Source organism: Microbacterium sp. RU33B, from assembly GCF_900155915.1.
In the GTDB taxonomy this organism is placed as follows: domain Bacteria; phylum Actinomycetota; class Actinomycetes; order Actinomycetales; family Microbacteriaceae; genus Microbacterium.
On record NZ_FTPO01000001.1, the window covers coordinates 562,499 to 618,730 of the forward strand.

56 protein-coding genes and 2 tRNA genes (1 of these 58 running past the window's edge) are annotated in these 56,232 nt (G+C 70.8%); 40 read left to right on the plus strand and 18 right to left on the minus strand.

Annotated elements, in window-relative coordinates; translation table 11 throughout:
• The first annotated feature begins 45 nt into the window (after window positions 1–45).
• From B0B14_RS02755 to B0B14_RS02805, 11 genes are all read left to right on the plus strand, one after another.
• Window positions 46–1,065 (plus strand): TadA family conjugal transfer-associated ATPase, encoded by a 1,020-nt coding sequence (locus B0B14_RS02755; RefSeq protein ID WP_076679993.1) that lies wholly within the window; start codon window positions 46–48, stop codon window positions 1,063–1,065.
• The gene (locus tag B0B14_RS16885; protein WP_076679994.1) at window positions 1,050–1,931 is read left to right on the plus strand and encodes a type II secretion system F family protein; all 882 of its coding nucleotides are present in this window, start codon (window positions 1,050–1,052) and stop codon (window positions 1,929–1,931) included. The genes B0B14_RS02755 and B0B14_RS16885 overlap by 16 nt, the downstream gene beginning before the upstream one ends.
• Window positions 1,932–2,032: 101 nt before the next feature.
• Window positions 2,033–2,236, plus strand: a complete 204-nt coding sequence (locus B0B14_RS02765) for a DUF4244 domain-containing protein (RefSeq protein WP_076679995.1) — start codon at window positions 2,033–2,035, stop codon at window positions 2,234–2,236.
• Window positions 2,233–2,556: a TadE family type IV pilus minor pilin gene (locus B0B14_RS02770; RefSeq protein WP_179085258.1), complete on the plus strand. Its 324-nt coding sequence runs from the start codon at window positions 2,233–2,235 to the stop codon at window positions 2,554–2,556. Before B0B14_RS02765 ends, B0B14_RS02770 begins: the two co-directional genes overlap by 4 nt.
• Window positions 2,532–2,882 carry an Rv3654c family TadE-like protein gene (locus B0B14_RS02775; RefSeq protein ID WP_256714226.1) on the plus strand — a complete coding sequence of 117 codons (351 nt, stop codon included), beginning with the start codon at window positions 2,532–2,534 and terminating at the stop codon, window positions 2,880–2,882. The genes B0B14_RS02770 and B0B14_RS02775 overlap by 25 nt, the downstream gene beginning before the upstream one ends.
• A 37-nt stretch (window positions 2,883–2,919) precedes the next feature.
• Window positions 2,920–5,631, plus strand: a complete 2,712-nt coding sequence (gene topA / locus B0B14_RS02780; RefSeq protein WP_076679997.1) for a type I DNA topoisomerase — start codon at window positions 2,920–2,922, stop codon at window positions 5,629–5,631.
• A 68-nt stretch (window positions 5,632–5,699) separates the two neighbouring features.
• Window positions 5,700–6,326: a dTMP kinase gene (tmk, locus tag B0B14_RS02785; RefSeq protein ID WP_076681231.1), complete on the plus strand. Its 627-nt coding sequence runs from the start codon at window positions 5,700–5,702 to the stop codon at window positions 6,324–6,326.
• Between the two features lie 10 nt (window positions 6,327–6,336).
• Entirely contained in the window at window positions 6,337–7,524 is a 1,188-nt protein-coding gene (locus B0B14_RS02790) for a DNA polymerase III subunit delta' (protein ID WP_083710297.1), read from the plus strand.
• Window positions 7,521–9,071, plus strand: coding sequence for an alpha/beta hydrolase (locus B0B14_RS02795; RefSeq protein WP_076679998.1), 1,551 nt, complete (start codon window positions 7,521–7,523; stop codon window positions 9,069–9,071). The genes B0B14_RS02790 and B0B14_RS02795 overlap by 4 nt, the downstream gene beginning before the upstream one ends.
• Window positions 9,072–9,141: 70 nt before the next feature.
• Window positions 9,142–9,217: transfer RNA gene (locus B0B14_RS02800), tRNA-Thr, on the plus strand.
• A complete protein-coding gene (locus B0B14_RS02805) occupies window positions 9,209–9,637 on the plus strand; it encodes a hypothetical protein (RefSeq protein ID WP_256714227.1) in 429 nt (142 codons plus the stop codon). The genes B0B14_RS02800 and B0B14_RS02805 overlap by 9 nt, the downstream gene beginning before the upstream one ends.
• Before the next feature lie 15 nt (window positions 9,638–9,652).
• On the opposite strand, the gene B0B14_RS02810 is transcribed toward B0B14_RS02805, so the two are convergent.
• The gene (locus B0B14_RS02810) at window positions 9,653–10,546 is read right to left on the minus strand and encodes an EamA family transporter (RefSeq protein ID WP_076680000.1); all 894 of its coding nucleotides are present in this window, start codon (window positions 10,544–10,546) and stop codon (window positions 9,653–9,655) included.
• A gap of 60 nt (window positions 10,547–10,606) precedes the next feature.
• Here B0B14_RS02810 and B0B14_RS02815 point away from each other — a divergent pair, with 60 nt between their 5' ends.
• Both B0B14_RS02815 and B0B14_RS02820 read left to right on the plus strand, forming a co-directional pair.
• Complete coding sequence (locus B0B14_RS02815; RefSeq protein ID WP_076680001.1) at window positions 10,607–12,925, plus strand: MMPL family transporter; 2,319 nt, start codon at window positions 10,607–10,609, stop codon at window positions 12,923–12,925.
• Window positions 12,922–13,503 (plus strand): isochorismatase family protein, encoded by a 582-nt coding sequence (locus tag B0B14_RS02820; RefSeq protein ID WP_076680002.1) that lies wholly within the window; start codon window positions 12,922–12,924, stop codon window positions 13,501–13,503. The genes B0B14_RS02815 and B0B14_RS02820 overlap by 4 nt, the downstream gene beginning before the upstream one ends.
• 87 nt (window positions 13,504–13,590) lie before the next feature.
• Here the strand turns inward: B0B14_RS02820 and B0B14_RS02825 are convergent.
• Window positions 13,591–13,663: transfer RNA gene (locus B0B14_RS02825), tRNA-Lys, on the minus strand.
• Window positions 13,664–13,753: 90 nt separating this feature from the next.
• Window positions 13,754–14,410 carry a fasciclin domain-containing protein gene (locus B0B14_RS02830; protein WP_076681233.1) on the minus strand — a complete coding sequence of 219 codons (657 nt, stop codon included), beginning with the start codon at window positions 14,408–14,410 and terminating at the stop codon, window positions 13,754–13,756.
• A gap of 279 nt (window positions 14,411–14,689) precedes the next feature.
• Between B0B14_RS02830 and sigK the strand changes: the two genes are divergently transcribed.
• The 6 genes from sigK to B0B14_RS02860 all read left to right on the plus strand — a co-directional run bounded on the left by sigK (window position 14,690) and on the right by B0B14_RS02860 (window position 18,741).
• Window positions 14,690–15,274, plus strand: a complete 585-nt coding sequence (sigK, locus tag B0B14_RS02835) for an ECF RNA polymerase sigma factor SigK (RefSeq protein ID WP_076680003.1) — start codon at window positions 14,690–14,692, stop codon at window positions 15,272–15,274.
• Complete coding sequence (locus B0B14_RS02840; protein ID WP_076680004.1) at window positions 15,271–16,113, plus strand: anti-sigma factor; 843 nt, start codon at window positions 15,271–15,273, stop codon at window positions 16,111–16,113. Before sigK ends, B0B14_RS02840 begins: the two co-directional genes overlap by 4 nt.
• Before the next feature lie 20 nt (window positions 16,114–16,133).
• On the plus strand, window positions 16,134–16,541 hold the full coding sequence (locus B0B14_RS02845) for a helix-turn-helix transcriptional regulator (RefSeq protein WP_076680005.1): 408 nt from the start codon (window positions 16,134–16,136) through the stop codon (window positions 16,539–16,541).
• A gap of 62 nt (window positions 16,542–16,603) precedes the next feature.
• Entirely contained in the window at window positions 16,604–17,011 is a 408-nt protein-coding gene (locus B0B14_RS02850) for a VOC family protein (protein WP_076680006.1), read from the plus strand.
• A gap of 28 nt (window positions 17,012–17,039) precedes the next feature.
• Window positions 17,040–17,675 (plus strand): DNA-directed RNA polymerase subunit beta, encoded by a 636-nt coding sequence (locus B0B14_RS02855; RefSeq protein WP_076680007.1) that lies wholly within the window; start codon window positions 17,040–17,042, stop codon window positions 17,673–17,675.
• A 178-nt stretch (window positions 17,676–17,853) separates the two neighbouring features.
• The gene (locus B0B14_RS02860) at window positions 17,854–18,741 is read left to right on the plus strand and encodes an aminotransferase class IV (RefSeq protein ID WP_076680008.1); all 888 of its coding nucleotides are present in this window, start codon (window positions 17,854–17,856) and stop codon (window positions 18,739–18,741) included.
• Between the two features lie 16 nt (window positions 18,742–18,757).
• Here B0B14_RS02860 and B0B14_RS02865 read toward each other — a convergent pair whose 3' ends face one another.
• Window positions 18,758–19,210, minus strand: coding sequence for a hypothetical protein (locus B0B14_RS02865; RefSeq protein WP_076680009.1), 453 nt, complete (start codon window positions 19,208–19,210; stop codon window positions 18,758–18,760).
• Window positions 19,211–19,293: 83 nt separating this feature from the next.
• Here B0B14_RS02865 and B0B14_RS02870 point away from each other — a divergent pair, with 83 nt between their 5' ends.
• Window positions 19,294–19,863: a TetR/AcrR family transcriptional regulator gene (locus B0B14_RS02870; protein WP_179085259.1), complete on the plus strand. Its 570-nt coding sequence runs from the start codon at window positions 19,294–19,296 to the stop codon at window positions 19,861–19,863.
• Window positions 19,864–19,954: 91 nt separating this feature from the next.
• Here B0B14_RS02870 and pstB read toward each other — a convergent pair whose 3' ends face one another.
• The 4 genes from pstB to pstS all read right to left on the minus strand — a co-directional run bounded on the left by pstB (window position 19,955) and on the right by pstS (window position 24,003).
• Complete coding sequence (gene pstB, locus B0B14_RS02875) at window positions 19,955–20,734, minus strand: phosphate ABC transporter ATP-binding protein PstB (RefSeq protein WP_076680011.1); 780 nt, start codon at window positions 20,732–20,734, stop codon at window positions 19,955–19,957.
• Between the two features lie 30 nt (window positions 20,735–20,764).
• Window positions 20,765–21,868 carry a phosphate ABC transporter permease PstA gene (gene pstA / locus B0B14_RS02880; RefSeq protein ID WP_076680012.1) on the minus strand — a complete coding sequence of 368 codons (1,104 nt, stop codon included), beginning with the start codon at window positions 21,866–21,868 and terminating at the stop codon, window positions 20,765–20,767.
• A gap of 1 nt (window position 21,869) precedes the next feature.
• The gene (gene pstC / locus B0B14_RS02885; RefSeq protein ID WP_076680013.1) at window positions 21,870–22,811 is read right to left on the minus strand and encodes a phosphate ABC transporter permease subunit PstC; all 942 of its coding nucleotides are present in this window, start codon (window positions 22,809–22,811) and stop codon (window positions 21,870–21,872) included.
• A gap of 79 nt (window positions 22,812–22,890) precedes the next feature.
• Window positions 22,891–24,003, minus strand: a complete 1,113-nt coding sequence (gene pstS, locus B0B14_RS02890; protein WP_076680014.1) for a phosphate ABC transporter substrate-binding protein PstS — start codon at window positions 24,001–24,003, stop codon at window positions 22,891–22,893.
• Window positions 24,004–24,173: 170 nt separating this feature from the next.
• On the opposite strand from pstS, the gene B0B14_RS02895 reads away from it, so the two are divergent.
• The 3 genes from B0B14_RS02895 to B0B14_RS02905 are packed head-to-tail and all read left to right on the plus strand — an operon-like array spanning window position 24,174 to window position 30,053.
• Window positions 24,174–24,830, plus strand: coding sequence for a hypothetical protein (locus tag B0B14_RS02895; RefSeq protein WP_076680015.1), 657 nt, complete (start codon window positions 24,174–24,176; stop codon window positions 24,828–24,830).
• Window position 24,831: 1 nt separating this feature from the next.
• Complete coding sequence (locus tag B0B14_RS02900; RefSeq protein WP_076680016.1) at window positions 24,832–28,764, plus strand: Pls/PosA family non-ribosomal peptide synthetase; 3,933 nt, start codon at window positions 24,832–24,834, stop codon at window positions 28,762–28,764.
• Entirely contained in the window at window positions 28,722–30,053 is a 1,332-nt protein-coding gene (locus B0B14_RS02905; protein ID WP_256714228.1) for a M1 family metallopeptidase, read from the plus strand. Before B0B14_RS02900 ends, B0B14_RS02905 begins: the two co-directional genes overlap by 43 nt.
• Here the strand turns inward: B0B14_RS02905 and B0B14_RS02910 are convergent.
• The 4 genes from B0B14_RS02910 to B0B14_RS02925 all read right to left on the minus strand — a co-directional run bounded on the left by B0B14_RS02910 (window position 29,998) and on the right by B0B14_RS02925 (window position 34,412).
• On the minus strand, window positions 29,998–30,549 hold the full coding sequence (locus tag B0B14_RS02910) for a 4'-phosphopantetheinyl transferase family protein (RefSeq protein WP_256714229.1): 552 nt from the start codon (window positions 30,547–30,549) through the stop codon (window positions 29,998–30,000). The genes B0B14_RS02905 and B0B14_RS02910 overlap by 56 nt on opposite strands.
• A 1-nt stretch (window position 30,550) precedes the next feature.
• Window positions 30,551–31,489, minus strand: coding sequence for an NUDIX hydrolase (locus B0B14_RS02915; RefSeq protein WP_076680018.1), 939 nt, complete (start codon window positions 31,487–31,489; stop codon window positions 30,551–30,553).
• A complete protein-coding gene (locus tag B0B14_RS02920) occupies window positions 31,486–33,651 on the minus strand; it encodes an RNA degradosome polyphosphate kinase (protein ID WP_076680019.1) in 2,166 nt (721 codons plus the stop codon). The genes B0B14_RS02915 and B0B14_RS02920 overlap by 4 nt, the downstream gene beginning before the upstream one ends.
• A gap of 62 nt (window positions 33,652–33,713) precedes the next feature.
• A complete protein-coding gene (locus B0B14_RS02925) occupies window positions 33,714–34,412 on the minus strand; it encodes a response regulator transcription factor (protein ID WP_076680020.1) in 699 nt (232 codons plus the stop codon).
• A gap of 104 nt (window positions 34,413–34,516) precedes the next feature.
• Here B0B14_RS02925 and B0B14_RS02930 point away from each other — a divergent pair, with 104 nt between their 5' ends.
• The 4 genes from B0B14_RS02930 to B0B14_RS02945 all read left to right on the plus strand — a co-directional run bounded on the left by B0B14_RS02930 (window position 34,517) and on the right by B0B14_RS02945 (window position 37,790).
• Window positions 34,517–34,807, plus strand: a complete 291-nt coding sequence (locus B0B14_RS02930; RefSeq protein WP_076680021.1) for a hypothetical protein — start codon at window positions 34,517–34,519, stop codon at window positions 34,805–34,807.
• Between the two features lie 136 nt (window positions 34,808–34,943).
• The gene (locus B0B14_RS02935; protein ID WP_076680022.1) at window positions 34,944–35,561 is read left to right on the plus strand and encodes a heme-binding beta-barrel domain-containing protein; all 618 of its coding nucleotides are present in this window, start codon (window positions 34,944–34,946) and stop codon (window positions 35,559–35,561) included.
• Window positions 35,561–36,676 (plus strand): CAF17-like 4Fe-4S cluster assembly/insertion protein YgfZ, encoded by a 1,116-nt coding sequence (locus tag B0B14_RS02940; RefSeq protein ID WP_076680023.1) that lies wholly within the window; start codon window positions 35,561–35,563, stop codon window positions 36,674–36,676. The genes B0B14_RS02935 and B0B14_RS02940 overlap by 1 nt, the downstream gene beginning before the upstream one ends.
• 4 nt (window positions 36,677–36,680) lie before the next feature.
• Window positions 36,681–37,790, plus strand: a complete 1,110-nt coding sequence (locus B0B14_RS02945; RefSeq protein WP_076680024.1) for an FUSC family protein — start codon at window positions 36,681–36,683, stop codon at window positions 37,788–37,790.
• Window positions 37,791–37,876: 86 nt separating this feature from the next.
• Here the strand turns inward: B0B14_RS02945 and B0B14_RS02950 are convergent, their stop codons facing one another.
• A complete protein-coding gene (locus B0B14_RS02950) occupies window positions 37,877–38,701 on the minus strand; it encodes a class I SAM-dependent methyltransferase (protein WP_076680025.1) in 825 nt (274 codons plus the stop codon).
• Window positions 38,702–38,769: 68 nt separating this feature from the next.
• Here B0B14_RS02950 and B0B14_RS02955 point away from each other — a divergent pair, with 68 nt between their 5' ends.
• On the plus strand, window positions 38,770–39,519 hold the full coding sequence (locus B0B14_RS02955) for a phosphoglyceromutase (protein ID WP_076680026.1): 750 nt from the start codon (window positions 38,770–38,772) through the stop codon (window positions 39,517–39,519).
• Window positions 39,520–39,585: 66 nt separating this feature from the next.
• On the opposite strand, the gene phoU is transcribed toward B0B14_RS02955, so the two are convergent.
• Window positions 39,586–40,272 carry a phosphate signaling complex protein PhoU gene (phoU, locus tag B0B14_RS02960; protein ID WP_076680027.1) on the minus strand — a complete coding sequence of 229 codons (687 nt, stop codon included), beginning with the start codon at window positions 40,270–40,272 and terminating at the stop codon, window positions 39,586–39,588.
• A gap of 167 nt (window positions 40,273–40,439) precedes the next feature.
• Between phoU and B0B14_RS02965 the strand changes: the two genes are divergently transcribed.
• On the plus strand, window positions 40,440–41,708 hold the full coding sequence (locus B0B14_RS02965; RefSeq protein WP_076680028.1) for an ATP-binding protein: 1,269 nt from the start codon (window positions 40,440–40,442) through the stop codon (window positions 41,706–41,708).
• Complete coding sequence (locus tag B0B14_RS02970) at window positions 41,705–42,388, plus strand: response regulator transcription factor (protein WP_076680029.1); 684 nt, start codon at window positions 41,705–41,707, stop codon at window positions 42,386–42,388. The genes B0B14_RS02965 and B0B14_RS02970 overlap by 4 nt, the downstream gene beginning before the upstream one ends.
• Before the next feature lie 45 nt (window positions 42,389–42,433).
• Here the strand turns inward: B0B14_RS02970 and B0B14_RS02975 are convergent, their stop codons facing one another.
• Entirely contained in the window at window positions 42,434–42,907 is a 474-nt protein-coding gene (locus B0B14_RS02975; protein ID WP_076680030.1) for a DNA modification methylase, read from the minus strand.
• Window positions 42,908–43,053: 146 nt separating this feature from the next.
• Between B0B14_RS02975 and B0B14_RS02980 the strand changes: the two genes are divergently transcribed.
• The 7 genes from B0B14_RS02980 (at window position 43,054) to B0B14_RS03010 (ending at window position 51,306) form a co-directional block, all read left to right on the plus strand.
• Window positions 43,054–43,536, plus strand: a complete 483-nt coding sequence (locus tag B0B14_RS02980) for a CarD family transcriptional regulator (RefSeq protein ID WP_076680031.1) — start codon at window positions 43,054–43,056, stop codon at window positions 43,534–43,536.
• A 9-nt stretch (window positions 43,537–43,545) separates the two neighbouring features.
• Window positions 43,546–44,784, plus strand: a complete 1,239-nt coding sequence (locus B0B14_RS02985; RefSeq protein ID WP_076680032.1) for a bifunctional 2-C-methyl-D-erythritol 4-phosphate cytidylyltransferase/2-C-methyl-D-erythritol 2,4-cyclodiphosphate synthase — start codon at window positions 43,546–43,548, stop codon at window positions 44,782–44,784.
• A gap of 120 nt (window positions 44,785–44,904) precedes the next feature.
• A complete protein-coding gene (locus B0B14_RS02990; protein ID WP_076680033.1) occupies window positions 44,905–47,718 on the plus strand; it encodes a beta strand repeat-containing protein in 2,814 nt (937 codons plus the stop codon).
• A complete protein-coding gene (locus tag B0B14_RS02995; RefSeq protein WP_076680034.1) occupies window positions 47,715–48,386 on the plus strand; it encodes a hypothetical protein in 672 nt (223 codons plus the stop codon). Before B0B14_RS02990 ends, B0B14_RS02995 begins: the two co-directional genes overlap by 4 nt.
• The gene (locus B0B14_RS03000; protein WP_076680035.1) at window positions 48,383–49,126 is read left to right on the plus strand and encodes a hypothetical protein; all 744 of its coding nucleotides are present in this window, start codon (window positions 48,383–48,385) and stop codon (window positions 49,124–49,126) included. The genes B0B14_RS02995 and B0B14_RS03000 overlap by 4 nt, the downstream gene beginning before the upstream one ends.
• A gap of 140 nt (window positions 49,127–49,266) precedes the next feature.
• Entirely contained in the window at window positions 49,267–50,010 is a 744-nt protein-coding gene (locus tag B0B14_RS03005; protein ID WP_076680036.1) for a SipW-dependent-type signal peptide-containing protein, read from the plus strand.
• 108 nt (window positions 50,011–50,118) lie between these two features.
• Window positions 50,119–51,306 (plus strand): signal peptidase I, encoded by a 1,188-nt coding sequence (locus tag B0B14_RS03010; RefSeq protein WP_076680037.1) that lies wholly within the window; start codon window positions 50,119–50,121, stop codon window positions 51,304–51,306.
• Here the strand turns inward: B0B14_RS03010 and B0B14_RS03015 are convergent.
• Together B0B14_RS03015 and B0B14_RS03020 are read right to left on the minus strand one after the other, a co-directional pair.
• Complete coding sequence (locus B0B14_RS03015; RefSeq protein ID WP_076680038.1) at window positions 51,303–51,770, minus strand: GNAT family N-acetyltransferase; 468 nt, start codon at window positions 51,768–51,770, stop codon at window positions 51,303–51,305. The two genes, B0B14_RS03010 and B0B14_RS03015, sit on opposite strands and share 4 nt — an antisense overlap.
• Before the next feature lie 6 nt (window positions 51,771–51,776).
• Window positions 51,777–52,706, minus strand: a complete 930-nt coding sequence (locus B0B14_RS03020) for a DMT family transporter (RefSeq protein WP_076680039.1) — start codon at window positions 52,704–52,706, stop codon at window positions 51,777–51,779.
• A 178-nt stretch (window positions 52,707–52,884) separates the two neighbouring features.
• Here B0B14_RS03020 and cysS point away from each other — a divergent pair, with 178 nt between their 5' ends.
• The 3 genes from cysS to B0B14_RS03035 are packed head-to-tail and all read left to right on the plus strand — an operon-like array spanning window position 52,885 to window position 55,978.
• A complete protein-coding gene (cysS, locus tag B0B14_RS03025) occupies window positions 52,885–54,330 on the plus strand; it encodes a cysteine--tRNA ligase (RefSeq protein WP_076680040.1) in 1,446 nt (481 codons plus the stop codon).
• 3 nt (window positions 54,331–54,333) lie between these two features.
• A complete protein-coding gene (gene rlmB / locus B0B14_RS03030; RefSeq protein WP_076680041.1) occupies window positions 54,334–55,332 on the plus strand; it encodes a 23S rRNA (guanosine(2251)-2'-O)-methyltransferase RlmB in 999 nt (332 codons plus the stop codon).
• Between the two features lie 4 nt (window positions 55,333–55,336).
• A complete protein-coding gene (locus B0B14_RS03035; RefSeq protein ID WP_076680042.1) occupies window positions 55,337–55,978 on the plus strand; it encodes an NAD(P)-dependent oxidoreductase in 642 nt (213 codons plus the stop codon).
• Between the two features lie 6 nt (window positions 55,979–55,984).
• Here the strand turns inward: B0B14_RS03035 and B0B14_RS03040 are convergent, their stop codons facing one another.
• Window positions 55,985–56,232, minus strand: partial view of a Dabb family protein gene (locus B0B14_RS03040; protein ID WP_076680043.1) — the 3' portion only. 61 nt of this gene lie beyond the right edge of the window; only the last 248 of its 309 coding nucleotides appear in the window; the start codon falls outside the window, past its right edge — the gene reads right to left on this strand; its stop codon occupies window positions 55,985–55,987.

Here is a 56,232-nt window from a genome sequence, read left to right on the forward strand (position 1 = left end):
GGGATGCCCGAGTAGGGCTGGGCGCACGGATCTACCGTCGTCTGCATGTCCACGCCGTTCGTCGTCCAGTCCCGATCCGGCAGTCCTGCTCGGGTCGAGGCGGCCGCGGCATCCGTGCCGCCGCCCCGGCATCCCGTCCTCGAGCCGCTCGCCGCGTTCCTCGACGATCCCGATGTGACGGATGTCTTCGTCAACGGTGCAGCAGGGCTCTTCGTCGACCGGGGCGCGGGGCCTGTGCGCGTCGCGGCGTGGGGCGCGACGGAGGATGACGTGCGAAGCCTGGCGACAGGGCTCATCGGCCTCGGCGGGCGCCATCTCGATGACGCCGCACCCGCCGTCGACGTGCGACTCGACGACGGTCTGCGCATCCATGCGGTCCTCCCCCCGCTCTCCGCCGAGGGCACGGCGATATCGATCCGAGTGCCCAGGGTGGGTCTGCCGACCCTCGACATGCTCGAACGGCGCGGCATGTTCGGGGCCCGCGCCGCCGAGCGCCTCGTCGATCTCGTCGCGCGGCGGGAGAACCTGCTGATCAGCGGCGCCGCGGGGGCGGGCAAGACCACACTCCTCGCGGCGCTGCTGGCGCGGACACCGCATCAGGAGCGCATCGTCACCGTCGAAGACGTCGCCGAGCTGCGCATCGACCATCCGCACCATGTGCGTCTCGAGGCCCGCCAGCCCAACCTCGAGGGCGTCGGAGAGATCGGGCTGGCACGGCTGGTGCGCGAAGCACTGCGCATGCGTCCCGACCGGCTCGTCGTCGGCGAGTGCCGCGGAGCAGAGGTGCGCGAGCTCCTCTCGGCGCTCAACACCGGGCACGACGGAGGGGCCGGCACGATCCATGCCAACGGATTGACCGACGTCGCGGCGCGGCTCGAGGCACTCGGTGCCCTGTGCGGCCTCGACGATCAGGCACTCGCTCGGCAGGCGGCCAGCGCGATCGGATGCGTCCTGCACGTCGCGCGCGGCTCCGACGGCGTCCGCCGACTCCTCGGCGCCGGGCGACCCGTGATCGATCAGGGCGGACGCCTCGCGATCGAAGAGGTGTCATGGCCCGACGACTGAAGAAGACGGATCCGGCTGCGGCGGCCGACACGGTGCTGCGTCTCGCGGTCCTGCTGCAGGCCGGGGTGACGCCGACGCGCGCGTGGACCCACCTCGCCGACACCGGCGACCGCGTCGCGGCGGGCGTGCGATCGAGGGTCGAGCAGGGGATGCCGCTGCCGGCGGCCATCTCCGCCGCCGGAGGCGACTGGAGCGGCGTCGCCGCGGCGTGGTCGGTCGCCGCGATCGTGGGCGCCCCGCTCGCCGAGACGCTGCGCGGACTCGCGGTCGCTCTCCGCGACACGCGCGAGACCGCCGACCAGGTGCGGATCGCGCTCGCCGAGCCCGCCGGCACGGCCCGGCTCATGGGCTGGCTGCCGCTCGTCGCGATCGGCCTCGGCGCCGCTCTGGGCTTCGACACGCTCTCGGTCCTCGCGACGAACCCGCTGGGCCTCGCGTGCCTCGCAGCGGGCATCGCCCTCCTGCTCGTCGCCCGGCGCTGGAGCGCTGTCCTCGTCCGACGGGCGACGGCGGGGGAGACATCGCCGGGGCTCGACGCCGAGATCCTCGCGATCGCGCTCAGCGGCGGGGTCTCGCTCGATCGTGCGCAGTCGATCGTCGCATCGGCGGGGTTCCCGGCGACGGGCGCCGAGACCGCTCAGGTGCTCGCGCTGTCACGCACCGCCGGCGTGCCGGCGGTCGAGCTGCTGCGCGCCGCCGCGGCCCTCGCCCGTCATCGCGCCCGGATCGACGGCCGGCTGCGTGCGGCCGCGCTCTCCTCGCGACTGCTGCTCCCGCTCGGCGTCTGCACCCTGCCGGCCTTCCTCCTCCTCGGCGTCGCCCCGATGATCCTCAGCGTCATGTCGACGATGTCGATCACGCTCTGACCCTCCGCCACCGAGGAGGCGACCCCGAAACAGCCACCGCCGACCACCGACCACCCCCACCGGACGACCCGTCCATCACCCAGAGAGCGAGTGTTCCTCACATGTCCCTTCCCACCCTCACCCGTCGCCGCGCGGCCCGTCTGTTCGTGCAGGCCGGCGACGACACCGGCGCCGCCACGGCCGAATACGCGATCGCCACGATGGCGGCCGTCGCGTTCGCCGGTCTGCTCGTGGTCATCATGAGATCCGACGAAGTGCGCGGCATCCTCACCGACCTCGTCCGCCGGGCGCTGACCGTCGCGTGAGAGCGATCGGCGATCGGGGCTCCGCGACGGCGGAGTTCGCCGTCGCGATGCCGGCCGTGGTGATCGTCCTCGCCCTGGGGGCGGGGGCGCTCGCCGCGGGCGGCACCGCGGTGCGGCTGCAGGATGCCACGGCCGATGCGGCTCGGCTCGTCGCCCGCGGCGAGTCCCACGCGCGTGCGGCGGATGCCGTGACTGCCGCCGTGTCGGGGGCATCGACCTCGATCGCCCGGCGCGGCGATCTCGTCTGCGTCGAGGCATCCGCCGGCGTGCACCTGACCGTCGTGAGGGCGTCGTCGTGCGCACTCGACGGTGGCCGCTGATGGCCGGCACGATGCTGGCGGCCGGCGTCATCGGGTGCACCGCGTCGCTCGCGCTCGGACTCTCCACCGTCGCAGGCGCGGCCGTGCTCGGCCAGCGGCTCGCGGGTGCCGCCGATGCCGCGGCGCTCGCGGCGGCGGACGCGGCATCCGGAGCCGTCGAGGGAACACCGTGCGAGCGTGCCGCGGAGCTCGCCGCGCACGCGGGTGTCATGGTCTCGCGGTGCGACCTCGACGGGCTCGTCGCCACGATCACGGTGTCGACGCGATACCTCGGGTTCGCCGCCGGCGCAACGGCGCGTGCCGGTCCCGCGCCCGGCTCACAGTGAGTGGTGTGTATGGTGTGCAACGACGAAAGGACCCCCGGTGTCACAAGGCAAGAAGCTCGTCATCGTCGAGTCACCGACGAAGATGAAGTCGATCCAGGGCTACCTCGGCGACGGCTACGAGGTGCTCAGCTCGGTGGGGCACATCCGTGATCTCGCCGACCGCAAGGACATCCCTGCCGACCTGAAGAAGACATCGGTCGGTCGCTACTCCATCGACATCGAGAACGACTTCGCTCCTTACTATGTGGAGTCCGAGCGCGGCAAGAAGACCGTGGCGGAGCTCAAGCGGGCGCTGAAGGGTGCGGACGAGCTCCTGCTCGCCACGGATGAGGACCGCGAAGGCGAAGCCATCGCATGGCACCTGCTCGAGGCCCTCAAGCCCAAGGTGCCCGTCAAGCGCATGGTGTTCCACGAGATCACGAAAGACGCCATCCGCGCCGCCGTCGACAAGACGCGCGACCTCGACCTCGACCTCGTCGACGCTCAGGAGACCCGTCGCATCCTCGACCGCCTCTACGGCTGGGATGTCTCGCCGGTCCTGTGGGTCAAGGTCCAGCAGGGTCTGTCGGCCGGTCGTGTGCAGTCGGCCGCCACGCGGCTCGTCGTCGACCGGGAGCGCGAGCGCATGGCGTTCGTGTCCGCGTCCTACTGGGACGTCTCGGCCCTCGCGTCGTCGACGCAGGATGCGGCGAAGAACACCGACTCCTTCGGCATCCAGCTCGCACGCCTCGGCGGCGCCCCCGTTGCGCGCGGCACCGACTTCGACGACCTCGGCGAGCTCAAGAAGGCCGTGGTCGTTCTCGACGAAGCGGCCGCCCGCGAGCTGGCCGATCAGATCACGACCGCGGCCTCCGGCACGGTGACATCGGTCGAGTCCAAGCCCGGCACGCGCAGCCCCCGGGCGCCGTTCACGACGTCGACGATGCAGCAGGAAGCCGGTCGCAAGCTCTCTATGAGCGCCAAGCACGCCATGAGCGTCGCGCAGCGTCTCTACGAGAAGGGGTACATCACCTATATGCGCACCGACTCGACCGCGCTGTCGAAGCAGGCGGTCGAAGCGGCGCGCGAGCAGGCCGTCGCGCTGTACGGCGATTCCGCCGTGCCGGCCAATCCCCGCGTCTACAAGAGCAACAGCAAGAACGCGCAGGAGGCGCACGAGGCGATCCGCCCGTCGGGCGAGCACTTCCGCACGCCGAAGTCCGTCGCCTCCGATCTCGACCGCGACGAGCTGCGTCTGTACGAGCTCATCTGGATGCGCACCGTCGCCAGCCAGATGTCCGACGCGAAGTACGAGACCACGACCGTCACGATCGCGGTCGACGCCGCAGGCAGGTCGGCCGAGTTCACGGCATCCGGCACCGTCTACACGTTCAAGGGGTTCCTCGAGGCGTACGAAGAGGGCAAGGACGAGAAGCGCGGCGACTCCGACAAGCAGGACGACCAGACGCTTCCGATCGTCGCCGTCGGAGACGTCCTGTCGCTGAGCGACGTCGAGCCCAAGGGGCACGCCACCAACCCCAAGCCCCGCTACACGGAGGCCTCGCTGGTCAAGGCGCTCGAAGAGAAGGGCATCGGCCGTCCGTCGACGTTCGCGAGCATCATCGACGTGATCCTGAACCGCGGCTACGTCAGCAAGCGCGGGCAGGCGCTCGTGCCCAGCTGGATCGCCTTCAGCGTCGTGCGGCTCCTCGAGCAGCACTTCGCCGACCTCGTCGACTACGACTTCACGGCGGCTCTCGAGGACGATCTCGACAAGATCGCCCGCGGCGAGCAGAACCGTGTGGAGTGGCTGCGCGACTTCTACTTCGGCGGCGAAGGTCAGGTCGGACTCCGTCAGGTCGTCGACAACCTCGGCGAGATCGATGCCCGCGACCTCAACTCCACGCGCATCTCCGACGGCGTCACCCTGCGCATCGGCCGCTACGGCCCCTACCTCGAGCTCGAGGCGGCCGAAGGGGAGGACCCGCGGCGCGTCAACATCCCCGAGGACCTCGCGCCCGACGAGCTCACGGCCGCGAAGGCCCAGGAGCTCATCGACGCCCCCGTGGGCGGCGACAGGGTGCTCGGCGAGCACCCCGAGACCGGACTGCTCATCGTCGTGAAGGACGGCCGCTTCGGCCCCTACCTCGAGGAGTCGCTCCCCGAGGAGGTCGTGGCCGTCGACGAGGCCACCGGCGAAGTGATCGAGGCGCCGAAGCCGAAGCGCGGAGCGAAGAAGGTCGAAGCACCCAAGCCGCGGCGAGCGTCGCTGTTCAAGTCCATGTCGCCCGAGGAGATCGACCTCGAGACCGCTCTGCGACTGTTCGACCTTCCGCGCACCGTCGGCCTCGACCCCGAATCGGGCGAGCCCATCACGGCGCAGAACGGGCGCTACGGCCCGTACCTGAAGAAGGGGACCGACTCGCGCACCCTGACGTCCGAGGAGCAGCTGCTCGACATCACGCTCGAGCAGGCGCTGGAGATCTACGCGCAGCCCAAGTACGGGGCGCGGGGGGCATCGAGCGCCCTCAAGGAGTTCGAGGCCGATCCGGTGAGCGGCAAGGTCATCAAGCTCAAGGACGGACGCTTCGGGCCGTACGTGACCGACGGCGAGACCAATGCGACGATCCCGAAGGGCGAGAACGTCGACGAGGTCGACCACGCCCGGGCCGTGCAGCTCATCGCCGACAAGCGCGCCAAGGGGCCGGCCCCCAAGCGCACGGCGGCGCGCAAGCCGGCGGCGCGCAAGGCGCCGGCGAAGAAGAAGTGACGGCGCCGGATCCGTCGTCCCCCGACGCGCGCCCGGATGTCGCCGGCGACGCCGGGCGAGGCGTCTGGATCACGCTGGAGGGTGGCGACGGCGTCGGGAAGACGACCCAGTCGACGCTTCTCGAGGAGTGGCTGACCTCTCAGGGGAGGACGGTCGTGCGCACCCGCGAACCCGGCGGGACCGACGTCGGCAATCTGATCCGCGACATCGTCCTGCACCACCGCGGCGAGGTCGCTCCCCGCGCCGAGGCGCTGCTGTACGCCGCCGACCGCGCGCACCATGTCGCGACGCTCGTGAAGCCCGCGCTCGCACGCGGCGAGGTGGTCATCCAGGACCGCTACCTCGATTCGTCGGTGGCCTACCAGGGTGCGGGCCGAGAGCTCGACCCGGGGGAGGTGCGCGAGCTGTCGCTCTGGGCCTCCGACCACGCCCTGCCCGACATCACCGTCCTGCTCGACCTCGCTCCCGTACTCGCCCGTCGGCGCCTCGACGCCGACGACAAGCCGTTCGACCGGCTCGAAGCCGAGCGCGAGGAGTTCCACGTGCGGGTGCGGGAGCACTTCCTCGCGCTCGCGGCATCCGAGCCCGGTCGCTTCCTCGTGCTCGACGCGGCACGTCCTGCGGGCGAGTTGGCGGCCGAGATCCGCGCCCGCCTCGAACCGCTCCTCGCCGGGGGCGTCGGCGGGCGCGGCTAGGCTGTTCGGCATGGATGCCGCCACCAGCGTCGAGCGCTCGAGCGCCGCGCCGGAGCTGTCGCACGGCCTCCCGTGGGACGCCGTGTGGGGTCAGCCCGACGCGGTCGACGCGCTGCGGAGCGCGGCATCCGACCCCGCGCTCCTGACCCACGCGTGGCTCATCACGGGGCCCCCGGGATCGGGCCGGTCCACGCTCGCCCACGCCTTCGCGGCGGCACTCATCGCCGAGCCCGGCGATGAGCCCGCGATGCGTCAGGTTCTCGCCGGCACCCACCCCGACCTCGCCGCGCTGCGCACCGAAGGCGTCATCATCACGATCAAGGATGCGCGCGCGCTCGTCGAGCGCTCGTACTTCTCGCCGTCCCTGGGTCGGTATCGCGTGATCGTCATGGAAGACGCCGACCGCATGTCGGAGCGCACCTCCAACGTGCTGCTGAAGGCACTGGAGGAGCCGCCGGAGCGCACGGTCTGGGTGCTGTGCGCGCCCAGCGACGCCGACCTCCTGCCCACGATCCGTTCGCGGGTGCGCACGCTGCGACTGCGCGACCCCGAGATCGCCGACGTCGCGCGGCTCATCGCGCAGCGCACGGGTGTCGATCCCGCGATCGCCGAGCAGTCCGCACGCCACGCGCAGCGTCACATCGGAATGGCTCAGCGGCTGGCGACGGATGCCGCGGCCCGGCAGCGCCGCGATACGACGCTCCGCGGCGTGCTGGGCGTCCGCGGCGTCGGCGACGCGGTCGAGGTCGCCGGGCGCATCGTCGCCGCAGCCACCGAAGACGCCAAGGCGCTCACGGTGGAGCGCGACGAAGCCGAGCGCGCGAGCCTGCTGCACACCCTCGGCATCGCCGAAGGGGCCGCAGTGCCCCCGGCAGTGAGGTCGCAGCTGTCGGCGCTCGAAGACGAGCAGAAGCGACGTGCGACGCGAAGCCTCCGTGACGGCATCGACCGCGTCCTCACCGACCTGCAGTCGATGTTCCGCGACGTCGTCGTGCTCCAGTTCGGCCGCGATCACGACCTCGTCAACGTCGAGCTCGACGCCGACCTCCGCGCACTGGCCGCCGCCTGGACTCCCGAGCGCACCCTGACGGTGCTGGATCGCATCGCCGAGACGCGACGCAACCTCGACCAGAACGTCGCGCCCGTACTCGCCCTCGAAAGCATGCTCGTGACCGTCGCGAGCGGAAGGACCCCGTGAGCAGAAGCATCCGGCGCCGCGCGACGCGCCTGACCGCGGTCGTCGCCGGTCTCGTCGCGGCATCCCTCGCCCTGTCCGGGTGCCTGTACGCGATGATCCCCGACGCGCGCCCGTCCTCGAGCACCGCCCCCGACACGGAGGGCGTCGACGAGTCCCTCCTGCCGTACTACGGCCAGGAGCTCGACTGGACGGAGTGCGGCACCGGCTTCGACTGCACGATGGTCACCGCACCGCTCGACTGGTCCGACCCGTCGGTGGGCGAGATCGAACTCTCGGTCATCCGGCATCGCGCGACCGACGCCACACGCCTCGGCTCGCTCCTGACGAACCCGGGCGGACCGGGTGCGAGCGGCATCGGCATCATCCGCGACTCGCTCACGTTCGCGGTGGGGGAGCCCGCGGCGAAGGCGTACGACGTCATCGGATTCGATCCGCGCGGTGTGGGCGAGTCCACCGCGGTGCGCTGCTACGACGCCGCCGACATGGATGCGTACCTCTTCGACGTGCCGCAGAATCCGCGCGGCTCCGACGCGTGGACGCAGGAGCTCCTCGATGCGCATCGCGCGTTCGCGCAGGCGTGCGACGCCAACAGCGACGGCATCCTCCCGTACATCACGACGCAGAACTCCGCCCGCGACCTCGATCTGCTGCGCGGAGTGCTGGGCGACACGACGCTGAACTACCTCGGCTACTCGTACGGGACGTTCCTCGGCGCGACCTACGCCGAGCTCTTCCCCGAGCGGGTCGGACGCGTCGTGCTCGACGGGGCGATCGATCCCACGACGACGCTGCTCGACGTCAGCACGTTCCAGACCGTCGGATTCGAGTCGGCGCTCCGTGCCTACGTGACCGACTGCCTCACGACGGACGAATGCCCCTTCCGGGGCTCGGTAGACGATGCGATGGCCGACATCGGCGCGCTGCTGGCGAGCGTCGACGCGCGGCCGCTCCGCGCATCCGACGGCCGCGATCTCGGCGCCGACACGCTGCTCACCGCGATCATCTACGCGATGTACTCGCCGGCGAACTGGCAGTACCTCTCGATCGCCCTCGCCAATGCGCTGCAGGGCGATCCCGACGTCGCATTCCTCCTCGCCGACACGTACTACTCGCGCGAGAACGGGACGTACCTCGACAATCAGACCGAGGCGTTCCGCGCCTACAACTGCATGGACTATCCCCTCGAGACCGATCCGGAGGCGGAGGCCGCGGCAGAGGCGCTCGTCGCCGCAGAGGCGCCGACGTTCGCGCCGTACTGGGAAGGCCCGAATCCCTGCGACGAGTGGCTGTACCCCCCGACCGGCGTGCGCGAAGAGCTCACGGCGCCCGGGGCGGCTCCGATCCTCGTCGTGGGAACGACCAACGATCCGGCGACGCCGTACCGGTGGGCGGAGGCGCTCGCCGCGCAGCTCGAGTCGGGCATCCTGATCACGCGCGTCGGAGAGGGCCACACCGGCTTCAACAAGGGCAACGCGTGCGTCGATGACGCCGTCAATGCGTACCTCATCGACGGGGTCGTGACGGATGCCGACATCCGCTGCGAATGAGCCCCGAGCGATTCGCGGCACCACGATTCACCCTGTAGGATCGATGATCGTGCACGCGAAAGCGGCACGCGCCACCTTAGCTCAGACGGCAGAGCGATTCACTCGTAATGAATAGGTCAAGGGTTCGATTCCCTTAGGTGGCTCCAGCTCTCTCTTCTCCGCCTGGAGGCTCGGTGCACGCGCTCGACGCCCTGCTGGAGACCTTCACGTGGGTCGGCTTCGGCGCCGGCATCCTGGTGCTCCTCATCGCGGTCTTCGCGCGCCTCGTAGACGGTCACTGGGTGCCGACGCACGTCCTGATCGAAGACGGGCCGCAGGGCCGCGTGGCGCACTGGTTCGCCGCCGACGGCGGGGTGGGTGCCGCCCTCCTCACCCCGGAGCAGGAGAGGGCGCTCGCCGCGAAGGACGAGGCCGACGTGTTCACGCGCGACGGCGTCCATGATCGCGTCCGCCTGACCAAGGGCTCGCCCGGTGTCCGGGCTTTCACGATCCTCGCGATCTCGCTGATCGGAGTCGGCCTCATCGCGTCGATCGGCTCGCTCGTGCAGCTGTTCGCGCGCGGCTGAGCCGCGGCCCTCGCCTCAGGCCAGTGCCAGCATCCCGCCCGCGGTGAGGGCGAGGGCGAGGCCGAACCACTGAACGGCGGCGATGCGCTCGCGCAGCACGACGGCGGCGAGCAGGATCGTTCCGCCGGGGTACAGCGCGGTCAGCGCCGACACGATCGACAGGTCGCCTGAGCGCAGGGCGATCAGCAGGAGCAGGTTGGCGGCGGCATCCAGGACCCCGCACCCGATCGCGAGCCACAGAGCACGCCGCCGCGCGAGGGTGACCCTGCCGCCGGCGTCCAGAGCGGATGACGCGGAGCGCCCGGCACGGACGGCGAGGACGGCCAGGACGGCGACCGCACCGCCCGTGATGAGGGTGTTGACGCCGCGGTTCAGCAGCAGCGGCACGAGTCCGCTCTCGTCGCTGGTCTGGTCGATGATGATGAGGAAGGCGCCGATCGCGAGGCCGGCTCCCACCGCCATGGCCAGGCCGCGTGCGCTCGGGCGCACGGCTCTCTGGCCGGGGATTAATCCCACGAGGACGACGGCGACGAGTGCGAGCGCGAGCCCCGCGTAGCCCCACGGAGCGAGGGTCTCGCCTTTCACGAGGAGTCCCCACAGCATCGGAGCCACGGCGGAGACGACGGCGGTGAGCGGCGACAGGATGCTCATCGGCCCGATCGCGAGGCAGGCGTACAGCAGCACGATCGCGATCGCTCCCGTGACGCCCGAGAGGGCGCCCCACGCGACGTCTGCCGGCAGCCAGGCGTTGCCGAAGAACGGCAGGGCGAGAAGGAGTACGACGAGTCCGGTGAGGGCGGCGATCGCCGTCACTGCGAGCGGGCGCAGCCTCCGTGCGGCGAGCCCTCCGAGGAAGTCGGCGGAGCCGTAGACGAGCGCGCCGACGAGGGCGAGGGCGGCGGAGAGCATGGCCTGTCCAGCATAGGGATCCCGTCGCGCGCGCCGGGGATTGCTAGATAAGCTAGCGACATGTCGAGCCGCCGTGAGCTGAAGAGTCCGCATCACGCCGAGCGTCAACCCACCCGGTGGCTGCGCATCGGCATCCCGGTGTTCCTCGTGCTGCTGTGGCTCGTCGGCGGGTCCATCGGCGGGCCCTACTTCGGCAAGGTCGACGAGGTGTCGACGAACGACCGGTCCTCCTTCCTCCCGCAGAGCGCGGATGCCACGCAGGTGAGCGAGCGTCTGCCCGACTTCCTCGGCGATGACAGCATCCCCGCCCTGATCGTCGCCACGGGGGACGGCACCCTTTCGGATGCCCAGATCGCCGACCTCCAGTCCTTCGCCGACGAGGTCGCCGCGATCGACGGCGTGCAGGACGGCGTCTCGCCGCCGATCGTGTCGGAAGACGGCGAGGCCGTGCAGATCTTCGTCCCGATCGACTCGTCGGGCGAGGTGAGCGAGATCGTCCAGGAGATCCGCGATCTCGCAGCGGAGCTGCCGGGCGGGCTCGAGGCCTGGGTCACCGGGCCTGCGGGCTTCACTGCCGACCTGGTCGCAGGATTCCTCGGCATCGACGGTCTGCTGCTCGGCGTCGCGCTGATCGCCGTGTTCCTGATCCTCGTGATCGTCTATCGATCGCCGCTGCTGCCCATCCTCGTGCTGCTCACGTCGGTGTTCGCGCTGTGCGTCGCGCTGCTCACCGTGTGGTGGCTCGCCTTCGCCGGGATCTTCGTGCTCAACGGACAAGTGCAGGGCATCCTGTTCATCCTCGTGATCGGCGCGGCGACCGACTATGCGCTGCTCTACGTCGCGCGGTACCGCGAGGCGATCGCGGAGGGGAGGGCGAGGTGGGATGCCACGACCCGCGCCTGGCGCGGATCGTTCGAGCCCATCCTCGCCTCGGGCGGAACGGTCATCGCTGGCCTGCTCTGCCTGCTCCTGTCCGACCTCGCGACGAACCGCGCCCTCGGTCCGATCGCCTCGATCGGCATCCTGTTCTCCGTGCTGTCGGCTCTCACGTTCCTTCCCGCGCTCCTCGCGCTGGTCGGGCGGGCCGCGTTCTGGCCGTTCATCCCGAAGCACGCGCTCGCCTCCGCACCCGTCGACCTCGCGGCCCCCGTCACGGGACTCTGGCCGCGGCAGGCGCGGTTCGTCGCCCGTCACGCCCGCGCGGTGTGGATCGTCTGCACGGTCGTGCTGCTCGCCGGGGCCTTCGGCATCACGCAGCTCAAGGCCGACGGCGTGCCCTCGAGCGACCTCGTCTTGGGCCAGTCTCAGGCGCGCGACGGTCAGGCGGTGCTCGCCGAGCACTTCCCCGCCGGATCCGGCAGCCCTGTCTACGTCATCGCGCCCGAGAGCGACCTCGCCCAGGTCGTCGGCGTGCTCGATGAGTCCGACGGCGTCGATTCGGTCGCCGTCGCCTCCGAGGACTCGCCGACCGGGCAGGCATCCGTCACGATCGAGGACGGCGAGCCGGTGTTCGCCGTCGCAGGCCCTCCCGGCACGGCCGCGCCCGAGCCGACGCTGTCGGACGGCGACGTCCTCGTGATCGGGACGCTCACCGACGCCGCCGACTCCCTCGCCGCGGAAGACACCGTGCGCGAGCTGCGCACGTCGCTGGACGACGCCCTCGGCGCCGGCACGGCGATCGTGGGCGGCGAGACCGCGACCGACATCGACTCCAACGACACGTCGATCCGCGACCGCACGATCATCATCCCGGTGATCCTGATCGTCATCCTGCTCATCCTGATGCTGCTGCTGCGCTCGATCCTGGCCCCCGTGCTGCTCATCGGCACCGTCATCCTGTCCTTCGGCACGGCGCTGGGGGTGAGTGCGCTGGTCTTCGACGGCGTGTTCGGATTCCCGGGCGCCGATCCCGCGGTTCCGCTGTACGGGTTCGTCTTCCTCGTCGCGCTGGGGGTGGACTACAACATCTTCCTGATGTCGCGCGTGCGCGAGGAGTCCCTGGTGCACGGCACTCGTCCGGGCATCCTGCGCGGGCTCGTCGCGACGGGAGGTGTCATCACGTCGGCCGGGCTCGTGCTCGCGGCGACGTTCGCGGCGCTCGGGGTCATCCCGATCCTGTTCCTCGCCCAGCTGGCGTTCATCGTGGCGTTCGGCGTTCTGCTCGACACGTTCGTGGTGCGGTCGCTGCTCGTGCCGGCACTGTCGTACGACATCGGGCGCGCGATCTGGTGGCCCTCGAAGCTCTGGCGGAACGGCCCGGAGACGCGGGATGCCGCGGCGGGGGAGCCGAGCGCACGCGACGTCGATCCGACTGATCTCGTGGCGGCGGACGGACACCCGCTGACGCGCGAGGAGTACCGGCGTACCCTCGGATCATGAGCAAAGCGCTGTTCATCGTCGATGTCCAGAACGATTTCACCGAGGGCGGAGCGCTCGGGGTGGATGGCGGCGACGCCGTCGCCGAGGGTGTCACGCGCTATCTCGAAGCGCACGCGGGCGAGTACGCCGTGATCGTCGCTTCGCGCGACTGGCATGATCCCGACAACGACAACGGCGGGCACTTCGCCGATGGCGAGCCCGATTTCGTCGGCACCTGGCCCGTGCACTGCGTCGCCGGCACCGCCGGCGCGGAGTACGACGAGGGCTTCGTGACGGATGCCGTGACCCATCACGTGCACAAGGGTCAGGGCAAGCCCGCCTACTCCCTGTTCGAGGGTGTGACGGACGAGGGCGACACGGTCGCCCATCTCCTCGAGGCGCACGGCGTCCTCGACGTCGACATCGTCGGCATCGCGACGGACTACTGCGTGCGCGCATCGGCGCTCGACGCGATCGAGCACGGCCGGAGGGTCCGCATCCTCACCGACCTCGTCGCCGGTGTGGCAGCGGAATCGAGCGAGGCGACCCTCGTCGAACTCGCCCACGCGGGCGCTGTCCTGGCCGAGAGCGGCGTCTGACGCCATCCCCCTGCGGCGGGCGACCGGGCGGCACCGTGGGGGAGCGCGACGAAGGGCGGCACACTCTGCGTGTGCCGCCCTCGCTCGTGGGCCCCGTGGGGCTCGAACCCACGACCCGCGGATTAAAAGTCCGATGCTCTACCGACTGAGCTAGAGGCCCTCGCCTCCCAGCCTACTTCCCTCCGGGCGCACGAGAACGCGGCCGCCGGTGCCCTTGAATTCACCGGCGGCCGCGTGGTCACGCGAGGTCTTACATCGGGGGCATGAGCACCGTGTCGATGAGGTAGACCGTGGCGTTGGCGGTCTTCACGCCGCCGCAGATGACGGTGGCGTCGTTGACCATGATGTCATCGCCCGAACCGGTGACCGTGACGTCGCCGCCCTGGACCGTGGTGTGCGTGCCGTCGATGTCGGCCGGCGCGATCTGGCCGGGGACGACGTGGTACGTGAGGATCGACGACAGCAGCGCGGTGTCGGTCTTCAGCGTCTCGATGGTGGCCGCGTCGATCTTCGCGAAGGCGTCATCGACCGGAGCGAAGACGGTGAACTCGCTGCCGTTGAGCGTGTCGACCAGGTTGACGTCGGGGTTCAGCTGACCGCTGACCGCAGCGACGAGCGTCGTCAGCAGCGGGTTGTTGGACGCGGCCGTGGCGACGGGGTCGAGTGCCATGCCCTCGACGGATCCGGCGCCGTCCGGAACGGCCTCGGCGTAGGCGGCGCAGCCGGCTCCGACGAGGTCGGCGGCCGGGTCCATCTCCTCCATGGCGGGAGCGCTGGACTCGGCGGCGGGTGCCGAGGGCTCCTCCGACGTGGCGGTCGAGCCGCCCATGGAACAGGCGGACAGCGCGAACGCTGCGGCCAGAGCGAGGCTGATCCCCGCGGTGGTGCGAATCTTGGTGCTGAGCATGATGTGACCTCCGGTGTGGTGGTTCGCCGCGGAAGCGGCGTACACAGGGTCTTCGGAGGGGGTGCGCGATCGGATTGGACGAATTCCGAAATCTCTCCGACCCCGTCTCGGCATCCCGCGTCAGCACGGCGAACCGGCGTCAGTACACAGTCCGCGCAGAGGAACCGCGTCACCACAGAGAACGGGTGTCAGCGCAGAGAAGGAGCGACGGAGTGTACTCCATCGGACTCGCGGGGTGCAGGGTCGGCAGGAGTCCGTTCGGTACGGAATGATGGAGTCATGGTTATCGACGGTGCAGACGTCTCCGAAGATGCGCCCGTCGACCATGTGGCCGAGCTCCTCGTGGCGACGGCTTCGGGCGACCAGGCCGCCTTCGCCCGCCTCTACGACATGCTCTCCTCGCGCGTGTTCGGCCTCATCCTCCGCGTGCTCGTCGATCGAGCGCAGAGTGAAGAAGTGCTCCAGGAAGTCTTCCTCGAAGTGTGGCAATCCGCAGGCCGCTTCGCTCCGAATAGGGGCCAGGGAAGATCGTGGATCCTCACGATGGCACATCGCAGGGCCGTTGATCGTGTGCGTTCATCGCAGGCGAGCACGGATCGGGATGTGCGCGCGGGGTTCCGGGATCTCGACGTCGCATACGACGGCGTCGCGGAACAGGTGGAGATGAAGATCGAAGGGCGAAGGATCGCGAGACTGCTCGCGGTGCTTCCCGACGCCCAGCGCGAGGCACTGACACTCGCGTACTACGGGGGATACAGTCAGAGCGAGATTGCGGCGCTCGTCGGGGCGCCGCTGGGGACGATCAAGACGAGGATGCGCGACGGATTGTCGCGCCTGCGTACGGAGATGGGGGTGACGTCGTGAACGTGCAGGAGTTCGCCGAGCTGGCTGCGGGGCATGCGCTGCATGCGCTGTCGCCCGACGATGAGCGCGCCTTCGCCGCCGCTCTCGCCGAGCATCCGGAGTGGGCGGGCATCGCCGACACCGATGCGGCGACGGCCGTCGTGCTGTCGGAGGGCGTCTCCGAGGTCGCGCCGCCGCCGAGCATCCGCGCGGCCCTCCTCGCGCAGATCGCCCAGGACTCGCACGTCGCCGAGACTCCTCCGGCGCTCGAGGCGGAGTCTGCCGCCGAGACCGATCCCTTCGCCGGACTTCCGCTGCTGCCCGCCGTCACGGCGGAGGAAGCAGCCCAGGCCGACCCCGTCGAGCCTCCCGCCTCGACGGACATGCTGCAGACGGTGCAGCGTCGCACGTGGACGCGCGGTGTGTTCGCGCTCGCGGCATCCATCGCCCTGCTCGTGGCACTCGGATTCGGCGCAGCACTCGTCGGCGAGCTGCTGACGCCCCAGCCCGCCGCGGTCGTCGCCCTCCAGCAGATCGAGGGGGCACCCGACACCCAGTCCGCCGTCGGTGAGACCGAGGACGGCGCCGTCATCACCGCCTATTGGTCGGACTCGGTCGGCAAGGCCGTCGTCGTCACGAACGACCTTCCCGAACTCGCGTCGGATCAGGTCTACCAGGCGTGGTTCGTCCGCGGCGAGACACCGGTGCCGGCCGGCACCTTCGCGACGGATGACGGCTCCGCGACGGCGCTGCTGTCGGGCGGAATGGCCACGGGCGACGTCATCGCCCTCACGGTCGAGCCGGCCGGCGGCTCCGAGGCTCCCACGACGACGCCGATCGTGGCGATCCCCACGGCCTGACCGCCGGGTATCGTCGAGCCGTGGCATCCGGCTCTCCACCTCTCGCGTCGCTCGTCCATCTGCGCCGCGCCCGCGATCTGATCGATCGCGACTATGCGCAGCCGCTGGACGTGCCCGCACTCGCGGCGCGGGCCCACATGTCGCCCGCGCACTTCTCGCGCGAGTTCAGAGCCGCGTACGGAGAGACGCCGTACGCGTACCTCATGACGCGGCGGATCGAGCGGGCGATGGCGCTGCTGCGCAACGGCGCGAGTGTGACGGATGCCTGCGTCGCCGTCGGCGCGACGTCTCTCGGGTCGTTCAGCTCGCGCTTCAGCGAGATCGTGGGGGAGACCCCGAGCGCGTACCGCGACCGTCGGCACGATGCGGCCGAAGCCATGCCGCTGTGCATCGCGAAGATCCTCACCCGTCCGACGCGGTACGTCTGAGGCGATCCGCACCGAGCAGGATCGGAGAAGCGGAGACAGACGGCGGCCTCTAGCCTGGCAGCATGTCCACCGTCTCCCTCGCGTACTGCCCCATCACCGTCGACGACGTCGACGCGGCGATCCCGTTCTATCGCGACGGCCTCGGCCTCGAGATCGTCGGCGACGTCTCCTATGACGGCCACCGCTGGGTGAGCTTCGGATTTCCGGGCCAGCCCGGCCTTGCCGTCGTGGTCTCCGACCCCGCAGCCGGCCGCTCGCCGGATGACGGCGAGGCCCTGACCCGACTCGTCGTGAAGGGCTCCGGCCCCGGACCCTACGTGTTCTCGACCGACGATCTCGACGCGACGTTCGAACGACTCCGGGCGGGAGGAGCCGAAGTGCTGCAGGAGCCGATCGCCCAGGACTGGGGACCCCGGGATGCCGCGTTCCGCGACCCGGCGGGCAACCACATCCGGATCAACCAGGCCTGACCGCTGCGACGGCGGTAATCTGGACGGGATGACCGACGCGCGCGACTTCCACAGGCCGGTGCGCCGGCCCTCAGAGCTCTTCGACCGCCTGTTCGCCGCCGAGGATCCGGCGGAGGTTTCGCGCATCGCCCATTCCACGGCGCACGCTCTCCTCGCCCGCGTCAGGGCGGATCCCGAGGCCGACGTCGTCGGCAGGCTCGTGGCGTTCACCGACGACCACGGCATCGACGACATCGCCGAGCTGTGGTCGCGGTCGCCGGCGAAGTCCCTGCCGGGCGCGCTCTGGCGGCTGTATCTGCTGCAGCTCATGATCCACGACGATCCGCAGACGGCTGCGCTCCTCTACGAGCGCGGACGCGTCGAGCTCGACTCGGTCGACGCCGTCGTGGCCGGTGCGCCCGTGCCCGCGGGACCCGACGAACTCGTCGGACTCGTCGACACGATCATGCGCGGACTCTTCCAGGGCGACTTCGCCGTCGCGTTGGAGCGTGCAGCGGCATTCTGCCGGGTGCAGGCATCCGGTGCCACCCACTGGGCGGACGACTATGAGGTGACCGAACCCGAGCGTGCATCCGCGTTCACGACCCGGGCGGCGCGGCTCGCCGACTACGCCGGCGACCTGTCGAGCTGCGCGGCGCTGTGGCGCCGCGACGCGCTGAACTGACGTCGCGGGAATGCCGCGCCGACCCGCTCGGTTACACTGGAACAGCCGGGCCGCAGTAACCCCGGGCTCCATCTTCTGCCGCTATGAGCGGCTCCGCGCCGAGAGGCGTTCTGCGGCCCGGCACTTCTGCGTCCAGGCACTTCTGCGTCCAGGCATCCGTCGCGTCTAGGCTCATGACATGACTTGGCGCTATGCCCTCATGATGGTCCCCGCCGCCGCTGACGACGCCCGCACCGATTTCGCCGAGACGTTCACCGCCGTCGATCCGGCGTTCCCCGCTCTGAGCGTGGGCGAGCTCAGCACGCAGCGCGGCGACGGGATCTTCGAGTCCATCGGCGTCGTCGACGGCCACGCCCAGGAGGCCGAGGCCCACCTCGACCGACTCGCCCATTCCGCGCGCCTGTGCGATCTCCCGGCGCCGAACCTCGCGCAGTGGCGTGAGGCCGTGCTGCAGACGGCGGCGCACGCACCGCAGCGAGGGGAGGGCGTGATCAAGCTCATCCTGAGCCGCGGGGTGGAGCACGGACCCACTCCCACGGCCTGGCTCACGGCGGCGGATGCCCCGGACTTCACGGCGCCGCGGGAGAACGGCGTGCGGCTCGTGACGCTCGATCGCGGTCTGGACAGCGGCGCCGCAGCCCGGGCCCCGTGGCTGCTGCTGGGTGCGAAGACCCTGTCGTATGCGGTGAACATGGCCGCCATCCGCGAGGCGAAGCGGCGGGGGGCGGATGATGCGCTCTTCGTCTCGTCCGACGGGATCGTGCTCGAGGCGCCCACGGCGTCGCTCATCCTCCGGTTCGGCGACCGCTTCGTGACCCCCGCGCACGACGGCGGCATCCTCCCCGGGACGACGCAGCTCAGCCTCTTCGAGCACCTCGAGGTGCTGGGCCATCAGGCGACGTACGAGACCATCCCGCACGCCCGGCTGGCGGCGGCGGATGCGGCGTGGCTCGTGTCGAGCGTGCGCCTGGCCGCGCCCGTCTCGGCGATCGACGGTATGCCCCTGTCCGTCGACCGGGAGCTGTCGGCGTCGTTCAACCGCTACCTGCTGAGCCCGCGCGACTGAGCGGTAGGCGCTGCGGTCACAGTGTGACGCCCGACAGCGCCCGCCGCGTGCGTGCGATCATGCCGCGCATCAGGAACGGGAGCGCGGCACGCACCGGCAGCGACATCAGCTGAACGCCGGCACCTTTGAAGCGCAACGCCGTGACGACGCGCACGAGGGCCATCTCCTCGTCGACCCCGATGCCGATGCGCACGTCGAACCGGCGGCCGTCGACGGCGACGAGGGCCTCGTCTCCCTCGACGTGGCGCACGCGGAGTGCGTCGCATCGGAGCGATCGGCCGGTCAGGAGCGCGCGAAGCGAGAGGACGCCCGCGAGCCAGCGGGGGAGGGCCGCCGCCGACAGGAGCCGCCGCGCCCAGGCCGCCGGATCTGCGGTGGCGTGGGCGGGGAGCACGTCGATGCAGACATGCGTGTAGTCGGGGTCGGTGATGTCGGCCAGCACGAGCGACCAGAACGACGGCTGCTTCATCCGGTCTTCTCCCTTCGGCTCCCCCGAGCGGCATACGCCACCGTATGGTGGGCGACGAAGAGACTATACGGTACGGTACGGACATGGCAAGACTGTCCCGGGACGACTGGATCGACGCGGCGTACGCACGCTTCAGCGACGACGGGATCGCGGCCGTCGCCGTCGAACCGGTCGCTCGGGCGCTCGGCGCCACCAAGGGATCGTTCTACTGGCACTTCGCCGACCGGCGCGCACTGGTCGACGCCGTGCTCGACCGGTGGCGCGACCTCGAGACCGAGCAGCTCATCGCCGAGGTCGAGCTCCTCGACACGCCTCAGGACCGGCTCGCCCGCCTGTTCGAGATCATCGGCCACCGCTCCATGCAGCGCAGCGGGGAGCGCACGCTCTACGCGGATGCTGCCGCCGCGCAGGTGCGGGAACCCGTCACCGCGGTCACCGAGCGGCGGGTGGGCTACCTGGCGGAGCTCCTCCATGCGTGCGGGGTGACGGAGGCGGAGGCGCGACGACGCGCGATCCTCCTGGTGTCGGCGATCATCGGCTTCCAGCAGCTGCTCGCCAGCGGATGGGTTCCCGACATCCACCCGCGCGCTCTCGTGGACACCCTCTACGGCGTCGCCATGATCCCCGAGGGCGTCACCCGCCCCGGGCGCTGATCCGCCGGTACCGGCCCGCCGACCACCCGCACCACGACGGAGGGGTGGGATGCCGCGGCATCCCACCCCTCCGTCGTGTGTCGGACGCCACCTATCCGAAGCGACCCGAGACGTAGTCCTCGGTGGCCTGGACCGACGGGGTCGTGAAGATCGTCGAGGTGTCGTCGTACTCGATGAGCTTGCCGGGCTTGCCCGTTCCGGCGATGTTGAAGAACGCCGTGCGGTCGCTGACGCGCGACGCCTGCTGCATGTTGTGGGTCACGATCACGACCGTGTACTCGTTCTTCAGTTCGCCGATGAGCTCCTCGATCGCGTAGGTCGAGATCGGGTCCAGGGCCGAGCAGGGCTCGTCCATGAGGATGACCTCGGGGGAGACGGCGATGGCGCGCGCGATGCACAGACGCTGCTGCTGGCCGCCCGAGAGACCGGAGCCGGGCTTGTCGAGGCGGTCCTTGACCTCGTTCCACAGGTTGGCGCCCTGCAGCGACTTCTCGACCAGCGCGTCGGCGTCGGACTTCGAGATGCGCTTGTTGTTCAGCTTGACGCCCGCGAGCACGTTCTCCTTGATCGACATCGTCGGGAACGGGTTGGGGCGCTGGAAGACCATGCCGACCTGACGGCGCACGAGCACCGGGTCGACGTTCTGGCCGTAGAGGTCCTCGCCGTCGAGGAGGACTTCTCCCTCGACGCGTGCGCCGGGGATGACCTCGTGCATGCGGTTGAGGGTGCGCAGGAAGGTGGACTTGCCGCAGCCCGACGGGCCGATGAACGCCGTCACGCTGCGGGGCTCGATCTCGAGCGAGACCCCCTCTACAGCGAGGAAGTCGCTGTAGTACACGTTCAGGTCGTTGACTTCGATGCTCTTGGACACGATTCCTCTGAGTTCTTTCGGGTGGGAGGCCTAGCGGCCGAGCTTGGGGGAGAAGATCTTGGCGACGAGCCGCGCGACGAGGTTCAGCACCATGACGATCACGATGAGCACGAGGGCGGCGGCCCACGCACGGTCGATGTACGCCGACGCGGGAATGCCCTGGTTCATGTACTGCGAGTACGCGAAGACGGGGAGGGTCGCCATGCGGCCGTTGAACAGGTCGTAGTTCATCGACGTGGCGACTCCGGCGGTCAGCAGCAGGGGTGCCGTCTCGCCGATGACGCGCGAGATCGACAGCATCACGCCCGTCGTGATTCCCGCCATGGATGTCGGCAGCACGACCTTCGCGATCGTGAGCCACTTCGGCACGCCGAGCGCGTACGACGCTTCGCGCAGCTCGTTGGGCACCAGACGCAGCATCTCCTCCGTCGAGCGCACGACGACCGGGATCATGAGCACCGAGAGCGCGATCGAGCCCATGATGCCCATGCGGATGCCGGGGCCGAAGATGAGCGCGAACACGGCGTACGCGAACAGGCCGGCCACGATCGAGGGGATGCCGGTCATGACGTCGACGAGGAACGTGATGCCCTTCGCGAGCTGCTTGCCGGCGCCGTATTCGATCAGGTAGATGGCCGTGAAGATGCCGATCGGGATCGAGATGACGGCGGCGGCGAGCGTGATGAGGAGCGTTCCGACGATCGCGTGCAGAGCGCCGCCGCCTTCGCCGACGACGTTGCGCATCGAGCTGCTGAAGAACTCCGCCGAGATGCCGGCGACGCCGTTGGCGACGACCGTCCACGCCACGGACACGAGCGGCACCATCGCGATCGCGAAGGCCGTGACCACGACGCCGGTGACGAGCCGATCGACGCCCTTGCGGGGCCCCTCGATGAGAGTGGAGACGATCAGGATGAGCACGAGGTACAGGACGGCCGTGACGACGGCCCAGCCGGCGATGTTGAAGGGCTCGCCCGCGGCAGGGCCCGTGACGGCGAAGAGGACGGCGGTGATGCCGGCGCCGGCGCCGAGGAGCGCCCAGGGCGTCCACTTCGGGAGCCGACCGTTGGTGAGGCGGGCCGGCGCGTGCGCGGACGACACCGGCGTCTGCTCGGGAGCGGTGGTGATGGTCATGTCAGTTGGCTCCCGAGAATTCCTTGCGGCGGCTGACGATCCAGCGGGCGAGCGCGTTCACGGCGAACGTGACGACGAACAGGATGAGGCCGGTCGCGATGAGGACGTTGATGTTGACGCCGTACGCCTCGGGGAAGGTGAGGGCGATGTTCGCCGGGATCGTGCTGGGGTTCTCGGAGGTGAAGAGTCGGAACGTGATGACGCCCGTCGCGGAGAGCACCATCGCGACGGCCATGGTCTCGCCGAGCGCGCGACCGAGGCCCAGCATCGAGGCGGACACGATGCCCGACCGACCGAAGGGGAAGACGGCCATCCGGATCATCTCCCACCGCGTCGCGCCGAGCGCGAGGGCGGCCTCCTCGTGGAGGACCGGGGTCTGGAGGAAGATCTCGCGGCAGATGGCGGTGATGATGGGGACGACCATGACGGCGAGCACGAGGGCGGCCGTGAAGATCGTGCGTCCGGTGGCCGACGCGGTCCCGGCGAAGAGCGGGAACCAGCTCGCGTTGACGGTGAGCCACGTGTAGACGGGCTGGACGGCGGGGGCGAGCACGAGGATGCCCCACAGGCCGAAGACCACGGACGGCACGGCGGCCAGCAGGTCGACGATGTAGCCGAGGCCCTGCGCGAGGCGGCGCGGCGCGTAGTGGGAGATGAAGAGCGCCACAGCGACGGAGAGCGGGACGGCGAGGAGGAGGGCCAGGAACGAGGCCCAGACCGTGCCGAACGCGAGAGGCCAGACGTAGGCCCAGAAGTCGGTGCTGAGCAGCGACGCGTCCTCGCGGGTGGCCGTCAGGCCGGGAACGGACTGCACGATGAGGAAGATCGCGACGGCGGCGAGGGTCACGAGGATCATCGAGCCGGCGAAGAGTGCGGTGCCGGAGAACCAGCGGTCGCCGAGCCGCTGCTTCGGCCGTGCCACCGGGGCGGTTGTCGTCGTCATGGGGTCCTGTCTCGGGTAGGTGCGACGTTCTCATGGTGGTACCCGGCCTGGCGGAAAGCCAGGCCGGGTACCGAGAGGATCACTCCGCGACGATGAGATCGATCGCGGCGTTGACCTTCTCGCGCAGCGTGTCGGAGATCGGAGCGCTGCCCGCAGCGGCGGCTGCGGACTCCTGGCCCTCCGTGCTCGCGATGTAGGAGAGGAAGCCCTTGACGACCGGGGCGACCGACGCGTCGCGGTACTGCTCGCACGCGATCATGTAGGAGATGAGCACGATCGGGTAGACGCCCGCGGCCTCCGAGGTGCGGTCGAGCGCGATCGCGAGGTCTCCCGCGCCACGGCCCTCTTCGAACGACGACGCGTCGACGATCGCAGCGGCAGCCTCGGGCGAGTACGACACGAACTCGTCGCCGACCTTGACGGCGGCGGTGGAGAGACCCTCTTCGGCGGCACGCGAGGCGTCCGCGTAGCCGATGGTCCCGTTGCCGCCGGAGACCGCCGACACGACGCCGGAGGTGCCCTGTGCGGCCTCACCGCTCGTGAGCGGCCAGACGCCGTCCGGCTCCGCCGTCCACGCGTCGGGCGCGGCCTGGAAGAGGTAGTCGGTGAAGTTCTCGGTGGTGCCCGAGTCGTCGGCGCGGTGGACGGGGGTGACCGCGAGGTCGGGCAGCGTGACGCCCTCGTTGAGCGCGGCGATCGCCGGGTCGTTCCAGTTCGCGATGTCACCGGAGAACAGTCCGGCGATCGTCGCGGCGTCGAGGTTGAGCTCGTCCACGCCGTCGAGGTTGAAGATCACGGCGATGGGGGAGATGTAGGTAGGGAGCTCGACGATGTCGGTGCCCTCGACGCAGGCGTCGAACGGTCCCGCGGAGATCTCGTCGGTGTTGAACGCGCGGTCGGAGCCCGCGAACGGGAAGGCGCCCGCCTGGAAGGACTCACGCCCTGCGCCCGAGCCTGCCGGGTCGTACGTGATGGTGACCTCGGGGTTGGCGGTCTGGAAGTCGGCGGTCCAGGCCTGGACCGCGACCTCCTGTGACGACGCGCCGCCGCCGGCGATCTCGCCGGACAGTCCTGCGGGGGCAGAGGGGTCGGTGGTGCCGCCGGTGCCGCTTTCGTTCGAGGCGCAACCTGCGAGTGCGAGGGCCGCGATAGCGGCGACAGCGCCCACCTGGGCGATGCGGGAGATCTTCACTGTGTGAATCCTTCACGGGTAAGGGAGACGTGCCCGGTGCAGGGCACGTGAGTGAAGCTAGACAGCCGTTCTTAAGCGATCGGGCTGTGACGGTGAACGAGAGGTGAACGAGCCCGGGCGGAAGGGGACGGCTCTCGGCCCGTTCACCTGCCTGCTCTATGGTTCTGTGCATGGCCAAGACGACGAAGCACGAGCGCCGCGCTCTCGAGGCGATGGACGATGCCGCGGCTGCGGCGAAGATCGCGAAGCGGGCGGCGAAGGATCTCCCGCGCAAGCTCGCGAAGGACCTGAAAGACGTCGCCGCGGATGCGCGTGCGGCCGCCGACGCCTCGAAGAAGCAGGTGCGGAAGGATCCGCGCAAGGTCGAGAAGCGGGCGACGAAGGCGACGAACGCCGCGCTGGCCGCGACCGACGACGCGATCGCGCGCGCGGAGCGGAAAGCGGCGAAGGCTGCGGCTGCGGAGCGGAAGGCGGCGGAGGCCAAGGCCGCGAAGAAGGCGGAGAAGGACGCGAAGAAGCCGGGGAAGCCCGCGGGGAAGACGGAGAAGGACGGGAAGGTCGTCACGCCGACGAAGCGCGCCACGAGCGTGAAGCCCGCCGCGATCCCCGACACCGCGGCCCCGCTGTCGGAAGATGACGCCCGGGATGTCGTCGACGTCGAGATCGTCGAGGCCGAGGGCCCCGACGTCGAGGTGTCCGACGCCGCACCGGCCCCCGTCGGCCTCTCCGCGCTCACCGTGGCTGCGCTGCGCGACCGCGCCAAGTCGGAGGGCCGCACCGGGTACTCGCGACTGACGAAGGCGCAGCTCGTCGAGCTCCTCGCCTGACGTGGCGCTCGGCCCTCGGCATCCGCTCGACCGCTCGGGCGACGCCCCGCCGCCTCGCACGCTGATCGACGTCCTTCGCGACACGACCGCGCGGCATCCGGAGGCGTCGGCGATCGACGACGGATCGGGCGCCCTGAGCTACCGCGAGCTCATGGCGCGCGTGTCGCGCACGGCCGCTCTCCTGCACGACGCGGGGGTGCGGCGAGGCGATCGCGTCGGCGTGCGCGTGCCGTCGGGGTCGAAGGAGCTCTACCTCTCGATCCTCGGCATCCTGGCCGCCGGTGCGGCGTACGTGCCCGTCGACGCCGATGATCCCGACGAGCGCGCCCAGCTCGTGTTCGGCGAGGCCCGCGTCGTCGGCGTCATCACCGGCGAGGGCGAGTTCGAGCCGGCCACGGAGGAGGAGGATGCCCCGGCATCCGCTCTGTTCGCGGGCGCGGCACCGCACCCGAGCACGCACGCCACCGTCGTGGTGCCCCCGCCGACCGTCGACGACGATGCGTGGATCATCTTCACGTCGGGATCGACGGGCGTGCCCAAGGGTGTCGCGGTCTCGCATCGCTCGGCCGCGGCCTTCGTGGATGCCGAGGCCCGACTGTTCCTCGCGGATGCGCCGCTCGGACCGGGCGACCGCGTCCTGGCAGGACTCTCCGTCGCCTTCGACGCCTCGTGCGAGGAGATGTGGCTCGCGTGGCGCCACGGCGCGTGCCTCGTGCCCGCGCCCCGCTCGCTCGTGCGCTCGGGTGAGGACCTCGCCCCCTGGCTCGTGCGGCAGTCGATCACAGTGGTCTCGACGGTCCCGACGCTCGCCGCGATGTGGCCGGCCGACGCGATCGAGAACGTCCGGCTCCTGATCTTCGGCGGGGAGGCGTGCCCGCCGGACCTGGTGGCACGGCTCGTCTCGGAAGGACGCGAGGTGTGGAACACGTACGGGCCGACGGAGGCGACCGTCGTGGCGTGCGCTGCGTTGCTCGACGGATCCTCCCCCGTCCGCATCGGACTCCCGCTCGACGGCTGGGCGCTCGCCGTGGTCGACGCCGACGGCGAGCCGGTCTCCGCGGGCGGCACGGGCGAGCTCATCATCGGCGGCGTCGGCCTCGCCCGCTACCTCGATCCCGCCAAGGACCTCGAGAAGTACGCGCCGATGCCGACCCTCGGGTGGGATCGCGCGTACCGCTCGGGCGATCTCGTGCGCGCCGATGCCGAGGGCCTCGTGTTCCTCGGCCGCGCCGACGATCAGGTGAAGGTCGGCGGCCGCCGCATCGAACTCGGCGAGGTCGAGGCTGCGCTGCAGGACCTCGCCGGCGTCACCGCGGCCACCGCCGCTGTGCGCACGACGGAGGCCGGCGTGCCGGTGCTCGTCGGCTACCTCGTCGTGGAGGGCGACTTCGACCGCGCCGCCGCACGGGCCGAGCTCGCCCAGACGCTGCCCGCGGCGGTCGTGCCCCTCCTCGCGGTCGTCGACGACATGCCGGTCCGCACCTCGGGCAAGGTCGACCGCGCGGCGCTGCCGTGGCCGCTCCCGGGTGTCGAGCTGCCGGTGTCGGGTCTCAGCCCCGCCGAGGCCTGGCTCGCCGAGCAGTGGCAGGCCGTGCTGGGCGTGCAGGTGCCCGACCGCAAGACCGACTTCTTCGACCTGGGCGGTGGCTCGCTGTCCGCCGCCCAGCTCGTCTCCCGCATCCGCGCACGGGTGCCCGAGTTCTCCGTCGCCGACATCTACGACGTGCCGAGGCTCGGCGCGATGGCCAAGGCGATCGGCCCGTTCCTCGCCGACGAGGACGTGCAGACCTTCCGTCGCCCTGCGCCGACGCCCCGCGCGACGCAGTGGGTGCAGACCCTCGTCGGTGTGCCGCTGTTCATCCTCACGGGCGTGCGCTGGCTGCTCTACGTCCTCACCGCCAGTGCGCTGCTGCGGCTCGTGCCGGGCTTCGACGCGCTCCCGGCGACGCCTTGGCCGATCCTCCTCGTCGGGCTCCTGGTGTTCTCCACCCCGTTCGGCCGCATGGCGATCGCCGCGGCATCCGCCCGGCTACTCCTGGCGGGCCTCGCCCCCGGCGACTACCCGCGCGGCGGTGCGACGCACCTGCGGCTGTGGCTGGCCGAGCAGATCGCCGATCAGGTGGATGCCGTGGGGCTGGCCGGAGCCCCCTGGATCACGCAGTACGCCCGAGCCCTCGGGGCGAAGATCGGTCGCGACGTCACGCTCCACACGCTCCCGCCGATCACCGGGATGCTCGAGGTCGGCGATCGCGCCTCGATCGAGCCCGAGGTCGACCTCAGCGGCTACTGGATCGACGGCGATCTGGTGCGCATCGGACGCGTGCGCATCGGCGCGGATGCCGCGATCGGCAGTCGCAGCACGCTCGCCCCGGGTGCGCGGATCGGCCAGCGCGCCGAGATCGCGCCCGGATCGGCGGTGTTCGGCCGTGTGCGGGCCGACCAGTCGTGGGCGGGATCGCCCGCGGTGCGGGTCGGTGGAACGCGCAGCGACTGGCCCCGGACGCCGCCGCCGCGTCGGCGGTGGTGGATGTGGGCGTACGGGGGCTCGGCGGTGCTGCTCGCCCTCCTGCCGCTGCTGTCGTTCGCCGTCGGCGCGCTGGTGCTCGCCCAGGGACTGCGCGGCGCCGCGGATCTCACCGCCGCCTTCCTCGCCGCACTTGTGTGGCTCGTGCCGGCGACGCTCGCCGTCGGGGCGGTGTTCGCGGCATCGGTCGTGCTCCTCGTGCGACTCCTGTCGATCGGCCTCCGCGCCGGGACCCACCCCGTCCACAGCCGGATCGGATGGCAGGCCTGGACGATCGAGCGCCTCCTCGACGCCGCGCGCACGATCCTGTTCCCGCTGTACTCGAGTCTGTTCACGCCGGTCTGGCTCCGGATGCTGGGTGCCCGCGTGGGTCGCGATGTCGAGGCGTCCACGGTCCTGCTGATCCCGTCGATGACGCACATCGACGACGGCGCGTTCCTCGCCGACGACACGATGGTCGGCTCGTACGAGCTGCGCGGCGGCTGGATGCGCATCGGCGAGGTGCGCATCGGGAAGCGCGCGTTCCTCGGCAATTCGGGCATGGCGGCGCCGGGCCACAGTGTTCCGCGCGACGGGCTCGTCGCCGTGCTCTCCTCGGCGCCGGTGAAGGCGAAGGCGGGATCGTCGTGGCTCGGATCGCCGGCGGTGCGTCTTCGCCGCCAGTCGAACACGGGCGACGAGAGCCGCACGTACGCTCCGCCGACACGGCTGCGCGTCGCGCGGGCGCTGTGGGAGCTGTGCCGCATCGTGCCGGTGATCGTGACGTGCGCGATCGGCCTCGCGGTGCTGTTCGCGCTCGCCGCTCTGCACGAGGCCTTCGGCGGGTGGGTCGCCCTCCTGCTGTCGGGCGTCGTGATGCTCGCGGCGGGGGCTGCCGCTGCGGCGATCTCGGTCGCTGCGAAGTGGATCATCGTCGGCCCGATCCGCGCGGGCGAGCAGCCCCTGTGGTCGAGCTTCGTGTGGCGCACCGAAGTGAGCGACACATTCACCGAGATGGCGGTCGCTCCGTGGTTCGCCCGCGCGGCGGCCGGCACCCCCGCCCTGACCGTGTGGCTGCGGGCGCTGGGGGCGAAGATCGGCCGCGGCGTCTGGTGCGACACGTACTGGCTCCCGGAGCCCGACCTGGTCACCCTCGGCGACGGATCCACGGTCAACCGGGGGTGCGTCGTCCAGACGCACCTGTTCCATGATCGAATCATGAGCATGGACACCGTCGAGCTCGAACCCGGCGCCACGCTCGGACCCCACAGCGTCGTGCTCCCTGCGGCGACGATCGGCGCGCACGCGACGGTCGGCCCCGCGTCCCTCGTGATGCGCGGCGAGACGGTCCCGGTCGGCTCGCGCTGGAGCGGCAATCCCATCGGACCGTGGCGAGCCGTCAAGGTGCGCTCGTATCAGTCGACCTCGTGAGCGGCGGCGACGACTACACCCCCCAGAGCGGTGACACCTCGTTCGACGTGACGTCGTACGAGCTGGAGCTCTCGTACCGGGTGCGCACCAACCGTCTCGAAGGGCGGGCGGTGCTGGACTGCGTCGCCGTGGTCGCGACGCGTTCGGTCGCTCTCGACCTCATCGGACTCCGGGTCGGCAGGGTGCGCGTCGACGGCGACGCGCGGACGCGCTTCGAGCAGGGCGCCCGCAAGGTGCGCGTCGCGCTCCCGAGGCTCGTCGCGGCCGGCGAGGCGTTCTCGATCGAGGTGACGTACACGGGCTCGCCCCGTCCCCGCGCATCGCGATGGGGCACGATCGGCTTCGAAGAGCTCGACGACGGCGCGCTCGTGGCATCCCAGCCCATCGGGGCGCCCACGTGGTTCCCGTGCAACGACCGCCCCGATGACCGGGCGACCTACCGGATCTCCGTCACCACCGACGACCCGTACACCGTCGCCGCGACGGGGGTCGCCTCGGCCCCCGAGCGGGCCGGCGGCGGCCGGTCCACCTGGGCATTCACGTGCGACGTGCCGATGGCCACCTACCTGGCCGCTGTGCACATCGGGCGGTATCAGCGCACGGCGCTCGGCCGGGCGACCCTCGTGCGTCCGCCCGCGCTGGCGGCCCGGGCGCACGACGCGTTCGCGTCGGTGCCGTCGATCCTCGCGTGCTTCGAGGACTTCTTCGGACCGTATCCGCAGGAGGAGTGCACGATCGTCGTCACCTCCGACGACCTCGAGATCCCCCTCGAGGCGCAGGGGCTCGTCGTGTTCGGCGCGAATCACCTCGACGCGCCATCGGCTCGTCTCGTGCCGCACGAGCTGGCCCACCAGTGGTTCGGCAACAGCGTGGGCGTCGCGAACTGGCGCGACATCTGGCTCAACGAGGGGTTCGCCTGCTACGCCGAATGGATCTGGTCCGAGGCATCCGGAGGCCCGTCCGCCGATGAGCTCGCCCGTCGGCACCATGCCCACCTCGCGGGACTGCCACAGGACCTCGTGCTCGCCGATCCGGGTCCCGACCTGATGTTCGACGACCGCGTGTACAAGCGCGGGGCGCTGACGCTGCACGCCCTGCGGCTCACGGTGGGGGATGCCGCCTTCCGCGCCCTGATCCGGGCATGGACGCGGACGCATCGGCACGGTCTCGTCGAGACGGCCGACTTCGTCGCCCGCGTCGAGGAGGAGACCGGCTCCAGCCAGGCTCCGCTGCTCACGGCGTGGCTCGAGCAGCCCGCCCTTCCTCTGCTGCCCGCACCGCGACGCTGACGAGCACGCCGTCGGGACCGTCGGCATCCCAGCCGTCGAATGCGCCACCTTCGCCGATGTGCGCCGACCAGCCCACGCCGTCGCCGGCCACCCGCACGCTCGCGGGATCGACGCGAAGGCCCCGCCCGTCGGCCTTGAGGACCGCCTCGACGCGCGTCCACGCCCGCACGGAGGGGGAGGACCCCGGCCCCAGCACGCCGGTGAGCCCGGCGGCATCCCGCACCGGATCGACCTCGAGCTCGGCGTCGATGCCGAGCGCCGACACGATGCGTTCGTCGGCGACCGCCACGATCGCGAAGGCTCCCGCGTAGGCGACCGACACGCGGGAGGGCGCCCCGGCGACCGCGATCGGGCCGTGCGGACCACCGCACCGGGGGCATACCTGCGTCAGCTCCACCCCGTCGGGCAGCAGAGACCGCAGCGTCGCCCACGCCGTCTCCCGCCGCGGGGTGCCGGGCGGGACGGGCGCCCAGGCCAGGCGCACGGCGGAGCGCACGTCAGCGCTTCGGCTCGTGGGTCTCGATCGCGACGATGCCCGAGCCCGGGTTCGTGGCCGACAGATGCACGACCGAGAACGCACTCGTCTCGAGCGACGATGCGCTGCCGAGGTAGGAGCCCCGCAGCGTCCCGGTGGCCAGGGCGATCTCCGTCAGGATGCCGGGGAGCACCGGGCCGTGACTGCACACCACCGCGGCGCGTCGACCCCGGACGAGGCGTCCGACGATCGTGCGCTCATCGGACTTGCCCTCCTCCCACGCCTCCTGGCTCACGAGGTCGGTCAGCTCGATGCGGCGGCCGATCGTCTTTGAGAGCGGCGTCACGGTCTTCACGCAGCGCGCTGCCGGGCTCGAGATGATCTGCACCGGTCCGAACGCGCGCAGCTGGCCCACCAGCGCCTCCGCCTCCCGCTTTCCGCGCGGCGACAGCGGTCGGGCGGTCTCGGTGCCCTTCCACTCCTCTCGCGACAGCGCCTTGGCGTGCCGCAGGGCGATGATCGGGAACGTGCGCAGCACGCCGTCGTCGACGAGCTTCGCGAAGTTCTCGAGGATCTCGACGTCGACGGGGTAGCTGAGGTGCTTGCGGGCCTTCTTGATGCCCATCCACTCGATGGCGGCGACTTCCTTGTTGGGCACGAACGCCGAGGCGCGGATCGCGGCGTCGGTGGCCTCGGCCGCCCAGTAGTGCACGATCTTCTCGCGCTTGTTGGGCATGCGGTAGCGGGAGACGCCGACGTTCACGCCGAGCGACACGCGGATGCCGGTCTCCTCGTAGATCTCGCGCACAGCGGTCTCTGCGAGGGTCTCGCCGGGGTCGACCTTGCCCTTGGGCAGCGTGATGTCGACGTATGCCGTGCGATGGATGACGAGGATCTTGAGCTTGCCGTCGACAAGCCGCCAGATCACGCCCCCCGCCGCGTAGATCGCGGTGTCGGTCATCGCACCGCCCGCGCGCGCCGGCGACGCTGGATGCTCGACATGGTGCGGTCCTGGATGTCGGTGAGCGCCTTGCCGTTCTCATCGACGCTGTGGCGCACCCACTCGCCGTCGGGCTGCAGGTGCCACGAGCTCGTCGTGTCGCTCATCGCCAGGTCGAACAGCTCGGTGAGCTCCTTCACGTGCGCGGGGGCGACGACGCGCACGAGCGCTTCGACGCGGCGGTCGAGGTTTCGGTGCATCATGTCGGCGCTGCCGATGTACACCTGCGGCTCTCCTCCGCTGTGGAAGGAGAAGATGCGCGAGTGCTCGAGATAGCGGCCCAGGATGCTGCGGACGGTGATGTTCTCGCTCATCCCCTCGACGCCGGGCTTGAGCGAGCAGATCCCGCGCACCCAGACCTCGACGGGCACGCCGGCCTGGCTGGCGCGGTAGAGGGCGTCGATGATCTGCTCGTCGACCATCGAGTTGACCTTGATGCGGATGCCCGACGGCTTGCCGGCGATCGCATTGCGGCGCTCCTTCTCGATGAGGCGCAGCAGACCCTTCCGCAGGTGGAGGGGCGCGACCAGGAGGCGCTTGAACTTCTTCTCGATCGCGTAGCCGCTCAGCTCGTTGAACAGGCGCGTGAGGTCGCCGCCGACCTTGTCGTCGACCGTGAACAGACCGAAGTCCTCGTAGATCCGGCTCGTCTTGGGGTTGTAGTTGCCGGTGCCGATGTGGGAGTACGAGCGCAGCACGCCGTCCTCCTCGCGGATGACGTTGACGAGCTTGCAGTGCGTCTTCAGTCCCACGAGGCCGTACACGACGTGCACGCCCGCCTTCTCGAGCTTGCGCGCCCACAGGATGTTGTTCGCCTCGTCGAAGCGCGCCTTGACTTCGACCAGGGCCAGCACCTGCTTGCCCGACTCGGCGGCGTCGATCAGCGCCTGGACGATGGGGCTGTCGCCCGAGGTGCGGTACAGCGTCTGCTTGATCGCGAGCACGTGCGGGTCGCGCGCCGCCTGCTCGAGGAAGGCCTGCACGCTCGTCGTGAACGATTCGTACGGGTGGTGCACGAGCACGTCGGCCTTGCGGATCGCGGCGAACAGATCGGCGCGGCCGTTGAGTTCGGCGGGCTGGAACGGCACGGCCGTCGTGGGCACGTGGGGCGGGTAGTGCAGCTCGGGGCGGTCGATCTTGGAGAGATCGAACAGGCCGCGCAGGTCGAGGGGTCCTGAGAGGCGGTAGACCTCCTGCTGGGTGATGTCGAGCTCCCGGATGAGGAGGTCGAGCGTCACGTCGTCCATGTCCTCGTTGACCTCGAGGCGGATCGGAGGCCCGAAGCGTCGACGCAGGAGCTCGGCCTCGAGCGCCTGGATGAGGTTCTCGGTCTCGTCCTCCTCGATGGCGACGTCTTCGTTGCGGGTCAGGCGGAACGCGTGGTGATCGAGGATCTCCATCCCCGGGAACAGGTCTTCGAGGTGGTGGGCGATCAGCTCTTCCAGCGGGATGTAGCGCACCGCGTCGTCTTCGCGCGCGACGCGCACGAACCGGGGGAGCATCGGCGGCACCTTCAGGCGCGCGAACTCCTGGCGGCCGGTGCGGGCGTTGCGGATGCGGATCGCGAGGTTGAGCGAGAGTCCCGAGATGTAGGGGAACGGATGCGCGGGATCGACGGCGAGGGGCATCAGCACGGGGAAGACCTGCGCCTGGAAGTACTCGTAGAGGGTCGAGCGCTCGTCGTCGCTGAGCGACTCCCACGTCACGACCTCGATGCCCGACTCCGCGAGCGTCGGGCGCACGGACTGCATCCACGCCTCCGCGTGGCGTCGCTGCAGCGCGTGCGCCAACTCGGCGATGTCGCCGAGCACCTCGGACGGCGCCCGCCCGACATTCGTCGGCACGGCGAGGCCCGTGACGATGCGCCGCTTGAGGCCGGCCACCCGCACCATGAAGAACTCGTCGAGGTTGCTCGCGAAGATCGCCAGGAAGTTCGAGCGCTCCAGCGCCGGCAGTGAGGGATCCTCGGCGAGCTCGAGCACGCGCTGGTTGAACGCGAGCCAGCTCAGCTCGCGATCGAGATATCGGTTGTCGGGGAGCTGAGAGTCGAAGACCTCGTCGAGATCGAAGTCGTCATCGTCGGCATCGCCGAGGCCGGTGTCGAGCACCTCGTCCTGGATCATTCCCTCATCATGCCAAAGGGATGTGACGCGTGGGTGAACGGGGGCACTGCGCGCCGGCCGCGCTACGCGCCGGTGCGCTCGCGGGGTGCGGGGACCTGGTCGTCTTCGTACACGTTGAAGCGGTACCCGACGTTGCGCACGGTCCCGATGAGCTGCTCGAGGTCGCCGAGCTTGGCCCGCAGCCGCCGTACGTGCACATCGACCGTGCGGGTGCCGCCGAAGTAGTCGTAGCCCCACACCTCGCTCAGCAGCTGCTCGCGCGTGAAGACGCGGGAAGGATGCGTCGCGAAGAAGTGCAGGAGCTGGAACTCCTTGTAGGTGAGGTCGAGCGGGCGCCCGTGCACCTTCGCCGAATACGACGACTCGTCGATCGTGATGCCGGACGTCGAGATACGGGTCGAGACCTGTTCGGCGCTCTGCCGGCCGATCGCCAGGCGCACGCGGGCATCCACCTCTGCCGGGCCCGCCGTCACCAGGATGACGTCGTCCACGCCCCAGTCGGGGGAGACGGCGGTCAGTCCGCCCTCGGTCACGACGAGCAGGAGCGGTGCGTCCAGCCCCGTGGTGTTGAGGATCTTGCACAGCGACTTGGCCCCGACGAGGTCGATGCGCGCGTCGACGAAGATGATGTCGGCGCTCGGCGCGTTCACGAGCGACGCAGGCGTCGCGGGGATCTGCCGCACGCGATGGCTCAGCAGCTCGAGCGAAGGCAGGACGTGGCCGCCTCCGGGTGCGGAGCTCAGGACGAGAAGCTGTGCCAAAAGTGGACCCTTCCGGCGCGGGGTGGCGCCGTGGAACCAGTGTAGGGCGTGCCGGCGGACCGCCGGATCGTGCGGGATCGTGCCCGGTGGGCCAGAATGGGACCGTGGCCATCCCCGAGCTCGCACCCCGCCGCACGATCGGCGGCATCGTCGCGGTCTGGGTCGCGTCCGCCGTCGCGGCGATCCTGATCGGCGCGCTCGTGCAGCCCGACGGTCGCGGAGCCTGGCTCACGGTCGCCCTCGGCGGCAGCATCCTGCTCGCCTTCGCCATCCAGCTCGCCTACGGGCGATCCCAGGGGTTCACCCAGCGCGTGGCGGCGAGCACTCTGGGCGCCCTCCTGGTGATGGGCGTCATCAGCCTCGGGTTCGGTCTCGCGGCGATCGTCCCGGGCTAGACTCCTGGTATGGATCTCGTCGCACTCGAACTCTTCTTCGTGGGGCTCTTGGGGCTCGCCTCCCTCGCGATCGTCTTCGTCTCCGGTGCCGTGGTCTGGAACCTCTATCGCGGCCAGCGCTGACGGGAGGCGCGTCGTGCTCGATCTTCCCGGGGATCTCCCCTCCGACATCGTGCCGCTCTCGTGGCTCCTCGGAGTGTGGGAGGGCACCGGCGTCATCGAATACGAGGCCGGCGACCACCGCTTCACGGGGGAGTTCGCCCACCGCGTGAGCTTCAGCCACGACGGCGGCGGGTACCTCAACTACTCCGCGAGCGCCTGGCTGCTCGGCGAGTCCGACCCGCAGACGGAGGCCGCCCGCACACCGCTGGTCTCCGAGGTCGGGTACTGGAGGCTCGCCCGCCCCGCGACGGATGCCGATGCCGGCCCTGGCCTGCTGCCCGCGGTGTCGACGGCTCCGGCGCGCACGGTCGACGACGTCGAGGCGCTGCGCACCGACGGAGGGGCGTTCGAGATCGAAGTCGCCCTCGTGCACTCCGACGGCGTGAGCGAGCTCTACCTCGGCGAGGTGCGGGGCCCGCGGATCGACATCGCGACCGACGCCGTCGTGCGCCCGTCGGGGGCGAAGGACTACGTGGCCGCCACCCGCATGTACGGGCTCGTCGACAACCACCTGCTCTGGGCATGGGACATCGCCGCGCTCGGCAGCGAACTCGGCTCCCACGCCTCGGCGCGACTCGCGCGGGCGGAGTGATGTCCGCCGCCTTCGAGCGCGTCCCGGGCGCCGTCGTCACCGACGGGGTGCTCCAGCACGTGGGCAACCCGCTCGCCGAGCAGCGTGCGCTCGCGGCGGGTACCGCCGTCGCGCCGCTCGGCGATCGCCGCGTCCTTGCGGTCTCCGGCGAGGACCGGCTGTCGTGGCTGGACTCCCTGGCGTCGCAGGCGCTGAAGGGTCTCGCTCCCGGCGTCGGCACCGAACTGCTGATCCTCGATCCGAACGGACGCGTCGAGCACGCGGCATCCGTCGTCGACGACGGCGAGACCACGTGGCTCATCGTCGACGCGGGCGACGCCGACGCGCTCCTCGCGTGGCTGATGCGCATGCGCTTCCGCCTGCGCGTCGCGCCGCGCGATGCCGGAGACGAGTTCGCCGTGATGGGCGGGACGGCGGCCGCGGTGTCGGCCCTGTCCGAGACGCCGCTCGTGTGGCGTGATCCCTGGCCGGGCGTCTCCGCGGGCGGCCACGGCTACGCGACGGTCGTGCCCCACCCCGGTGCCGAGCGGGACTGGGCCGAGGCGATCGTGTCGCGGTCCGACGAGCAGCGCATCGCCGAGGCGGCGGCCTCGGGCGATCTCGCCCTCGCCGGCCGCACCGCGGTCGACGCGCTGCGCATCGCCGCCTGGCGTCCGCGGTGGTCGGCCGAGGCCGACGAGCGCACCCTGCCGCACGAGGTCGACTGGATGCGCACGGCGGTGCACCTCTCCAAGGGCTGCTACCGCGGCCAGGAGACGGTGGCCAAGGTGCACAATCTCGGTCATCCGCCGCGGCGTCTGGTCGCGCTGCAGCTCGACGGCTCCGACAGCGTGCTGCCCGAGCGGGGAGCGGCTGTTCGCCTCGAGGGCGCCGAACCCGACGCGCCGCCCGTGGGCGCCGTCACCTCGGTCGCCCTGCACTACGAAGAGGGCCCCATCGCCCTGGCGCTCGTGCGCCGCTCCACGCCGATCGACGCGACGCTCCTCGTCGACACCCCCGACGGTGTCGTCACCGCGGCCCAGGAGACCGTCGTGCCTCCCGAGGCGGGGGCCACGGCATCCGTTCCCCGGCTTCCGCGGCTCGGTCGCCGCACGGCGGCCCAGAAGCCCGCGTGACCCCGTGAGCGCCGACGGACCGTCTCCGGTCACGGCGACCGTCCCGACGGGGTGGCGCAGCCGCGTCCATCCGCGCGAGGCCGTCACGCGGGTGCGCGACTCGTCGATGGCCATCCTGCAGATCGTCGTGGCGGCGACGGGCGCCTACGCGTTCGCGCTGTACGTGCTCGGCCACCCGACTCCGCTCCTCGCCGCCACCGTGACGGTGTCGAGCCTCGGACTCGTGCGCGACGCGCGGCCGCGACGCGTGCTCGAGACCGTGCTCGGGATGCTGGTCGGCATCCTGGTCGCGGAGCTCCTGCTCCTGGTGGCGGGCCACGGATGGTGGCAGCTGGCGCTCGCCCTCGGGATCACCCTCGTCGTCGCACGCTTCCTCTCGCCGCAGGCGAGCTTCGCGATCGCGGCGGCCATCCAGTCGCTCATCGTCATGGTGATCCCCTCGGGTGCGCCGTTCCTCCGCCTCATCGACGGCGTGATCGGCGGCATCGCCGCACTGCTGGTGACGGCCCTGATCCCGCGCAATCCGATGCGCGCCGGGCTGCGCGACGCCCACCGGCTGTTCGCGGAGCTCGAGGGTGCGGCGGCGGCGCTCGTCCAAGGACTCCGCAGGGGCGACCGCCTGCGCGCCGAGCGGGGCCTCGAGAAGGCGCGGGCGCTGCAGCCTCTCGTGGACGACTGGCGCTCCTCGCTCGAATCCGGACTCGCCATCGCCCGCATCTCGCCGTTCCTGCGTCGGCAGCGCTTCGAGATCGAGCGACACGAGCGCATACGGCAGTCGATCGATCTCGCGATCCGCAATCTGCGCGTCATCGGCCGCCGCGCGGTCTACCTCTGCGACGACGGCGCGCCCCGACCCGTCGCCGCCGACGTGCTGTCCGACATCCTGCGCGGCGCGGCCGAGATCGACGGCTCGCTCGACGACATCTCGCTCGCTCCGGCCGCGCGGTCGGCTCTCCTGGCCGTCGCCGCGCGACTCGATCCGGCCGAACTGCTGCCGTCCGCGACCCTCGGCGACCAGAACCTCCTCGCCGCGATGCGTCCGCTCGTGGTCGACCTGCTGACCGCGACGGGCATGTCGTCCGAAGACGCGCGCGCGGCGGTCCCTCGGATCTAGGTGAGCCCCGAGGCGATCCGCTCCTTCCCGTCAGCGCTGCGCGAATCGGAGCGGCGCGTGCGAGGAGCAGCGCGGCGTGGGTGTCGTCACGGCGGCGCGACGGCGTCCCACGGCACGGTGAGCTCGCCCAGACGCCACCGCGAACGCGCGCGCAGGGGCCACCCGGCGCTCTGAAGCGCCTCCAGCGCCGTCTGCCAGCGGTGGACGGGCCCGAACGGCGACACCGCCGACGCGCGCTCCCACTCGGCATCCAGCGCCGCGAGGAAGGCGTGCACGCGCTCCCCGGGGACATTGCGGTGGATGAGCGCCTTCGGCAAGCGCTCGGCTGCGATCGACGGTCGCTCGAGACCGGCCAGACGCAGCGAGATCGACAGGCTCCGGGGGGCGGCGTCGCCGTCCACGGCGACCCACGTCGTGATGCGCCCGATCTCGTCGCACGTGCCCTCCACGAGGACGCCTCCCGGTGCGAGGCGCGACGCCATCGTGCGCCACGCGCCGGCCACTTCGCTCTCGTCGTACTGTCGGAGCACGTTCATGGCGCGGATGACGGCGGGCCGCCGCGCTGCGGGCACCGGCACTTCGAATCCGCCGAGCGCGTACGACACGCGCGCATCCGGCGCGAACGTCGTCGATCCGGCGCGCACCGCCGCGAGCTGCGTCGTCGCACGGGTGACGCGTGCGGGATCGATCTCCAGCCCGAGCACCTCGACGTCGGGCCTCGCGCGGGCGAGGCGCGCATGCAGCTCGAGCGCCGTGACGCCGCTCGCGCCGTATCCCAGGTCGACCACGAGCGGATCCTCCGCGCGCAGGAGTGCCGGATGCCGCGCGATCCACCGATCGACGCGACGGAGGCGATTCGTGCCCGTCGTGCCGCGGGTGATGCGCCCCGCGGGGGAGTGCCTGCCCGCCATGAGCCCATGATCCCATTCGCTCGGCACCCGACCGGACGGGCTGTCGCGAGCCTCGCTAAGCTGAGCGCATGACCGCGCCGTACACGCTGATCCTCCTCCGCCACGGGCAGAGCGAGTGGAACAAGTCGAACCAGTTCACCGGCTGGGTGGATGTCCGCCTCACCGACCAGGGCAAGGCCGAGGCCGCCCGCGGCGGCGAGCTGCTCGCCGAATCGGGACTCCTCCCCGACGTCGTGCACACGTCGCTGCTGAGCCGCGCGATCCAGACCGCGAACATCGCGCTGGATTCCGCCGACCGCCTGTGGATCCCCGTCAAGCGCACGTGGCGCCTCAACGAGCGCCACTACGGCGACCTGCAGGGCAAGGACAAGGCGCAGACCCTCGAGGAGTACGGCGAGGAGCAGTTCATGCTCTGGCGCCGCTCGTTCGACGTGCCGCCGCCGCCGCTGCCCGACGACAGCGAATTCAGCCAGGCGAACGACCCCCGCTACGCGGACATCGACGGCACCGCTCCGCGAACCGAGTCGCTGAGCCTGGTCATCGACCGCATGCTCCCGTACTGGGAGAGCGACATCATCCCCGATCTGAAGGCCGGCAAGACCGTCCTCGTCGCGGCGCACGGCAACTCGCTGCGCGGTCTCGTGAAGCACCTCGACGGCATCAGCGACGCCGACATCTCCGAGCTCAACATCCCCACGGGCATCCCGCTCGTGTACAAGCTCGACGAGGACTTCCGTCCCATCGGCGCGGGCGAGTACCTCGACCCCGAGGCCGCTGCAGCCGGCGCCGCGGCGGTGGCGAACCAGGGCAAGAAGTAGCCCTCACCCACGAACGAAGAAGAGCGGATGCCCCGGGGCATCCGCTCTTCTTCGTGATCGCGACGGTCAGGCCGTGCCGACGCCCGGCACGACGAACGTGTCGTCGGCGTCGATGGTCCAATCGCCCGTGGCGAGGTAGGCGACCTTCTTCGAGATCGACACCGCGTGGTCGGCGAAGCGCTCGTGGTAGCGGCTCGCGAGCGTGGCGTCCACGGTCGCGGCCGTCTCGCCCTGCCAGCTGTCGCTGAGCACCTTCTCGAACACGCCCACGTGGAGCTCGTCGATCTGGTCGTCGTCGTTGCGGATCTCCTCGGCCAGACGCAGGTCCTGCGTCTGGAGGAGCTCGGTGAGCTTGCGGGCGACCTCGACGTCGAGCTGACCCATCTTGGTGAACGTGCCCTTGAGGCCCTTCGGGATGGCCCGCTCGGGGAACCGCATACGGGTGAGCTGGGCGATGTGCTCGGCGATGTCGCCCATCCGCTCCAGCGACGCGCTGATGCGCAGCGCGCTCACGACGATGCGCAGGTCGCGCGCCACGGGCTGCTGGCGGGCGAGGATCTCGATCGCGAGCTCGTCGAGCGCGATGGCCTTCTCGTCGATGACGGCGTCGGCCTCGATGACCTCTTCGGCGAGGGCGACGTCACTCGTGCCGAACGCCTGCGTCGCCTTGTCGATCGCGACGGTCACGAGTTCCGCGATCTCGACGAGGCGTGACTGCACGTCCTCGAGCGACTGATGGAACACTTCGCGCATGCGCTTGCACCTTTCATCCTTCGCGGGGCGTACTCGTCCCACGACTCGGCGATCATTGCCGCCGAAGGTTAACGAACGGTGCCGCCGGAGTGAATATTATCCGGATGCCCCGGGGGCAGGGCCGGGGGCGCCGAAACGTCGTCGGTCGCGCCGTCTACTGTGGAGGCATGGACTCGACGCAGCTCGCGCTGCTCGCCCTGCTCGCGGGGGCGATCATCGGCGGGGCGATCGCCGTCATCGTGGCCCTGGCGCTGCGCTCCCGCGACCGGCAGCGCGCCGACGACTCCGCCATCGTCCCCGACGGCGTCCGCGATGTCCTCCACGGCCTGGACGATCCCGCAGTCGTGGTCGACGCGTCGCTCACGATCGTGGCGGCCTCCACGGCGGCCGTTCCCTTCGGCATGGCCGAGGGGCAGGTCCTGCCGGGCGATGAGCTGCGCACCCTGTCGCGCCGTGCGCGGGCCACCGAGTCGGGAAGCGCCTCGGAGACCCTGCGCCTGCAGCGCGGCGCCCCCCCGGCCGAGACGCGCCTCGTCGCGGTGCGGGCCACCCGCATCTCGCCCCGGCTGTCGCTTCTCGTGCTGCGCGACATCACCGAGAAGGAGCGCGTCGAGCAGATGCGTCGCGACTTCGTCGCGAACACGAGCCACGAGCTGAAGACGCCGGTCGGAGCCGTGAGCCTCCTCGCGGAGGCGATCGAGATGGCCGCCGACGATCCCGAGCAGGTGCGCAATTTCGCGTCCCGTCTCACCGGGGAGGCGAACAGGCTCTCGCTCCTCACCTCCCGCATCATGAACCTGTCCCGGCTGCAGGCCGCCGACGACATGACCGTCCTGCGCGACGTGTCGGTCGACGAAGTGGTGGCGTCGGCCCTCGACGCCCACAGCATCCAGGCCGCTCAGGCGGGCGTCGTGCTGCAGCGCGGCGGCGCGAAGGGACTGTACGTCCGCGGCGACGCGCAGGTGCTGAGCGAAGCCGTCGGCAACCTCGTGGCGAACGCCATCGCGTATTCGCCGCAGGGCTCGACGGTCGGGGTCGGCGTCAAATCCAGTGAGGGCGTCGTCGAGGTGGCGGTCACGGATCGCGGCATCGGCATCGCCGAAGGCGACCAGGAGCGCATCTTCGAGCGCTTCTACCGTGCCGATCAGGCCCGCTCGAGGCGAACGGGCGGAACCGGCCTCGGCCTCTCGATCGTCAAGCACGCCGTACAGCGTCACGGCGGCGAAGTGCGCCTGTGGTCGCGCCCCGGTCGGGGCTCCACCTTCACGATCCGCCTCCCTCGTACGGAGGCGCCGCCCGAAGACACCACGCGCAAGCGCGGGCGGAAGAAGTCCAAGCCGAAGGCCGCCGGCTCGGCGCCGAAGAAGAAGGCCGTCTCGTCCGCCACGACCGCGGCCCCCGCATCCCCTGCTCCCACGAACGGAGAAACCACATGAGCCGCGTGCTCCTGGTCGAGGACGAACCCGACCTCGCCGACCCCCTCGCCTACCTCCTGCGCCGCGAGGGGCACGACGTCGAGATCGCCGAAGACGGTCCGGCCGCACTCGCCGCCTACCGCGAGCGCGGTGCCGACATCATCCTGCTCGATCTCATGCTCCCCGGGATGCCGGGCACCGAGGTGTGCCGCCAGATCCGCACGACCTCGAACGTGCCGATCATCATGCTGACCGCCAAGGACTCCGAGGTCGACATCGTGGTGGGGCTCGAGCTCGGTGCCGACGACTACATGACCAAGCCCTATTCGGCGCGGGAGCTCCTCGCCCGCATGCGCGCTGTGCTGCGCCGGTTCGCATCGGTCGACGCCGACCTCGATGACCGCATCCTCACGGGCGGTCGCGTCACGCTCGACATCGATCGGCACACGGTGGCGGTCGAAGGCGCCGAGATCAGCATGCCGCTGAAGGAGTTCGAGCTGCTCGAGGTCCTCATGCGCAACGCCGGACGGGTGCTGACCCGCGGTCAGCTCATCGATCGCGTCTGGGGCACGGACTACTTCGGCGACACCAAGACACTCGACGTGCACATCAAGCGCATCCGCTCCCGCATCGAGCGCAACCCGGGCGAGCCCGTGATGCTCGTGACCGTGCGCGGCCTCGGCTACCGCTTCGAGGGCTGAGGCCGGGCCGAGGGCCGCGGCCGATCGCGGGCGTCAGCCTGCGCGTCAGGGAACGAGCGGCGCGAGGTAGGGCAGGGTGCCGTCGAGCACCGGCACCGCGGCGCGCACCGTCTCGCCGTCGCCGGACTGGAAGAACACGGGGATGTCGGCGCCCGGCATCGTGTCGATGCCTTCCACCAGGAGCGGGTCGGTGTCTTCGGTGCCGAGGCTGAGGACGGTGTTCGCCGGCACGCGGACGGTCTTGGCGATCGCACCGTCGCCTTCGCCGAACTCGAGGCTCAGGGTGTGCGACTCCGACGTGGAGTTGATGATGGCCGCGACGAAGTTGCCGTCGGCACCGCTCTCGTCTGCGACGAGCATGGCGTTGCGCACCTGGAGCGGGCCGCTGTCGGGGATGTTGACACCGTCCGCCGGGGAGTAGGGGATCGTGGTCGCCTGCGGCGAGATCATCGAGCAGCCCGTCGCTCCGAGGAGAACGAGGGCGCCGAGGGCGATGGACGCGACGAGACGCGATTTCACGAGTCCTCCTAGAACGGTGGCGGGTGACCTTCAGTCATTCTAAGGGGTCGGATGCCGCAGGGACGGCGCGTCCGTCGGGGGGAGGCGGCGAACCTTAGCGTATGCCGCCTGTGGTATCCTGGAGGTTGCCGAAAGGACATAACTGCATGCTTTTTGAGGTTGGCGAGACCGTCGTCTATCCGCACCACGGGGCCGCGACGATCATCGAGGTCAAAGACCGGATCATCAGGGGCGAGACGAAGAAGTACCTGAAGCTCAACGTCACGCAGGGAGACCTCATCATCGAGGTCCCGGCAGAGAACGTCGATCTGGTGGGCGTTCGTGATGTGATCGGCAAGGAGGGCCTCGACAAGGTCTTCGAGGTTTTGCGCGCTCCCTTCACGGAGGAGCCCACGAACTGGTCGCGCCGTTACAAGGCGAACCTCGAGAAGCTCGCCTCGGGTGATGTCATCAAGGTCAGCGAGGTCGTCCGCGACCTCTGGCGCCGCGATCAGGACCGCGGTCTGTCGGCCGGGGAGAAGCGCATGCTCGCCAAGGCGAAGCAGATCCTCATCTCCGAGCTCGCACTCGCCGAGAAGACCGACGAGGAGCGCGCCAGCGTCGTGCTCGAAGAGGTCCTCGCGAGCTAGTCTCTGGCTGTGTCCCTCGACCCAGCTCCGCACCCGTCGTCCGTCGTTCCTTCGATTCCGCCGGTCCCGCGCGTCGCCGTGATCGTCGTCGCCGCGGGGTCGGGGAACAGGCTCGGCGCAGGTGCGCCCAAGGCCTTCGTCGGGCTCGACGAGCACACGATCCTGCGCCACGCGCTGCGAGGCGTGTTCGCCGCACCGTATGCGCAGGTGATCGTCGTGGTGCCCGCAGGGCGCGAGGGCGACGCCGAGACCGATGTGCTCGAGGCATCCGGCGACCGTCGCGACCTCGCATCGGTCGTGACCGGTGGTCAGACGCGCCAGGCCTCGGTGGCGGCCGGAATCTCGGCCGTCTGGGCCGACGTCGAGATCGTGCTCGTGCACGATGCAGCGCGAGCACTGGTGCCACCGGAGGTGTTCGAGCGGGTGATCGCGGCGGTGGATGCCGGTCGCGCCGGCGTCGTGCCGGTGCTGCCCGTCGTCGACACGCTCAAGCGCGTCGACGGCGACATCGTCGAGGCGGCGGTCGACCGATCGGTGCTCGCCGCCGCGCAGACGCCGCAGGGCTTCCGCCGTGACATCCTCGTCGAGGCCTACCGTGTCGCCGAGGAGGACTTCACCGATGACGCGGCGCTCGTGGCCGCCGCAGGCCACGCCGTCTTCACGGTGGAGGGCGACGCACACGGGTTCAAGATCACGACGCCGGCCGACCTGGATCGTGCGCGATCGCTCGTGACGGCCGTCGCGCCGGTGCGCAGCTCGCTCGACGCGGCTCCCGCGATCCCCAGGATCGGCATGGGCACCGACGTGCACGCGTTCGGCGGCGACGGGCAGCTGTGGCTCGCCGGGCTCGAATGGCCGGGGGAGCAGGCGCTGTCCGGGCACTCCGACGGCGACGCCGTCGCCCATGCGATCGTCGACGCGCTCCTGGCGGCGGCAGGGCTCGGCGACATCGGCACGCATTTCGGCACGTCGCAGCCCGAGTACGCCGGCGCGCATGCCGAGGCCTTCCTCGCGCGCACGGTCGCGCTCCTCGCCGAGGCGGGATGGCGCGTGGGCAACGTCTCGGTGCAGGTGCAGGCGAACCGGCCCCGGTTCGCCGCCCGGCGGGCCGAGGCCGAGGCCGTGCTGTCGGCCGCGCTCGGCGGCGTCCCCGTGTCGGTGTCGGCGACGACGACCGACGGGCTGGGCTTCACGGGCCGAACGGAGGGTGTCGCGGCGTTCGCGGTGGCGCTCGTCACGATGATCTGATCGATTCGGGCTGTCAAGCCCCTTGCCACATCCGTCACTTTGCTATACACGCGTGACAAGTCGTGCCAAGTTTAGTTCGTGTCTGGACGCGGGGCCGCTCCGGCGGGTTCGAGATCGAGGGTGATCCTGGGGATCATCCTCGTCGTCGTGCTCGCGATCGCCGGTCTCGTGGTGGCAGCGCCCGCGGTCGCCCCGGCGCGCGGCGCGGAGCCGCTCGGCATCAACTCCCTGAACTTCGGCGGACCGGATGCCGCGCCCGGTGACGGCGTCTGCGCCACCGCGGGCGCCACGCCCGTCTGCACGCTGCGCGCGGCACTCGAAGAGGCCAATGCGACCGTCGGGGGCAACGTGGTCGTCACCCTCGCGCCGGGCTTCGCGGGGGGCACGATCGCCGCGGACTGCACGACGGCGAACTGGATGTCGACGACGACGCTCACGGAGGCATCCGGCGCGTACTACCTGATCACCGGCGCGAACATCACCCTCGATCTGCGGAATGCGCTGTCGGTCAGCTCGCCGGAATGCGCGGCCGCCGGACTGTACGTCAACGGCGCGAACGCGATCGTGCAGAACGTGACCGGTCTGTGGGCGGGGGAGTCCTCGATCGAGATCGGCGCCGGCGGGTCGGGTGCCACGATCGCGAACATCACGCTGCGGCAGGTCGCCAACTACAACACCGAGCGGGCGGTCGTCGTGCGTACGGGCGCGAACAACGTGACGATCAGGGGATCGACGTTCGCGGGGTTCTTCACCGGCGTCGCATCGAACACCGGGGTGGTCGAGCTGTCGCCCAACGCGACGATCAGCAACCTGCGGATCGTCGGCAACACCTTCACGAACGTGCTCGGCACGACGGCGTGCTCCACGACGAACGCGCAGGGCTGCCGGCGCAACGGCATCGCATCGGGTAACTCCACGACGGTCAACGGACTGACGATCCTCGACAACACGTTCGAGAACATCGACACCACCACGCAGGCGGCGATCCGCTTCTACGCCTCGGCGGGCGTCACCCTCAACAGCCTCTCGATCCAGGGCAACCGGTTCACGGGCACGACCGTCGCCTCGGGGAATTTCGAGGGGACGATCGTCAGTCTGCCCACCGACACCAATCTCGGCGGCACGCCGGCCGTCATCCGCTACAACACCTTCACGACCGCGGCCGCGCTGAGTGGTCCGATCGACCGCATGGCGATCTACTGGGACGGAGCGCGTACCGGTGGGAACAACACCCTGCTCAGCAATCTGACGATCTCCGACAACTACTTCGACGGGTTCGGCGACGGCACCAATACCGCGACGATGCGCATGTTCCAGACGGGGCTGACGACGGTGGAGCGCAACACCTTCGGCCCGCGCAGCGACAGCTCTACTGTGGCCGCTTCCGGCACGGGGCCGGACACGCTCGTGAACAACTTCGACACCACGTCCAACCGCAAGATCAACACATTCGTCCCCGGGACGATCGGCGCACCGAACACGACGACCTGCACTGTGGCGGTGCCGCTGACCCGGGCGGCGGCGACGCGGCCCGTCACGCCCCTGAGGGTCGACGTGTACTACTCGGCGGGGACGACGTCGGAGGGCGCCGAGACGCTCCTCGGGTCGTTCTCGATCACGGATGCGAACACGACGGTGACGGTTCCGTACACGGCAGCCGCGGGGCGCATCCGCGTGCAGACGCAGGGACGCGTGGGGACCGCCGGCACGCAGACCGAGTCGTCGCAGTACTCCCAGGTGTCGGCCGTCGCCAACTCCACGTGCGGACCGCGCGTCACCGTGAACCAGAAGGGGTCCCAGGCCGATCCCACCTCCGAGCGGATCGTCCGCTTCACGGTCACCACGTCGGAGGCGCTCTCCGCGGCGGGTGCCGGTTCGCTGCAGCCTGCCGACTTCTCGACCGCGGGCTCCACGGCGCCCGGAGCACAGGTGCTCGCCGTCACGAAGCTCAGCGAGACGCTGTTCGAGGTGACGGCGCGTGCCAGCGGGTCGGGAACGATCCAGCTCTCCCTCCCGGCGGGCGCGGTGACGGATGTCGCGGGCGCGGCATCCGTCGCCTCCACCTCGACCGACAACTCCGTGGCCTACGTCAATCCGCTCTCGGTCGCCCCGACGGCGGTCACGGTCTACGAAGGCGCGCCGGCGGTCCCGTACGCGGTCAGCCGCGCAGCATCCGTGTTCCCGACGGCGCCGCTCACGATCGCAGCCTCCGTGAGCGATGTCTGGGCGACGGCTCCGGCCACGACGACGCTCAGCCCCGACCTCACCACGGTCGCCGTGCCGGTGACCTCCGGCGCGCTGGGTGGCGTGACACGCACGGCGACGATCACCCAGACGGTCACCTCGACCGATCCGAACTTCAACGGGCTCCTCCTGTCGGCCGTGGCCGTCACCGCGATCCCCGCGGCGGTCCTCTCGCCGACGAGCGGGTCGACGGTCGGCGGCACCGCCGTGGGGGTGACGGTCGCGTACGTGCCCTCGGGGGCGTCGGTGACGGGCATCAGCTTCGGCGGCACGGCCGCGGTGTTCACCGGGACCGGCACGAATCTCGTCGCGACCTCACCGGCGCGCCCGTCGACGACGGGAGCGAACGAGCCCGTGGACGTCGTGCTCACGTACTCGAACGGCACATCCGTCGTCCTCCCGGGCGCGTTCACCTACATCCCGGTATCTGCTCTGACGACGCTCAAGACGGCCTATGCCGACGCCGCCCGCACGCAGCCGCTGCCGAGCGGCGACGTCATCCTGGCCGGGACCCAGGTCTTCTGGGCGTACGAGGTGACGAACACCGGAGAGACCGCGCTCACCGACGTCACGGTCACCGATGCCGAGCTCCCGTCGGCGACATATCCCGGTGGGCTCGTGTGCGCGCTGCCCACGCTCGCTGCGGGCGCCTCGACCACGTGCACCGCGGATGCGGTGGTGTTCCCATGAGCGCGGCTGTTGCGCCGATCCGTCCCCGCCGGGGGCGGCGGTGGGGTGTCGCGCTCGCAGCGGTCTTCCTGATCGCCGTTCCCGCCGGCGTCGCGTACGCGTTCTGGAATGACGCGGCGGCACAGGCCGGGGGAGTCGTGGTGACGGGCGACCTGCGCCTCGAGTCCGATCCGAGCGCCGCGAGCGCCGTCAGCTGGGTGGAGACGACGCCGACGGTTCCGGTCGGAGACCGGCGATCGGGTGCCGACATCGCCTCCCTCGCGGAGTTCCGCGGGGTTCCCGGCGACTCCGTGGACGTGCGCTACGCCGTCGCCACGACGCTGGCGGGGGACAACATCGCCGCAGTGCTCACGGCCGACCTGGGCGCACCCGCGCCCGTGCTTCCCGCAGGGCTCACGATCACGGGGTATCGGGTGCTGGATGCCGCGGGGAGCCTGCTCGCTCCGACGTCGGGCTTCGCTGCGCTCGGGGAGGAGATCAGTCTCCCGTCGCTGACGAGCGCAGGCGATCAGCGCTACCTCGTGGCACTCCGCCTGGAGTGGACGGGCACCACCGGTGCTCTCGTCTACACCTCCACTCTCACCGGGCCTGATCCCGCGACCCTCATCACGATCCCGGTCGCCATCCGGCTCGACCAGGTCCGAGCGGGAGCGGGGTTCCAGCCGTGACCGCCGCGTCCGCACCGACCTCACGCGACGGCCGGGCCCGCCGGGGTCGCGGCATCCTGCAGGCCGTCGCCGTGCTGTCCTGCGCGGCGCTCCTGGGGGCGACCGCAGCCGGCGGAGTCGCGTGGGCCCTGTGGTCGGACGCGCTCGTGAACCCGTCGCTCCAGGTGGCCGCCGACGCGAAGGTGGGCATCTCGTTCGGACGCGTGGGGGAAGCGCCGGCCTTCGCCACCGGTGCGTCCTCGGTGCTCGAAGAGACCGTGGGCCTGCAGGACGGACAGGACATGAGCACGCTGTCGAACATCTCGATCCCGCTCGCGGTCACGATGCGCGCCGACGGCAACGCGGGAATGACGTACAGCATCGACCTGCCGATCTTCCAGCCGGGAACGCTGTTCGACGTCTCGATCGTCCGCCTGTTCCCCCTCCCGACCGCGACGAGCGATGACGAGGCTCGACTCGCCTGCCGGCTGGATGCCGCACCGGCGACGCAGCCGCCCACGTCGGGGATCGTCGGCATCGCGCCGGGGGTGGACGCCTCCGCTCCGGACGGCCGGGCCGTCGACTACTGGTGCTTGTCGATCTACTACCGCGACGGCGGTGGCTTCTACCTCAACACCGGTGTGGCCTCCGCTCAGTCTCCGTCCGGTCCTGTCTCCGGGCAGTCGTCGTGGTTCGCGCTGGTCGTCGACCCCGGCACCTACACGCTCACGCACACCGTCACGCTCCCCGGAGGCCCCTGATGGGCCTCCTCCGCTCCACCCCCGCAGACTTCGCGACGCCGCGGCGCCGCGAAGACCTGGCCGCTGGCCCGGCCCGGTCCACTCCCCAGAGCACGGCAGCGGCCGCGCTCCCCACCCCCACTGAAGGGACGGTCCTCCTCATGAGCACCGAAGAACTCACCACGAAGGAACGGCGACGCTCGCGTCGCGGGCTCGGCATCCTCGCCGGCGTCGGCGGCGGGCTGCTGCTGCTCGGCGGCACGACGTTCGCGCTGTGGAACGCCACCGCGGAGGTCGAGGGCGGAACGATCCAGACCGGAAACCTCGACGTCCAACCCGTGGGCGATCCGGCCTACTGGGACACCAGCGCCGACCGTTCGGATGCCGCGGGCACGACGCTCGTCTCGGGTGTCGCCGCGCACGCGATTCCCGATCTCACGCTCTACTCGATCGTCCCCGGAGACACGCTCGAGGCGGAGTACGGATTCGCCGTCGCCCTGGACGGTGACAACCTCGTGGCATCCGTCGATCTGACCCTCGCCGGCGGCACGACGCCGCCCGACGGCGTCACGTTCACGGCACAGGCGTACTACCTCGACGGCGCAGACTGGACCGCGGTCGGAACCGCGTCGCCGGTCACTCCGGGGGCGGCCACCTCGATCGCCCTCGGCCTCTTCCAGGCGGCCAATCAGGAGGCCGGCACCGTGGACGCGGGCGCCATCCCGGTCATCGAGCTCGTGGAGGTCCCGGCCGTGGGCGCGGTCGCGAACATCGCGATCGTCGTGGCGGCGACGTTCGACGAGACGATCGACGAGCGCACGTCGACGCTCGCCGAGGCGGCGCTGGGCGACGTGACGGTCGATCTCGTGCAGACCCGCGGACCGGGCGTCGGGAACTTCCCGTAAACCGCTGAGGGGGCGGGCGGTGACTGCCGGGCCCACCGCCCGCCCGACGACGTGCCCGGACTCCCCGTGCGGCGACCCCGCACGCCCTCCTACGTGTGAAGAGAGCACATGAACAGTCACGGCAGCGGCTTCTGGAGGACGTTCCTGTCCATCCTGGGCGCGAGCGTGCTCGTTCTCGTGATCGGGCTCGCCGTGCTCCTGCAGGTCGTTCCCCGCGTCCTCGGGGGGACATCGCTCACCGTGCTGACCGGCTCGATGCAGCCCACGCTCGTCCCCGGCGACGTCATCGCGGTGCGTGCCGCCGATCCCTCCGACATCCGCACCGGAGACATCATCACGTTCCAGCCCGTGTCGGGCGATCCCACCCTCATCACGCACCGGGTCATCGGCGTCGGCAGCAACACGATCGACGGGCGCCAGTTCATCACGCAGGGCGACGCGAACGATCGTCCCGATCCACCCATCCTCGCCGAGCAGGTCATGGGCGTGTACATGTTCCGCGTTCCCCTGATCGGCCATGCCCTCACGCTCGTGGGGCCGTACGGGCCGCTGCTCGCCGCGGGGGCCGGAGTGGCGCTCCTCGCCTACGCGGTCTCGACGTTCGTGCGTCCGCGGAATCGCCGGACGGCGGCATCCGCCCTCGTGGTCGTCGCGCTCGGCTCGGCCCTCGCCCTCGCGCCGGGGTCTCCCGCGCAGGCGGAGGAGATCGAGACGGACTTCACGGGACCCACGGTCACCCTCGACTGGCGCGGCGACCCGTACCAGCTCAGCCCGCCGGGCTTCTTCGGCGATCGCATGGTGGTGCCGGGCGACCTCATCGCGCGCGAGATCAGAGTCACCAACAACGGACCCACCGTGGGCGAGCTCGGCGCCTCCCTCCTGCGCCCCGTCGCCGCCGGTCCGCTCGAAGACGCGGTGCTCCTCGGATGGCGCACCGCGGATGCCTCGGGTGCCGTCCCGTTCTCGACACCGCGCCAGGGCGACCTGGTGATCGTCGAGGGGCTGCGGATCGAGCCGGGGGCATCGTTGGATGTCACGCTCTACCTCGAATTCCCCGCCGCGTCGGAGCTGGTGAACCGCGCCGACGTGGGGGTCAGCACGCTCTCGTTCGATGTGCTGCTGGTGCTGACGGGCGTCGATCCCGATCCCGCTCCCGGCCCCGACCCCCCGGAGCCGCCTCTCGCGCGGACGGGCGGCATCATCGCGCTCGGGGCGATCTTCGTCGGCCTCGTGGCGGTGAGCGCCGGCATCGCCTTCGTGCTCACGGCACGCCGGCGCGCGCGCGAGACGTCCTAGTCCGCGAGCGACTTCGTCATGAAGAGCGAGAACGGATCCTCGACGTAGTCGCCGAACGGCCCGCACTCCACGAAGCCCTCGCTCCCGTACAGGCGCGTCGCCGCCGCGAAATCGGCCGGCGTGCCCGTCTCGAGCCAGAGACTCGTCATCCCGCGCTCCCTCGCAGTCGCGATCAGGTGCCGCAGCATCGCGCGTCCGACCCCACGGCCGAGGAAGCGGTCATCGACCCGCATCGACTTCAGCTCGCCCCGGAGCCGGTCGATCTCCGACAGTGCGCCGATGCCGGCGAGCTCCCCGTCGATCCACGCCGAGAAGAACGTGACGGACGGATGCCGCAGCTTCTCTAGGTCGAGCGCGTGCACGCTCTCGGCGGGCGAGGTGGCATGCATTCCCGCGAGGTGATGGGCGATGAGCGCCTGCGTCGCGCCGCCCGAGAGGTCGTCGACCCGGATCTCGACGGTCATGGGCGATCAGGCCTCCACGGCGAACGGAACGGGATCGCGCGGCTTCCGCGATCCGAGGGCGAGGATCACGAGTCCCGAGGCGAGTACGAGGAGGCCGGCGACGGCCAGCAGCGAGAGCCGCTCGCCCAGGACGGCGACCCCCAGGATGCCGGCGGTCAGCGGCTCGGCCAGCGTCAGGGTGGCGGCCGTCGCCGCCGTGAGCCGCTCGAGCCCCCACGTGAACAGCGTGTAGGCGACGGCGATCGTCGCCAGGCCGAGCCAGAGCGCCATCGTGAGGCCCGTGGGCTCGGCCACCCAGGCGAGGTCGACGAACGGCAGCGCGAGAGCGCCGACGATCGCTGAGCCCGCACCCATCGCGCCTGCCACGGTGAACGGGTCCCACCCGTCGTCCATGAGGCGCCGCTGCGCGTTCGCGAAGACGGCGAAGGAGGCTCCGGCTCCCACGGATCCCACGATGCCGATCGGGTCCGTGCCGCCCGCCGTGCCGGCGCCGCCCCCGAACGCGAGGAGGATCACGCCGATCGTCGCGAGCAGGGTCGCGAGCATCCAGATGCGGCCGGGTACACGGCGCGTGAGCCCCCACTCCAGTAGTCCCGCGAGAACCGGGGCGGATCCGAGGGCCATGACCGTCGCCACGGCCACGCCGTTGCGCTCGGTGCCGAGGAAGAAGAGCGGCTGATACGCGGCGAGGCACACGCCGGTCACCGCCATGAGTCCGAGCGCGCGACGCGTGAGGGCGGGGTTCGCGCGCGCGGCGGGCCCGTGGGTGCGGCGACGGGCCAGGGCCAGCCCGATGGCCGCCAGGGCGGTGCCTCCGACGACGAGTCGCATGACGCCGACCGAGAGCGGCGTCGTGCCCTCGGGGCCCAGCGCCTGCGCTGTGCCCGTCGTGCCGAACAGCACGGCTGCGGCGATGACGGCGAGCACGGGGATCACACGTCCTTTCTATCGGTTCGGAGCCATCGCTGTTCTGAACGGAGGCGATGGACAGTGCGGAGGATGCTGTGGTGCTCCGCATCCTCCGTCCGCTCCATCTCCTCCTTTCTCGGCATCTCGTGGGGGCACCGCCGGTCACACCCAGGAATCGCGGCGGGGCCGCCGGTAGGCTGGTGCGGTGACGGTCCGGCTCTACGACAGCAAGCAGCAGCAGCTGCGCGCCTTCGAACCCCTCGACCCGTCCCACGTCACGATCTACGTCTGCGGGCCGACCGTGCAGTCGGGTCCGCACATCGGTCATCTGCGTGGCGCGCTCGCCTTCGACATCCTGCGCCGCTGGCTCGAGCACCGCTACGCCCGTGTGACGTTCGTGCGCAACGTCACCGACATCGATGACAAGGTGCTCGCCAACGCGACGCCGGACGAGCCGTGGTGGGCCCTCGCCTACCGCATGGAGCTCGAGTTCTCGAACGCCTACGCCGCGATCGGCATCCGTCCGTCCACCTACGAGCCGCGTGCCACTGCCTCGATCACCCAGATGCAGGAGCTGATCGTGCGACTCATCGACCGCGACCACGCCTACGCGGTCGACGGCAGCGTCTACTTCGATGTGCGCTCGTGGAGCGCCTACGGCGAGCTCACCAACCAGAGTCCCGAGGCGATGGAGTCCTCCGCCGACGCGGAGACCGGAAAGCGTGCGCCGCAGGACTTCGCCCTGTGGAAGGCGGCGAAGCCCGACGAGCCGGAGTCCGCGGTCTGGGAGTCGCCGTGGGGACCGGGTCGGCCCGGCTGGCACATCGAGTGCTCCGCGATGTCGCGGCGCTACCTCGGCCCGGAGTTCGACATCCACGGCGGCGGTCTCGATCTGCGCTTCCCCCATCACGAGAACGAGCTCGCGCAGTCGACCGCTGCGGGCGACGCGTTCGCCCGCTACTGGGTCCACAACGGCCTCGTCACTGTCGGCGACCAGAAGATGTCGAAGTCGCTCGGCAACTTCGTCCTCGCCGCCGACGTGCTCCGCGAGCACGAGCCGCTCGTCGTGAGGTACGCGCTGCTGGCGGCGCACTACCGATCGAACCTCGACATCACCGATCGGTCGTTCGCCGAGGCGGGCTCGGCCCTCGAACGGATCTCGGCCTTCCAGCAGCGTGCGGCTCGTGTGCTCTTCGCCCCGCAGACGGCGGAGGGCGCGCCGTTCGGCTCCTTCTCGTACGGCGAGGTCCCCGCGGCGTTCGCAGCGGCGATGGACGACGACCTGAACGTGCCGCAGGCGCTCGCGGTCCTCCACGAGACGGTGCGCACCGGCAACTCGGCGCTCGACGACGGCGACCTCGACGCCGTGCGCGCCGCGTTCGAGTCGGTCGGCGCCATGACGCGGGTGCTCGACATCGATCCGATGACCTCGGATGCCCGCACCCGCGACGGAGCGGACCGCGGAGCATCCGCTCTCGACGTCCTCGTGAAGACGATGATCACGCAGCGCGCCGAAGCACGCGCCGCGAAGGACTGGGCAGGCGCCGACCGCATCCGCGACGCGATCGCGGCGGCCGGCATCGCCCTCGAAGACACCGCGGACGGAACGCACTGGTCACTCGCCGGTGAGCGTCCGCAGACGAAGGAGTAGAACATGGCCAAGCCAGGGCGCCCCGGCGCAGCGAAGGGCGGCAAGGGTCCCACCAAGGGCACCGGCGGCAAGAACAAGCGATCGCTGGAGGGGCGCGGACCGACCCCCAAGGCCGAGGACCGCGCCTGGCACCCGGCGGGCAAGCGCAAGGCGGCCGCCGAGCGCTACGCCGCAGCGGGCGGCAAGGGCAAGCCCGCCGGCGCGTCGGGCGCGAACCGCGGCGGAGGACAGCGCGGCAAGAAGGACGACGACACCGAGACGGTCACCGGTCGCAATTCGGTGCTCGAAGCCCTGCGGGCCAAGATCCCGGCGACCGCGTTCTACATCGCGCAGCGCGTGGAGATGGACGACCGCGTCAAGGAGATGCTGTCGATCGCGACGCACCGCGGGATCCCGGTGCTCGAGGTGATGCGTCCCGAGCTCGACCGCATGGCCGGCTTCGACGGCGTGCACCAGGGCGTGGCGCTCAAGGTGCCGCCGTACGAGTACGCGCACCCGCAGGACATCCTCGAGGACGTCATCGACAAAGGGAACGTGCCGCTCTTCGTCGCGCTCGACGGCATCACCGACCCGCGCAACCTCGGCGCGATCATCCGCTCGACCGCGGCCTTCGGCGGCCACGCCGTGATCCTCCCGCAGCGACGCTCCGCGAGTGTGAACTCGGCGGCGTGGAAGACCAGCGCAGGTGCCGCGGCGCGCATCCCGGTCGCGATCGCGCCCAACCTCACGACGACCCTCAAGGAGTTCAAGAAGCAGGGCGTCTTCATCCTCGGCCTGGACGGCGGCGGAGACGTGTCGCTTCCGGCTCTCCAGCTCGCCGACCGCCCCGTCGTCATCGTCGTGGGCTCCGAGGGCAAGGGGCTCTCCCGCCTCGTGACCGAGACGTGCGACCAGATCGTGTCGATCCCGATCTCGGGTGCCGCGGAGTCGCTCAACGCCGGCATCGCGGCATCCGTCGCGCTGTACCAGGTCTCATCCATCCGCAACGCAGGACAGGAGTAGGCGCATGGCTCGCATCGCCGTCATCGGAGGCACGGGCTACGCCGGTCGCCACATCGTCCAGGAGGGCGTCGACCGCGGACACACCGTGGTCTCGGTGGCGCGGAACGTCCCGGGTGAGCGGGTCGCGGGTGCGACGTACATCGAGGGGACGCTCCTCGATGTGCCCGGCCTGATCGCCGAGCTCGAGGGCGTGGATGTCGTGGTCTCGGCCGTCGCCGCACGTGGCGACATGCTCGGCCAGGTGCGCGAGAACCTCGCGGAGCTCGTCGCCTCCCTGCCAGACACGGTGCGGATCGGCGTCATCGGGGGAGCGGGCGGCAGCCTCATCGCCCCGGGCGGCCCCCGCCTCATCGACACCGAGGGATTCACCGAGGAGTACAAGCCCGAGGCGCTGGAGGCCTACGGCGTGCTCGAAGACCTGCGGGCGACCCCGGCGTCTCGCGACTGGTTCTACGTGCACCCGGCGGGCGGCTTCGGCGCCTGGGCGCCGGGCGAGCGCACCGGTGCCTACCGCGACGGCGGCGACGTGCTGGTCGTCGACGACGCCGGTGAGTCGTTCATCTCGGGCGCCGATCTGGGCGTCGCCGTGATCGACGAGATCGAGCAGCCGAAGCACTCCCGCGAACGGTTCACCGTCGGCTACTGAGAGCCGTCAGGGCGTGCGGGCCGGCTCGTAGGGCAGCTGCACGACCGAGCGCTCGGCGATGATCGGGGCCAGGTACTGCTCGACGGCCGCCTTGTGCGCGGGGTGGTCGAGGTAGGCCTCCACCGACGCCTCGTCTTCGACGACCGCTGCGACACCGAAGTCGGCTCCCGGCCGCACCCGCAGGTTCGACTCCGCCGTGTACGAGCGCAGCACCGCGATCTGGGCGGGCAGCGCGTGCAGCGCTGCCGTGGCCG

Bases quoted from the DNA above. Each gene is read 5' to 3' on its own strand.
- B0B14_RS02830 (WP_076681233.1), bottom strand. From the start codon at position 14,410: ATGCTCAGCACCAAGATTCGCACCACCGCGGGGATCAGCCTCGCTCTG.
- B0B14_RS02810 (WP_076680000.1), bottom strand. From the start codon at position 10,546: ATGCTCTCCGCCGCCCTCGCCCTCGTCGGCGCGCTCGTCTACGGCTCC.
- B0B14_RS02850 (WP_076680006.1), top strand. From the start codon at position 16,604: ATGTCCACCGTCTCCCTCGCGTACTGCCCCATCACCGTCGACGACGTC.
- B0B14_RS02820 (WP_076680002.1), top strand. From the start codon at position 12,922: ATGAGCAAAGCGCTGTTCATCGTCGATGTCCAGAACGATTTCACCGAG.
- B0B14_RS02815 (WP_076680001.1), top strand. From the start codon at position 10,607: ATGTCGAGCCGCCGTGAGCTGAAGAGTCCGCATCACGCCGAGCGTCAA.
- B0B14_RS02915 (WP_076680018.1), bottom strand. From the start codon at position 31,489: ATGACCGACACCGCGATCTACGCGGCGGGGGGCGTGATCTGGCGGCTT.
- B0B14_RS02790 (WP_083710297.1), top strand. From the start codon at position 6,337: ATGGATGCCGCCACCAGCGTCGAGCGCTCGAGCGCCGCGCCGGAGCTG.
- phoU (WP_076680027.1), bottom strand. From the start codon at position 40,272: ATGCGCGAAGTGTTCCATCAGTCGCTCGAGGACGTGCAGTCACGCCTC.
- B0B14_RS02855 (WP_076680007.1), top strand. From the start codon at position 17,040: ATGACCGACGCGCGCGACTTCCACAGGCCGGTGCGCCGGCCCTCAGAG.
- B0B14_RS03010 (WP_076680037.1), top strand. From the start codon at position 50,119: ATGAACAGTCACGGCAGCGGCTTCTGGAGGACGTTCCTGTCCATCCTG.
- B0B14_RS03035 (WP_076680042.1), top strand. From the start codon at position 55,337: ATGGCTCGCATCGCCGTCATCGGAGGCACGGGCTACGCCGGTCGCCAC.
- B0B14_RS02965 (WP_076680028.1), top strand. From the start codon at position 40,440: ATGGACTCGACGCAGCTCGCGCTGCTCGCCCTGCTCGCGGGGGCGATC.
- pstA (WP_076680012.1), bottom strand. From the start codon at position 21,868: ATGACCATCACCACCGCTCCCGAGCAGACGCCGGTGTCGTCCGCGCAC.
- B0B14_RS02865 (WP_076680009.1), bottom strand. From the start codon at position 19,210: ATGAAGCAGCCGTCGTTCTGGTCGCTCGTGCTGGCCGACATCACCGAC.
- B0B14_RS02920 (WP_076680019.1), bottom strand. From the start codon at position 33,651: ATGATCCAGGACGAGGTGCTCGACACCGGCCTCGGCGATGCCGACGAT.
- B0B14_RS02995 (WP_076680034.1), top strand. From the start codon at position 47,715: ATGAGCGCGGCTGTTGCGCCGATCCGTCCCCGCCGGGGGCGGCGGTGG.
- B0B14_RS03015 (WP_076680038.1), bottom strand. From the start codon at position 51,770: ATGACCGTCGAGATCCGGGTCGACGACCTCTCGGGCGGCGCGACGCAG.
- sigK (WP_076680003.1), top strand. From the start codon at position 14,690: ATGGTTATCGACGGTGCAGACGTCTCCGAAGATGCGCCCGTCGACCAT.
- B0B14_RS02860 (WP_076680008.1), top strand. From the start codon at position 17,854: ATGACTTGGCGCTATGCCCTCATGATGGTCCCCGCCGCCGCTGACGAC.
- B0B14_RS02755 (WP_076679993.1), top strand. From the start codon at position 46: ATGTCCACGCCGTTCGTCGTCCAGTCCCGATCCGGCAGTCCTGCTCGG.
- B0B14_RS03005 (WP_076680036.1), top strand. From the start codon at position 49,267: ATGAGCACCGAAGAACTCACCACGAAGGAACGGCGACGCTCGCGTCGC.
- B0B14_RS02870 (WP_179085259.1), top strand. From the start codon at position 19,294: ATGGCAAGACTGTCCCGGGACGACTGGATCGACGCGGCGTACGCACGC.
- rlmB (WP_076680041.1), top strand. From the start codon at position 54,334: ATGGCCAAGCCAGGGCGCCCCGGCGCAGCGAAGGGCGGCAAGGGTCCC.
- B0B14_RS02980 (WP_076680031.1), top strand. From the start codon at position 43,054: ATGCTTTTTGAGGTTGGCGAGACCGTCGTCTATCCGCACCACGGGGCC.
- B0B14_RS16885 (WP_076679994.1), top strand. From the start codon at position 1,050: ATGGCCCGACGACTGAAGAAGACGGATCCGGCTGCGGCGGCCGACACG.
- B0B14_RS02940 (WP_076680023.1), top strand. From the start codon at position 35,561: ATGTCCGCCGCCTTCGAGCGCGTCCCGGGCGCCGTCGTCACCGACGGG.
- B0B14_RS02955 (WP_076680026.1), top strand. From the start codon at position 38,770: ATGACCGCGCCGTACACGCTGATCCTCCTCCGCCACGGGCAGAGCGAG.
- B0B14_RS02895 (WP_076680015.1), top strand. From the start codon at position 24,174: ATGGCCAAGACGACGAAGCACGAGCGCCGCGCTCTCGAGGCGATGGAC.
- B0B14_RS02970 (WP_076680029.1), top strand. From the start codon at position 41,705: ATGAGCCGCGTGCTCCTGGTCGAGGACGAACCCGACCTCGCCGACCCC.
- B0B14_RS02950 (WP_076680025.1), bottom strand. From the start codon at position 38,701: ATGGCGGGCAGGCACTCCCCCGCGGGGCGCATCACCCGCGGCACGACG.
- pstC (WP_076680013.1), bottom strand. From the start codon at position 22,811: ATGACGACGACAACCGCCCCGGTGGCACGGCCGAAGCAGCGGCTCGGC.
- B0B14_RS02765 (WP_076679995.1), top strand. From the start codon at position 2,033: ATGTCCCTTCCCACCCTCACCCGTCGCCGCGCGGCCCGTCTGTTCGTG.